The organism is Bradyrhizobium sp. UFLA05-108, assembly GCF_059803455.1.
The window spans coordinates 1-54,974 of the sequence record NZ_JBANAZ010000039.1; the positions used below are offsets into that span (position 1 = coordinate 1).

At 63.5% G+C, this 54,974-nt stretch carries 56 protein-coding genes; 25 read left to right on the plus strand and 31 right to left on the minus strand.

Annotated features, from left to right (window positions below; all coding sequences use genetic code 11):
• On the plus strand, positions 1-527 hold a 527-nt coding region (locus SO140_RS26205; protein ID WP_498543394.1), incomplete at its 5' end, for a tetratricopeptide repeat protein.
• An 81-nt stretch (positions 528-608) separates the two neighbouring features.
• Positions 609-884: a DUF1488 family protein gene (locus tag SO140_RS26210; protein ID WP_449379440.1), complete on the plus strand. Its 276-nt coding sequence runs from the start codon at positions 609-611 to the stop codon at positions 882-884.
• 68 nt (positions 885-952) lie between these two features.
• Here the strand turns inward: SO140_RS26210 and SO140_RS26215 are convergent, their stop codons facing one another.
• Positions 953-1,435 carry a CinA family protein gene (locus SO140_RS26215; RefSeq protein ID WP_474799509.1) on the minus strand — a complete coding sequence of 161 codons (483 nt, stop codon included), beginning with the start codon at positions 1,433-1,435 and terminating at the stop codon, positions 953-955.
• A gap of 140 nt (positions 1,436-1,575) precedes the next feature.
• On the opposite strand from SO140_RS26215, the gene SO140_RS26220 reads away from it, so the two are divergent.
• The 3 genes from SO140_RS26220 to SO140_RS26230 all read left to right on the plus strand — a co-directional run bounded on the left by SO140_RS26220 (position 1,576) and on the right by SO140_RS26230 (position 4,265).
• Positions 1,576-2,634, plus strand: coding sequence for an amidohydrolase family protein (locus SO140_RS26220; RefSeq protein ID WP_449379438.1), 1,059 nt, complete (start codon positions 1,576-1,578; stop codon positions 2,632-2,634).
• Positions 2,635-2,657: 23 nt separating this feature from the next.
• Positions 2,658-3,773 carry an amidohydrolase family protein gene (locus SO140_RS26225; protein WP_449379437.1) on the plus strand — a complete coding sequence of 372 codons (1,116 nt, stop codon included), beginning with the start codon at positions 2,658-2,660 and terminating at the stop codon, positions 3,771-3,773.
• A 78-nt stretch (positions 3,774-3,851) separates the two neighbouring features.
• The gene (locus tag SO140_RS26230) at positions 3,852-4,265 is read left to right on the plus strand and encodes a Rieske (2Fe-2S) protein (protein ID WP_449379436.1); all 414 of its coding nucleotides are present in this window, start codon (positions 3,852-3,854) and stop codon (positions 4,263-4,265) included.
• Between the two features lie 120 nt (positions 4,266-4,385).
• Here SO140_RS26230 and SO140_RS26235 read toward each other — a convergent pair whose 3' ends face one another.
• Together SO140_RS26235 and SO140_RS26240 are read right to left on the minus strand one after the other, a co-directional pair.
• Positions 4,386-5,717 (minus strand): MFS transporter, encoded by a 1,332-nt coding sequence (locus SO140_RS26235; protein ID WP_449379435.1) that lies wholly within the window; start codon positions 5,715-5,717, stop codon positions 4,386-4,388.
• 141 nt (positions 5,718-5,858) lie between these two features.
• Positions 5,859-6,752, minus strand: coding sequence for a transcriptional regulator GcvA (locus SO140_RS26240; protein ID WP_449379434.1), 894 nt, complete (start codon positions 6,750-6,752; stop codon positions 5,859-5,861).
• A 111-nt stretch (positions 6,753-6,863) separates the two neighbouring features.
• On the opposite strand from SO140_RS26240, the gene SO140_RS26245 reads away from it, so the two are divergent.
• The gene (locus SO140_RS26245) at positions 6,864-7,067 is read left to right on the plus strand and encodes a DUF1127 domain-containing protein (RefSeq protein WP_474799505.1); all 204 of its coding nucleotides are present in this window, start codon (positions 6,864-6,866) and stop codon (positions 7,065-7,067) included.
• Positions 7,068-7,135: 68 nt separating this feature from the next.
• Entirely contained in the window at positions 7,136-7,759 is a 624-nt protein-coding gene (locus tag SO140_RS26250; protein ID WP_449379432.1) for a GNAT family N-acetyltransferase, read from the plus strand.
• 55 nt (positions 7,760-7,814) lie between these two features.
• On the opposite strand, the gene SO140_RS26255 is transcribed toward SO140_RS26250, so the two are convergent.
• Positions 7,815-8,657 (minus strand): oxidoreductase, encoded by an 843-nt coding sequence (locus tag SO140_RS26255; RefSeq protein WP_449379431.1) that lies wholly within the window; start codon positions 8,655-8,657, stop codon positions 7,815-7,817.
• A gap of 122 nt (positions 8,658-8,779) precedes the next feature.
• Here SO140_RS26255 and SO140_RS26260 point away from each other — a divergent pair, with 122 nt between their 5' ends.
• A complete protein-coding gene (locus SO140_RS26260) occupies positions 8,780-9,670 on the plus strand; it encodes a LysR family transcriptional regulator (protein WP_449379430.1) in 891 nt (296 codons plus the stop codon).
• Between the two features lie 22 nt (positions 9,671-9,692).
• On the opposite strand, the gene SO140_RS26265 is transcribed toward SO140_RS26260, so the two are convergent.
• Together SO140_RS26265 and SO140_RS26270 are read right to left on the minus strand one after the other, a co-directional pair.
• Positions 9,693-10,523 (minus strand): enoyl-CoA hydratase, encoded by an 831-nt coding sequence (locus SO140_RS26265; protein WP_449379429.1) that lies wholly within the window; start codon positions 10,521-10,523, stop codon positions 9,693-9,695.
• A 119-nt stretch (positions 10,524-10,642) separates the two neighbouring features.
• The gene (locus tag SO140_RS26270; RefSeq protein WP_449379428.1) at positions 10,643-11,344 is read right to left on the minus strand and encodes an SDR family NAD(P)-dependent oxidoreductase; all 702 of its coding nucleotides are present in this window, start codon (positions 11,342-11,344) and stop codon (positions 10,643-10,645) included.
• Between the two features lie 245 nt (positions 11,345-11,589).
• Here SO140_RS26270 and SO140_RS26275 point away from each other — a divergent pair, with 245 nt between their 5' ends.
• Complete coding sequence (locus SO140_RS26275; RefSeq protein WP_449379427.1) at positions 11,590-13,374, plus strand: acyl-CoA dehydrogenase family protein; 1,785 nt, start codon at positions 11,590-11,592, stop codon at positions 13,372-13,374.
• 82 nt (positions 13,375-13,456) lie between these two features.
• On the plus strand, positions 13,457-14,545 hold the full coding sequence (locus SO140_RS26280; protein ID WP_449379426.1) for a Zn-dependent alcohol dehydrogenase: 1,089 nt from the start codon (positions 13,457-13,459) through the stop codon (positions 14,543-14,545).
• A 198-nt stretch (positions 14,546-14,743) separates the two neighbouring features.
• On the opposite strand, the gene SO140_RS26285 is transcribed toward SO140_RS26280, so the two are convergent.
• The 5 genes from SO140_RS26285 to SO140_RS26305 form a co-directional block, all read right to left on the minus strand.
• The gene (locus tag SO140_RS26285) at positions 14,744-15,097 is read right to left on the minus strand and encodes a nuclear transport factor 2 family protein (RefSeq protein WP_449379425.1); all 354 of its coding nucleotides are present in this window, start codon (positions 15,095-15,097) and stop codon (positions 14,744-14,746) included.
• A gap of 270 nt (positions 15,098-15,367) precedes the next feature.
• Positions 15,368-16,339, minus strand: a complete 972-nt coding sequence (mbfA, locus tag SO140_RS26290; RefSeq protein ID WP_449379424.1) for an iron exporter MbfA — start codon at positions 16,337-16,339, stop codon at positions 15,368-15,370.
• 166 nt (positions 16,340-16,505) lie between these two features.
• On the minus strand, positions 16,506-17,648 hold the full coding sequence (locus SO140_RS26295; protein ID WP_449379423.1) for an alpha/beta hydrolase: 1,143 nt from the start codon (positions 17,646-17,648) through the stop codon (positions 16,506-16,508).
• Between the two features lie 131 nt (positions 17,649-17,779).
• A complete protein-coding gene (locus SO140_RS26300; protein ID WP_474799499.1) occupies positions 17,780-19,324 on the minus strand; it encodes an acyl-CoA synthetase in 1,545 nt (514 codons plus the stop codon).
• A 190-nt stretch (positions 19,325-19,514) separates the two neighbouring features.
• Entirely contained in the window at positions 19,515-20,687 is a 1,173-nt protein-coding gene (locus tag SO140_RS26305) for an acetyl-CoA C-acetyltransferase (RefSeq protein ID WP_449379421.1), read from the minus strand.
• A 152-nt stretch (positions 20,688-20,839) separates the two neighbouring features.
• On the opposite strand from SO140_RS26305, the gene SO140_RS26310 reads away from it, so the two are divergent.
• From SO140_RS26310 to SO140_RS26340, 7 genes are all read left to right on the plus strand, one after another.
• Positions 20,840-21,499: a TetR family transcriptional regulator gene (locus SO140_RS26310; protein ID WP_449379420.1), complete on the plus strand. Its 660-nt coding sequence runs from the start codon at positions 20,840-20,842 to the stop codon at positions 21,497-21,499.
• 70 nt (positions 21,500-21,569) lie between these two features.
• Positions 21,570-22,328: an SDR family NAD(P)-dependent oxidoreductase gene (locus SO140_RS26315; protein ID WP_449379419.1), complete on the plus strand. Its 759-nt coding sequence runs from the start codon at positions 21,570-21,572 to the stop codon at positions 22,326-22,328.
• Positions 22,329-22,600: 272 nt separating this feature from the next.
• Positions 22,601-24,472, plus strand: coding sequence for an AMP-binding protein (locus tag SO140_RS26320; RefSeq protein WP_474799496.1), 1,872 nt, complete (start codon positions 22,601-22,603; stop codon positions 24,470-24,472).
• 85 nt (positions 24,473-24,557) lie between these two features.
• A complete protein-coding gene (locus SO140_RS26325; protein ID WP_449379417.1) occupies positions 24,558-25,685 on the plus strand; it encodes an acyl-CoA dehydrogenase family protein in 1,128 nt (375 codons plus the stop codon).
• A 143-nt stretch (positions 25,686-25,828) separates the two neighbouring features.
• Entirely contained in the window at positions 25,829-27,073 is a 1,245-nt protein-coding gene (locus SO140_RS26330) for an acyl-CoA dehydrogenase (RefSeq protein ID WP_474799494.1), read from the plus strand.
• 138 nt (positions 27,074-27,211) lie between these two features.
• Positions 27,212-28,456 carry an acyl-CoA dehydrogenase gene (locus SO140_RS26335; RefSeq protein WP_449379415.1) on the plus strand — a complete coding sequence of 415 codons (1,245 nt, stop codon included), beginning with the start codon at positions 27,212-27,214 and terminating at the stop codon, positions 28,454-28,456.
• Between the two features lie 154 nt (positions 28,457-28,610).
• Positions 28,611-29,312, plus strand: coding sequence for a nitroreductase (locus SO140_RS26340; protein ID WP_449379414.1), 702 nt, complete (start codon positions 28,611-28,613; stop codon positions 29,310-29,312).
• A 60-nt stretch (positions 29,313-29,372) separates the two neighbouring features.
• On the opposite strand, the gene SO140_RS26345 is transcribed toward SO140_RS26340, so the two are convergent.
• The 5 genes from SO140_RS26345 to SO140_RS26365 all read right to left on the minus strand — a co-directional run bounded on the left by SO140_RS26345 (position 29,373) and on the right by SO140_RS26365 (position 33,894).
• Positions 29,373-29,612 (minus strand): hypothetical protein, encoded by a 240-nt coding sequence (locus SO140_RS26345; RefSeq protein WP_449379413.1) that lies wholly within the window; start codon positions 29,610-29,612, stop codon positions 29,373-29,375.
• Between the two features lie 431 nt (positions 29,613-30,043).
• Positions 30,044-30,829: an enoyl-CoA hydratase/isomerase family protein gene (locus tag SO140_RS26350; protein WP_449379412.1), complete on the minus strand. Its 786-nt coding sequence runs from the start codon at positions 30,827-30,829 to the stop codon at positions 30,044-30,046.
• Between the two features lie 12 nt (positions 30,830-30,841).
• Positions 30,842-31,951, minus strand: a complete 1,110-nt coding sequence (locus SO140_RS26355) for a cyclic nucleotide-gated ion channel (protein WP_449379411.1) — start codon at positions 31,949-31,951, stop codon at positions 30,842-30,844.
• Positions 31,952-32,109: 158 nt separating this feature from the next.
• Positions 32,110-32,328 carry a hypothetical protein gene (locus tag SO140_RS26360; protein WP_449379410.1) on the minus strand — a complete coding sequence of 73 codons (219 nt, stop codon included), beginning with the start codon at positions 32,326-32,328 and terminating at the stop codon, positions 32,110-32,112.
• A gap of 108 nt (positions 32,329-32,436) precedes the next feature.
• A complete protein-coding gene (locus tag SO140_RS26365) occupies positions 32,437-33,894 on the minus strand; it encodes a TAXI family TRAP transporter solute-binding subunit (RefSeq protein WP_449379409.1) in 1,458 nt (485 codons plus the stop codon).
• Between the two features lie 395 nt (positions 33,895-34,289).
• On the opposite strand from SO140_RS26365, the gene SO140_RS26370 reads away from it, so the two are divergent.
• Positions 34,290-34,637, plus strand: a complete 348-nt coding sequence (locus SO140_RS26370; protein ID WP_449379443.1) for a DUF3307 domain-containing protein — start codon at positions 34,290-34,292, stop codon at positions 34,635-34,637.
• 126 nt (positions 34,638-34,763) lie between these two features.
• Complete coding sequence (locus SO140_RS26375; RefSeq protein WP_449379408.1) at positions 34,764-35,162, plus strand: hypothetical protein; 399 nt, start codon at positions 34,764-34,766, stop codon at positions 35,160-35,162.
• Here the strand turns inward: SO140_RS26375 and SO140_RS26380 are convergent.
• Together SO140_RS26380 and SO140_RS26385 are read right to left on the minus strand one after the other, a co-directional pair.
• A complete protein-coding gene (locus SO140_RS26380; protein ID WP_449379407.1) occupies positions 35,159-35,485 on the minus strand; it encodes a YkgJ family cysteine cluster protein in 327 nt (108 codons plus the stop codon). The genes SO140_RS26375 and SO140_RS26380 overlap by 4 nt on opposite strands.
• Before the next feature lie 5 nt (positions 35,486-35,490).
• Positions 35,491-36,189, minus strand: a complete 699-nt coding sequence (locus SO140_RS26385) for a helix-turn-helix transcriptional regulator (protein WP_283038261.1) — start codon at positions 36,187-36,189, stop codon at positions 35,491-35,493.
• A 113-nt stretch (positions 36,190-36,302) separates the two neighbouring features.
• Here SO140_RS26385 and SO140_RS26390 point away from each other — a divergent pair, with 113 nt between their 5' ends.
• Positions 36,303-36,578 carry a hypothetical protein gene (locus tag SO140_RS26390; RefSeq protein ID WP_449379406.1) on the plus strand — a complete coding sequence of 92 codons (276 nt, stop codon included), beginning with the start codon at positions 36,303-36,305 and terminating at the stop codon, positions 36,576-36,578.
• Positions 36,579-36,614: 36 nt separating this feature from the next.
• A complete protein-coding gene (locus SO140_RS26395; RefSeq protein WP_449379405.1) occupies positions 36,615-37,343 on the plus strand; it encodes a glutathione S-transferase family protein in 729 nt (242 codons plus the stop codon).
• A 58-nt stretch (positions 37,344-37,401) separates the two neighbouring features.
• Here SO140_RS26395 and SO140_RS26400 read toward each other — a convergent pair whose 3' ends face one another.
• From SO140_RS26400 to SO140_RS26440, 9 genes are all read right to left on the minus strand, one after another.
• The gene (locus tag SO140_RS26400) at positions 37,402-38,553 is read right to left on the minus strand and encodes an ABC transporter substrate-binding protein (protein WP_449379404.1); all 1,152 of its coding nucleotides are present in this window, start codon (positions 38,551-38,553) and stop codon (positions 37,402-37,404) included.
• A gap of 91 nt (positions 38,554-38,644) precedes the next feature.
• Positions 38,645-39,079: an acyl-CoA thioesterase gene (locus SO140_RS26405; RefSeq protein WP_449379403.1), complete on the minus strand. Its 435-nt coding sequence runs from the start codon at positions 39,077-39,079 to the stop codon at positions 38,645-38,647.
• A gap of 81 nt (positions 39,080-39,160) precedes the next feature.
• Positions 39,161-39,922 (minus strand): SDR family NAD(P)-dependent oxidoreductase, encoded by a 762-nt coding sequence (locus SO140_RS26410; protein WP_449379402.1) that lies wholly within the window; start codon positions 39,920-39,922, stop codon positions 39,161-39,163.
• Between the two features lie 25 nt (positions 39,923-39,947).
• Positions 39,948-41,831: a feruloyl-CoA synthase gene (locus tag SO140_RS26415; protein ID WP_474799485.1), complete on the minus strand. Its 1,884-nt coding sequence runs from the start codon at positions 41,829-41,831 to the stop codon at positions 39,948-39,950.
• Positions 41,828-42,637 carry a crotonase/enoyl-CoA hydratase family protein gene (locus SO140_RS26420; RefSeq protein WP_449379400.1) on the minus strand — a complete coding sequence of 270 codons (810 nt, stop codon included), beginning with the start codon at positions 42,635-42,637 and terminating at the stop codon, positions 41,828-41,830. The genes SO140_RS26415 and SO140_RS26420 overlap by 4 nt, the downstream gene beginning before the upstream one ends.
• Positions 42,638-42,992: 355 nt before the next feature.
• Complete coding sequence (locus SO140_RS26425) at positions 42,993-43,454, minus strand: DUF3237 domain-containing protein (protein WP_449379399.1); 462 nt, start codon at positions 43,452-43,454, stop codon at positions 42,993-42,995.
• 10 nt (positions 43,455-43,464) lie between these two features.
• Positions 43,465-44,784, minus strand: a complete 1,320-nt coding sequence (locus SO140_RS26430; RefSeq protein ID WP_449379398.1) for a TRAP transporter large permease — start codon at positions 44,782-44,784, stop codon at positions 43,465-43,467.
• 2 nt (positions 44,785-44,786) lie between these two features.
• Positions 44,787-45,296, minus strand: a complete 510-nt coding sequence (locus SO140_RS26435) for a TRAP transporter small permease (RefSeq protein ID WP_449379397.1) — start codon at positions 45,294-45,296, stop codon at positions 44,787-44,789.
• A gap of 198 nt (positions 45,297-45,494) precedes the next feature.
• Entirely contained in the window at positions 45,495-46,511 is a 1,017-nt protein-coding gene (locus SO140_RS26440) for a TRAP transporter substrate-binding protein (RefSeq protein WP_474799480.1), read from the minus strand.
• A gap of 261 nt (positions 46,512-46,772) precedes the next feature.
• Here SO140_RS26440 and pobA point away from each other — a divergent pair, with 261 nt between their 5' ends.
• Positions 46,773-47,942 (plus strand): 4-hydroxybenzoate 3-monooxygenase, encoded by a 1,170-nt coding sequence (pobA, locus tag SO140_RS26445; protein ID WP_498543395.1) that lies wholly within the window; start codon positions 46,773-46,775, stop codon positions 47,940-47,942.
• 213 nt (positions 47,943-48,155) lie between these two features.
• On the plus strand, positions 48,156-48,575 hold the full coding sequence (locus tag SO140_RS26450; RefSeq protein WP_474799478.1) for a PaaI family thioesterase: 420 nt from the start codon (positions 48,156-48,158) through the stop codon (positions 48,573-48,575).
• A gap of 47 nt (positions 48,576-48,622) precedes the next feature.
• Here the strand turns inward: SO140_RS26450 and SO140_RS26455 are convergent, their stop codons facing one another.
• Positions 48,623-49,507 (minus strand): LysR family transcriptional regulator, encoded by an 885-nt coding sequence (locus tag SO140_RS26455; protein ID WP_474799476.1) that lies wholly within the window; start codon positions 49,505-49,507, stop codon positions 48,623-48,625.
• 118 nt (positions 49,508-49,625) lie between these two features.
• On the opposite strand from SO140_RS26455, the gene SO140_RS26460 reads away from it, so the two are divergent.
• Positions 49,626-50,252 (plus strand): pyridoxamine 5'-phosphate oxidase family protein, encoded by a 627-nt coding sequence (locus tag SO140_RS26460; RefSeq protein ID WP_449379392.1) that lies wholly within the window; start codon positions 49,626-49,628, stop codon positions 50,250-50,252.
• 180 nt (positions 50,253-50,432) lie between these two features.
• Here SO140_RS26460 and SO140_RS26465 read toward each other — a convergent pair whose 3' ends face one another.
• Genes SO140_RS26465 through SO140_RS26475 form a run of 3 tightly spaced genes read right to left on the minus strand, consistent with a single transcriptional unit; the run spans position 50,433 to position 53,976 of the window.
• Complete coding sequence (locus SO140_RS26465; protein WP_474799473.1) at positions 50,433-51,164, minus strand: ABC transporter ATP-binding protein; 732 nt, start codon at positions 51,162-51,164, stop codon at positions 50,433-50,435.
• Entirely contained in the window at positions 51,161-52,930 is a 1,770-nt protein-coding gene (locus SO140_RS26470; RefSeq protein WP_449379390.1) for a branched-chain amino acid ABC transporter ATP-binding protein/permease, read from the minus strand. Before SO140_RS26470 ends, SO140_RS26465 begins: the two co-directional genes overlap by 4 nt.
• A gap of 5 nt (positions 52,931-52,935) precedes the next feature.
• Positions 52,936-53,976: a branched-chain amino acid ABC transporter permease gene (locus SO140_RS26475; protein ID WP_449379389.1), complete on the minus strand. Its 1,041-nt coding sequence runs from the start codon at positions 53,974-53,976 to the stop codon at positions 52,936-52,938.
• A gap of 177 nt (positions 53,977-54,153) precedes the next feature.
• Here SO140_RS26475 and SO140_RS26480 point away from each other — a divergent pair, with 177 nt between their 5' ends.
• Positions 54,154-54,684, plus strand: coding sequence for a MarR family winged helix-turn-helix transcriptional regulator (locus tag SO140_RS26480; protein WP_449379388.1), 531 nt, complete (start codon positions 54,154-54,156; stop codon positions 54,682-54,684).
• Positions 54,685-54,974: the final 290 nt, after the last annotated feature.

The window sequence follows — 54,974 nt, forward strand, 5'->3', positions numbered from 1 at the left end:
GCGGAGGGGGAGGCGCGGGGGGTGTTGATCCCTTTGCGAGCTCGTTCGCCGGCCAGAACAGGAATACGCCGGCGCCGTCCTATCCAAATCGCTCCAACACGAAGGCCACCCAGAAGGGCAAGAAGCCCAACAACCAGTCGAGCATCGGCGAACCCACCTTTGCGGCGGCCTATCGCGCCGCCTACGACACAATCTATGAGCGCAACGACTACGCCTCCGCGATCGCACAGCTCAAGGCGCTCGGCCGTGACGACAATCCGAACGTTGCCAACCTCATCGGCTATTCCTACCGCAAGCTCGGTGACTACAAGCAGTCGCAGATCTGGTATGAGCACGCCCTGGCCATCGATCCGAACCACGTGCTGACCTGGCAGTATTACGGCCTGTGGCAGCTCGAACAGGGCAATCGCGAGCAGGCGATGTATCACCTGGACAGGATCGCCGCGATTTGCGGCACGAGTTGCGAGGAGTACAAGTCGCTCGCGGCTGCACTGGACAAGCCGACAGGCACGGCGCTGGTGTATTGACGGCTAACTCACCCCAAAAGCGGTGACAAGCCGCAATAATTTCAGCATTGTCCCGGCCGGGGCGCGACCGGGACAATCTGGATGCCGCTGACGCGCGACAAGATCATTGGCCATGACCTCGAACGTCTGGCCTTCCGCTTCACCATGCTTGACGATGGCGAAGAAGTGACGTGCCAGATCAGCGACGCCGCGATGGATGAGCTCGCCGGCATGCAAGGCACGGAAAGCAGCGCACGTCAGGCGCAATTCCTCTCACTGCGCGAGACCATCGAACGGATCGCATCGGACCTCTACGACGAAGCGCCGCGCTTCAAGGGGTATGTGGTGCGAATTTTTACGAAGCATCTGGGGAGATAGCAGCAACAGGCTCAATGTCGTCCTGGCGTTCGCCAGGACGACATTGAAGATATGGCGTACGCTCGTACTCACCCGTCCAAATTCTTCAGCAGCAGTCGCAGCGCCGTGGCGGCAAACATCTGCATGTTCGCGAAGCGGTCGTTGCTGGCGGTCTCCAGCGTCATCACCTCGGTCGCGGGGCCGGCGATTGCCATGCAGCTATGGCCGGCGGCGTCGCCGTAGCGATTGCCGGTTGGGCCGGCCGCGCCGGTCTCGGACAGGCCCCAGTCGCAACCGAAGCGCTCGCGCATCTGCTCGGCGAGCAGTTTTGCGTAAGGCTCGGACGAGGAACGAAAGCCCTTCATGCCGTCATCCGAAATATCCATCAGCACGCGTCGCGCATCGCGCGTGTAGACCACAGCGCCGCCGAGGAAATAGGCCGACGCGCCGGGCACCGCGAGCAGGCTTGCGGCGATCAGGCCGCCTGCGGAGGATTCCGCCACCGCAATGGTCTGTTTGCGCGCAATCAATTTGGCCGCGACCTGTTCCGCAATCCCCACGAGCTCTTTCATCTTGCGCTTCACTCCCGAGCAACCTAGCTGCGCTCTTCTAGCATATGACAGCGGCGCTGGCCGAGTTGCAGGCGGCCTGCAGGCCTGCTTGAATGGCGTCAACAAGCGATGCGGCCAAGCGCGCGTGAAAAGGAAGCGTCATGACGTCCCTGATCGCCGGCGGTGTTGACTGCGACGTGCACCCGGCGGTGCCGCATCTCACCAGCCTTTTGCCGTATCTGAACGATTACTGGCGCGACCAGGTGACGACGCGTGGCATGGTCGATCTGATCTCGCAGTCCTATCCGCAGAATTCGCCGATCACGGCACGCCCGGATTGGCGTCCTGAGGCCGGCAAGCCGGGATCGCATCTGGAGGACATGCAGCGCCATGTGCTCGATCCCTTCGCGCTCAGTTACGCCATCTGCAGCCCGCTCTATGGCGTGCAGATGGTGTTTTCCGAAGACATGCAAAACGCCTTCTGCCGCGCGCTGAACGACTGGCTGGCAAGGGAATGGCTTGACCGGGAACCGCGGCTGCGTGGCTCGATCGTCATTCCCATTCAAAATGTCGAGAAGTCGGTCGCCGAGATCGAACGCTGCGCGGTCGACAAGCGCTTCGTGCAGGTGCTGATGCTTGTCATGGGCGACACGCCGCTGGGAAAGCGCGCGCTGTGGCCGATCTATGCGGCGGCGGAGCGGCTGGACCTCGCGATAGGCATTCATGCCGGTTCCGCTTATCACAACCCGCCGACCGCTGTGGGGTGGGGTTCGTATCACATCGAGGACTATGTCGGCCAGGCGCAGGCGTTCCAGACCCAGCTCACCAGCCTGATCGTAGAGGGCGTGTTCGCCCGCCATCCGAGGCTGAAGATGGTGATGTTGGAATCCGGTATCACCTGGGTCGCGCCCTATCTCTGGCGGCTGCACAAGTTCTGGCGCGGGGTGCGGATGGAAACGCCCTGGGTCGATCGCGCGCCACTGGAGATTGTGCGCAGCAACATCCGCTTTTCGTTGCAGCCGTTTGACGCGCCGCCGGAACAGGCGACATTAATTCGCCTGTTTGATCATATGCAGTCCGACGAATTAGTCCTATTCTCCACGGACTATCCGCACTGGCAATTCGACGGCCAGGACGCGCTGCCCGAAGGTCTATCCCCCGATCTCGTGCGCAAGATCATGATCGACAATCCGCATGCAACCTATCCCCGCCTGAGTTAGCCGCTGCCAAAGGAGGCAAGGCGATGAATATCCAGTTCCGCGAAGCGACCGAGTCCGCGTCTGCCCTGACCACCAAGACCGCAATTGCGGACTGCGATATCCACCCGGCGCGCGCGACCCGGACCGAGCTCTATCCCTATCTCGCCAAACGCTGGCAGCATCATCTCGACGTCTACGGCGTGCATGCCTATCAAGGCATGATGGAAGGCCCGCCCTATCCGAAGGCCCAGCCCAACGCCTCGCGCCGCGATGCCTATCCGCCGGAAGGCGGGCCGCAAGGCTCTTCGCTCTCCTTCATGCAGCAGCAGCATCTCGACCCCAACAACGTGCAGCTGGGGGTGCTCAATCCGCTCGGCACCGGGCAGGGCATCCGCAATCACGAGCTCTCGGCGGCGCTGTGCTCGGCGATCAACGACTGGCAGATCGACAAATGGACCAGCAAGGACAAGCGGCTGAAGGCCTCGATCGTCGTCGGCAATGAGGATGCGATGACTGCGGCCGCCGAAATCCGCGAGCGTGCTGGCGACAAGAACTTCGTCCAGGTGCTGCTGCTCAGCCGCAACGTCGAGCCACTCGGCCAGCGCCGCTATTGGCCGATCTACCAGGCCGCGGAAGAGGCCGGCCTCCCGGTTGGCGTGCATGCCTTCGGCTTCGGCGGCAATCCGATCACGCCGTCGGGCTGGCCGAGCTATTACATCGAGGAAATGGTGGGGCATTCGCAGTGCCAGCAATCGGCGCTCGCGAGCCTCGTGCTGGAAGGGGTCTTCGAGCGCTTCCCGAAATTGAAGATGGTGATGATCGAGGCCGGTTTCGGCTGGGCGCCGTCGCTCGCCTGGCGGCTCGACAAAGTCTGGCAGCGACTGCGTAGCGAGGTGCCGCATCTGAAGCGGCCGCCGTCCGAATATATCCGAGACCAGGTGTGGTGGACGACGCAGCCGATGGAAGATCCGGAGCGGCGCGAAGACCTGTTCGATGTCATCAAGTGGATCGGCTGGGACCGGCTCTTGTTCGCGACCGACTATCCGCATTGGGACTATGACGAGCCGTCGCGCGTGCTGCCGCCCGGCGTCAGCGAAACCAACCGCGAGGCGTTTTATCTGGGCAATGCGCGGAAACTGTACGGGATCGCTGTCGCATGATCCGGAAAAGTGTGCAGCGGTTTTCCCTCGCGACAAACGCGGAACGCGTTTGCGCGGAGATCATGCGACAAACCTAACATGGCGCGTCACGTGATCGCGCCTGTGGATGAACTTCCGCCAGGCACACGAAAATTCCTCGAGATCGACGGACGGCCGATCGCGGTCTTCAACATCAAGGGCGAATATTTCGGCCTGCTCAATCGCTGCCCGCATCAGGGCGCAGCGTTGTGCGAGGGGCCGCTGATCGGGCTCGCGCAATCCAAGGATCCCGGCGAGATTGAATACACCAGGCTGGGAGAGATCATCCGCTGCCCCTGGCACGGCTGGGAATTCGACGTGCGCACCGGCCAATCCTACTGCGACCCCCGCCGCTTCCGCGTCAAGGCGTATCCCGCTCATGTGGAGCCGGGCACGAGCGTCGTGAAGGGACCGTATGTCGCCGAAACGATCCCGGTCAAAGTCGAGAGTGACTACGTGGTGGTGGACCTGTAACCCCGCTGTCATTCCGGGGCGCCTCGAAGAGGCGAGCCCGGAATCCATTTCTCCCAGCACTCCTGTGGCACCATGGCTTCCGGGCTCGATGCTTCGCATCGCCCCGGAATGACGATGCGGCTAGTGGCCGGCGACCGGCTCCGCCACCGGATCATACGTCGCCACTGCCTTGCCGCCGCCGCGATAGACGGTCGCGGCAGCGATGATGCCGAGGACGGCGGCGAACATCAGCCAAAAGCCGGGCGATGCCTTGTCGCCGGTCTTTTCGATCAGCCAGGTCGAGGCGAACGGCGTGAAGGTACCGAACAAGGCGGCCGCGAGCGCAAAGGCGAGCGAGAAGCAGGTGGTGCGCACATGCGCCGGCACGATCTCGACGAGCGCACCCAGCATGGTGCCGCTATAGACGCCGAAATAGAACGAGAACATCATCTCGACCGCGAGCAGCTTGCCGAAGGTCGGCGCGGCCACCAGCCAATGCAGCGCCGGATAGGCTGTCAGCAGCGACAGGCAGGCGATGGTGAGCAGCACGGGCTTCCGGCCAATGCGGTCCGACAACGCGCCGCCGACCGGATTCCAGATGAAGTTGGTCACGGCGACGAGCAGCGTGACCAGCAGCGCATCCTGCGTCGACAGCTTCAGCACGGTCTTGCCGAAGGTCGGCGTATAGACCGTGACGAAATAGAACGTCGTGGTGGTGAGGATCGCGATCATCATGCCGAGGATGACGATGCGCCAGTTGGCGAGCGCCGACGCGAACACCTGCGCGGCGGTCGGATGTTTCTTCATCGCCAGGAATTCCGGCGTCTCCTGAAGCGTCCGCCGCAGGAAGAAAATCAAGGGGATGATCAGGCAGCCGACGAAGAAGGGAATGCGCCAGCCCCAGGCGGTGACGATGTCGGCCGGCATCAACTCGGAGAGGATATAGCCGAGGATCGATGCCACGAAGATCGCGACCTGCTGGCTCGAGGACTGGAACGAGGTGTAGAAGCCGCGATTGCCAGGCGTCGAGATCTCCGCAAGGTAGACCGACACGCCGCCGAGCTCGACGCCGGCGGAGAAGCCCTGCAGCAGGCGGCCGAGCAGCACGATGATCGGCGCCGCGATGCCGATGGTCGCATAGCTCGGGCAGAACGCGATCACCACCGTGCCCATCGCCATGATCGCGAGCGTGACGATCAGGCCCTGGCGGCGGCCGATGCGGTCGATATAGGCCCCTAACACGATCGCGCCGACGGGGCGCATCAAAGCGCCGAGCCAGAACACGCCAAAGGTGTTGAGCAGCGAGGCCGTCTCATTGGTCGAGGGGAAGAACGCCTTGCCGATCGCGGCGGCATAGAAGCCGAACAGGAAGAAATCGAACTGCTCGAGGAAATTGCCCGAGGTCGCGCGCAGGATGGCGCCGATGCGTGACTTGATCTCGGGCGGATTGGTTGAAGTGGCCGGTCCAGCCATGACGCTTACTCCCTAAAAGATGTGGCCGGACCGGAACTCATTTTCACGGCGGACGACCGATCGTGCTGCGACAATCTGTCTTACCCCTCTCGCGCAGGGGTGCGGGAGTCAACCCATTTCACGAGCGAAGCTCATGATTTTTCAGGCTTTATTCTGCGTTGCAGCGACCAGCCAGTCGCGGAAGGCGACCAGTTTCGACGCCTCGCGGCGGCCATCGGGCGCGACCAAATAGAAGCCGGCATCCGCTGGAAGCGCGATGCGGAAGGGGACCACGAGGCGGCCCTTGGCGATGTCGTCCTGAACGTACGTGGTCCGTCCCATCGCCACCCCCATGCCGTCGATCGCTGCCTGCACCGTCATGAGCGTCATGTCGAAGGTGATGCCGGGCTGCTTGGAAATGCTGGTCGAGAGCCCCGCAGCCGTCAGCCACAGTCGCCAGTCGTCACCGTTGTTGGTGTGCAGCAGCACGTGGTCTTTCAGGTCCTGCGGCGTGCGCAGCGGCTTGTCGCCCCTCAGCAGCGACGGGCTGCACACCGGGAACAACTCGTCCCGCATCAGCCATTCGGCGCGCACGCCCGGCCACTGGCCACGGCCGTAACGGATCGCGGCATCGACATTGTCGCGCTGGAAATCCACGAGGCTCGTCGATGTGGTGATGCGGACGTCGATGCCGGGATGCTGCTCCTGGAAATTGGTCAGCCTTGGCAACAGCCATTTGGCGGCGAGCGAGGCGATGGTCGAGACGGTCAGCACCTTGTCGTCGTCCTTGCGGAGCAGCCGGTCGGTCGCAAGCCTGAGATCGTTGAACGCGGCACGGACGCCAGGCAGGTAGTCGCGTGCCTCTGCCGTCAACGCCAGCGCGCGGTTCTGGCGGACGAATAGGCGAATGCCGAGCTCCTCCTCGAGCCTGCGGATCTGATGGCTGATCGCGGTCTGCGTCACATTCAGTTCGGCCGCGGCCAGCGTGAAGCTGAGGTGGCGTGCGGCGGCCTCGAAGGCCCGCAAACCGTTCAGGGAAGGCAATCTGGCAGTCATTTGGCAGCAGGATGCATGAGCTTATTTCATGCGAATAGGTACAAATTGTCGTTTGTCGAAACGCCGGACGAAGCAGATATTGCAGATCTAAGTTAGCTCCAGGAGCTGAAAATGTCTACGTTGACCCACAATTCGATGACAAATCATCATGCGCCGAGCCTGCTCTACCAGATCGGGGAGACACTCCATGTCTGGCACGAGCGCTACCGCACCCGCAAAGAGCTGTCCCAGTGGACCACCCGCGATCTCCAGGACGTCGGTCTCTCTTGGAGTGACATTGCGTTTGAGGCTGAAAAACCTTTCTGGCGGGCCTGATTGGCCGCCCGGCCGGCGCCGCCTCTGAAGAGGGGCGCCGGCGGTCGTTTTCGCCGCGGGAGAGTCTCATGAGCATGCTGCGCCTGGATGACCTCAAGCAATACTCGGATACGCTGCGCACCCGCCATGGGCAGGCGCTTACGGTGCGCTTCGTCGAGCCGCGCGACACCGACGAGTTGCAGCACTATTTTCGTTCCCTGTCGGCTCGATCCCGTTACAACCGCTTCTTCGGTGCACTGAGCGAGTTGCCGAAGGCGCTGCTGCACGACTTCACCCATGTTGGCGAACGCGAACGCTTCAGCGTGATCGCGACCATGATCGTCGATGGTTTCGAAACCATCGTCGGCGAAGCCCGCTATGCTTTCCAGGCCGAGACTTCGAGCCTCGAGTTCGGCTTGTCGGTCGGCGACCGCTGGCAGGGCCACGGCATTGGCACGGCGCTGCTCAAAAATCTCGAATGCCGCGCGGCCGCCTTTGGCGCCGAGCACATCTTCGGCGACACGCTGCGCGCCAACGACGTGATGATCTCGCTCGCCCGTAAATCCGGCTTTGCCTTCGTCAATCATCCCGACGACTGGAGGCTGGTTCGGTTCGACAAGCAGATCGCCATCGAGCCAAAAGACATTCCCTGCGCAAGCTGGCGTCTCGCCGCCCTTTCCCGTCAGGCCGAAAGCCCCTCAGCCACAGCCTGACACGACTGAAAGCCCGGTTCTGGTGAAGTCAGAACCGGGCTGATTTTTTCGCGCATCAAATGGCTTGATCGCCGGTAAAGTCGGTCGAGGTCGCAACTGTCAGCCACTCCGCAAGCTCCCGCGCGACGAAGGCGTTCTTTGCCCCGATCCGTTCCACGGTGTCGCTGCCGAGCGGCAAGCGCAGTGGCGGCTTGGCCGCATCCGCCAGTTTGAGGAAGGCCTGCGCCAGCTTGCGCGGATCGCCGCGCTGGCCGTGATTGACGTCGGCGGCGTGCGCGCGCGTCTTGCCAACGGTCTCACTGTAGTCATCGATCTGGAGTGCCGTCCGCGACAGCGAGGTCTCGTCGAGGAAATCGGTGCGGAAGAAGCCCGGCTCGACCACGGTCACCTTGATCCCGAGGGGAGCCACTTCGCCGGCCAGCGCCTCGCTGATGCCTTCGACTGCGAATTTGGTCGCTCCATAGACACCCCAGCCGGGATAGCCGGTGTAGCCGCCGACCGACGAGATGTTGATGACGTGGCCCGAACGTTGGCGGCGCATATGCGGCAGCACCGCGCGGGTGACGCTCAGCAGGCCGAACACATTTGTGCCGAACAGCTTTTGCGTTTCCGCAGCGCTCGCCTCCTCGATCGCACCGAGCAGGCCGTAGCCGGCATTATTGACGAGGATGTCGATGCGCCCGAATCGCTTGACCGCCTGGCCTGCGGCCTCATGGGCTTCGGCCTCGCTGGTGACATCAAGCCGGGTGGCCAGGAGCCGCTCGTGACTGCCGAGCCGCGCGGTGACGGTCGACGGGTCGCGCGCGGTGGCAACCACCGCATCGCCGGCGCTGAGTGCGGCCTCGGCGATCAGCGCGCCAAATCCGCGGGACGCTCCTGTGATGAACCAGACACGCATGATGTTGCCCTTTCCATTTGAGGCTCCGGCGATGTGCCGAAGCTGATGGACAACGTGTATCGCCTCGCCATAGGTGAGATAATCAGCTATATATTTCGTAGGCTGCTGAGCAAAATTCATCAATGCGGATTGACCCGTCCGACCTTGCGATCTTTCTCGCCATTGCCCGTCACCGCAGCTTTCGGGCGGCTGCGACCGAGCTCGGCGTCACGCCATCGGCGTTGTCCCACGCGCTGCGTAACATCGAGGAGCGACTTGGCCTGCGGCTGGTGAACCGCACCACGCGCAGTGTGGCCTTGACCGAAGCCGGCGAGCGCCTGTTCGCCCGCATCAAGCCGGCGTTTCGCGACATCGACGACGCGCTCGAAGACCTCAACAATTTCCGCGGCAAGCCGGCCGGCATGCTGCGCTTCACCGCCGCGCGCCAGTCCGCGCAGCTCGTTCTGTTGCCGATCGTGACGCGCTTTCTGAAGGCGTTCCCGGACGTCAGCATCGAGATCATGATCAACGATGCGCTGATCGACATGGTCGCGGCCGGCTTCGACGCCGGGGTGCGCTTTGGCGAGACCATCGCCGCCGACATGATCGCGGTGCCGATCGGCCCGCGGCATCGCTTTGCGGTGATCGGCTCGCCTGCTTTCTTCAAGGCGTACAAAGCGCCTGTCGCGCCGCATGACCTGAAAGCACTGCCCTGCATTCGCTACCGCTTCACCAGCGGTGCGCTCTATCATTGGGAGTTCGAGCGCGGCGGCATCGAGGTCGATATTGATGTCACAGGACCGCTGACGCTGAACGACCAGGATCTGATGGTCGATGCGGCACTCGACGGGCTCGGTCTCGCCTATGTGTTCGAAGGCCAGGTCGAAGAGTTGCTGGCGAGGCGCAAACTGGTTCGCGTGCTCGCCGATTGGTGCCCGGCCTATCCGGGTTTCTTCCTGTACTATCCGAGCCGCCGGCAATTGCCGGCAGCACTGCGGGCCTTTGTCGATTTCGCACGGGCGCCTGCCGCGTAGCCCGAATGAACGGCGGAGCGCGTTACTTCCCCGTGAACACCGGCTTGCGCTTCTCGATGAAGGCCTGCACCGCCTCCTTGTGATCGGCCGTCGTGGCCAGGCGAATCAGCCGCCCAGCCTCGTGGTCGCGGGCGGTCTCGAAATCGAACAGCAGGGCCTCGTCCAGATTGTCCTTCATGTACCGCAGCGCGAGCCGCGGGCCCTCGGCCAGCGACTTGGCCAGCGCGAAGGCCTCGTCCTGCAATCTGTCGTCCGGCACGACGCGATTGACGAGGCCGATCGCCTCGCACCTGTCGGCATCGACCTTGCCGCCCGTGAACATCAATTCGCGCGCCCGCGCCGTGCCGACCAGACGCGTGAGCAGCCAGGCGATGCCGTAGTCGCCGCTGAGTGCAACGCGGGCATAGCCGGTGGCCACAAAAGCCGATTGTGCGGCGATGCGGATGTCACAGGCCATGGCGATTGCGAGCCCCGCGCCGACCGCGGGGCCGGGCAGCGCCGCAATGGTCGGCTTGCGCACCGAGACCAGCACACCGGTGAGGAGCCGCTGCCGCTCCTGCAAATCGGCAACCCGGTCCTCGAAGGACATTTCGAGCTTGGCCTTGTCGCGATGCGCGCCCATGCCCTTGACGTTGCCGCCGGCGGAGAAGGCTTGTCCGGCGCCCGTGATCAGCAGCGCGCCGACATTTTGATCCTCGCCACAGGTTCGGATCATCGCGCGCAGCGCCGGCGTCAGCGTGTCCGACAGCGAATTGCGCGCGTCGGGACGGTTCAGCGTGATCACCGCGACGCGGTCGCGAATGACGCAGAGGAGTTCGTCGGTGCCGGTGTCGATGGTGGTTTCGGTGGTCATGCTTCACTGCTCCGGTAGAGTGGGCAAAGTGCAGCGTGCCCACCACTTCTGCATCCCGTGTTGATCATGAGAGGTGGGCACGGCGCTGCGCGCGTTTGCCCACCCTACGGCAGTACGCCTCAAAACTTCTCCACCCAGGGCCGCAGCTCCATTTCCCAGGCCCAGGCGCTGCGCGGCTGTTGCAGGACGTTCCAATAGCTCTGCGCGATTGCATCGGGATCGAGCATCGAATCCGGTCTGTCCGGCGCCTCCGTGCGCGCTGCGCTGCGGATGCCGCCGTCAATGACGAAATGCGCGATATGGATGCCCTGCGGCGCGAGCTCGCGCGCCATGCTTTGCGCAAGCCCGCGCAGCGCGAACTTGCCCATCGCGAATGGCGCCGACTGCGCATAGCCCTTCACGCTCGCCGATGCGCCCGTGAACAGGATCGCGCCGTGCTTGTTGGGCAGCATGCGCTTGGTTGCCTCCTGCGCCACAAGGAAACCGCCGAAGGCGCTCACTGCGATCGATTGCGCGACATCCGCTGCGACGAGCTCGACAAACGGTCCACGCGTCCGGCCGCTTGCATTGTAGATCACGACATCTGGCGTGCCGATCTCGCGCTCGACAAGGCCGAACAGGCGCTCGACCTCCTCCGGCTTGGTCGCGTCGCAGGCAAAGGCCTTCGCGCCAGTCTCGCCGCAGAGTGCGCCGAGTTTTTCGATCTTTCGCGCGGCGAGCGCTACGCGCAGACCCTGGGCGGACAACAGCCGTGTCAGCGAGGCGCTCAAGCCTTCGCCGGCGCCGACGATGAGCGCGATGTTGTATTTGGGATGTTCCATGATGCGATCCTTTTGGGAGCAGGAACAACGGATCTATGCATGCTTGGCCCGAAGAGCCAGCCGCGTCCGCGAAAGCGGCTGATCACAATTCCGCAGAGCGGTCTCAGCCATCGCCACGCTCATGCCTCCCTGACGATTTGCGGCTTTATCCGCGTTCTCGCCTGGAGCATGATCGACATCATCCAAAGCAGCAAGCACCAAAACGGCGGACAAATCCCGCGGGACGGAAACGAAAGAGGTCGATCATGCACAAGCCGGGCACGTCGCAGCAGAAAGGCGTTGCGGTCGAGCAGCCGGGCCTGCTTGCGCCCGACACCACCGGGATGAATTTCTACCGCGCCGATCCGGCATTGACGGACCTGTTGCGCATCCATCTGCCCGATCCGCTATTCCGTCACATCGAGCCGCATCTCGATCGTCTCGGCGAGCTCGCCGGGGGCACTCTCGACGAATGCGCACGGCTCGCCGACCGGCATGCGCCGGTGCTGCACCAGCGCGACAAGTTCGGCCGCGACGTGCAGTGGATCGAATATCATCCGGCCTATCGCGAGCTGGAGAAGGCGGCGTTTGGCGAGTTCGGCATTCATGCGCTGTCGATTCGCAAGGGTGTCATGGGCTGGCCGGACAAGTATCCCGTCGCGGCAAAGCACGCCTTTACCTTCCTGTTCAACCAGACCGAATTCGGCATGGGCTGCCCGATCAACGTCACCGACGGGTGTGCAAAACTGCTCGCGAATTTCGGCAGCGAGGCGCTGAAGGCGAAATATCTGGACGGCCTGACCCAGACCGACATGAGCAAGCTGACCCAGGGCGGCCAATTCATGACCGAAAAGGAGGGCGGTTCCGACGTCGGCACGCTGACAACGCGCGCGGTGCAGGAGGGCGATCGTTGGCGTCTCTACGGCGAAAAATGGTTCTGCTCGAATGCCGACGCCAAAGTCGTGATGCTGCTGGCGCGTCCCGAGGGCGCCGGTCCCGGCACGCGCGGCGTAGGCCTGTTCCTGATGCCACGCTTCCTCGACGACGGTTCGCAAAACAACTACCGGATCGTGCGGCTGAAGGACAAGCTCGGCACCCGTTCGATGGCCTCGGGAGAGATCAAGCTCGAAGGCGCAATCGCCTATGCGGTCGGCAAGCTCGACCGCGGCTTCGTGCAGATGGCCGAGATGGTCAACTCCTCGCGGCTCTCGAACGGCGTGAAGTCGACGGCGCTGATGCGCCGCGCCTACCACGACGCGATGACGGTCGCGACCAATCGCGTGGTGTTCGGCAAGCGCATCGTCGACCTCCCCCTCGGACGGCGGCAGATGATGAAGATCATGCTGCCGGTCGAGCAGGCCCTGTCGATGAGCTTTCTGACCGCCGACGCGCTCGACCGCGCCGAGGCCGGCAGCCAGGATGCCGCAGCGCTGCTGCGCATCCTCACACCGACGCTGAAGTTTCGTGCCGCGCGTGATGCGCGAAAGGTCTGCGGCGATGCGCTCGAGATGCGCGGCGGCATCGGCTATATCGAGGAGTTCGCCACTTCACGGCTGCTCCGCGATGCTCATCTCGGGTCGATCTGGGAAGGCACCGGCAACATCGTGGCGATCGACGCCTTGACGCGTGCGGTCGGCCGCCATGGTGCAGAAGCCGCACTCGCCGCCGATCTGCACGCCCGGCTCGACGACAGCGCGTCCGTGCCGCAGGCCTGGCGCGATCGCTTGCGCGGGCTTACCGATCGTGCCGTCGGCTTCGCGCGTGAGGTCGCTGATAGCGCCGACAACGAAGCCGATGCGCGGCGCGCCACCAGCCTGCTCTATCATGTCGCAAGCGCCGTGGCGCTGGCATGGGAATCACATCGCATCCACGAGAGGCGGGGCGATGCGCGACGGCTCCTGTTGTCGCGGCTCGTGATCGATCATCGGGTATCGCCAAGCGATCCGTTCCGGCTCACGGAAAATCCAACCCAGCAAGCCATCGTGTCGCTGCTGCTGGGCGAGCGTGCGGCCGCAATGCCCGAGGTTGGCGAACTGATTCTGGCAGCGTAGGCTGCGGCCGAGGGCGTCGTTCACCTCTCCCTATGGGCGAGCTGGGCGCCAACGAAAACGATAATAACGAGGAAACAAACAAATGAAGGCTGCCGTCCTCTATGAAGTCAACAAGCCGCTCGTCATCGAGGACGTCAGCCTGCCGAAGCCGGGCCCGCGCGAGGTTTTGATCCGCACCGCGGTTGCCGGCCTCTGCCACTCCGACCTGCACTTCATGGAAGGGCTCTATCCGCATCCGCTGCCCGCAGTGCTCGGTCATGAATCGGCTGGTGTCGTCGAGCAGGTCGGCTCCGACGTGACCTACGTGAAGCCGGGCGATCACGTCGTGACCTGCCTGTCCGTGTTCTGCGGCACCTGCGACAACTGCACGACGGGCCGCACGGTGCTCTGCACCGACACGACGGTGAAGATGCTGCCGGGCGTCTCCGATCGGATGCAGTGGTCGAAGCCGGAGAAGCTGCATCAGTTTCTCAACCTGTCGTCCTTCGCCGAGCAGATGCTGGTGCACGAGAACGCCATCGTCAAAATCCGCAAGGACATGCCGCTCGAGCTCGCTGCGTTGATCGGCTGTGGGGTCATCACTGGCTATGGCGCGGTGGTAAACACCGCAAAAATCCAGGCTGGCGAGACCGTTGCGGTGATCGGTTGCGGCGGCGTCGGCATGGCCGCGATCAACGGCGCTGAGATCGCGGGTGCCGGCCGCATCATCGCGATCGATACAAACCCGGCAAAACTCCAGCTCGCGACCAAGCTCGGCGCCACCGACATCATCAATCCCGCCGATGGCGACGTGGTGAAGCAGGTGCGCGACCTCACCAATGGCGGCGTGCACCATTCCTTCGAGGTTCTCGGTCGCAAGGAGACCGCCGAGCAGGCGTTCGGCATGCTCGCCGCCGGCGGCACGGCGACGATCGTCGGCATGATCCCGTTCGGGCAGAAGATCGAGCTGCACGGCTTCGACTTCCTGCGCGAACGCAAGATCCAGGGCTCGTCGATGGGCTCGAACCATTTTCGCGTCGACATGCCGCGGCTGGTCGAGTTCTACCTGCGTGGCCGCTTGCACCTGGAGGACTGGATCTCGGCCAAGCTGAAGCTTTCCGAGATCAACGAAGGCTTCGCCAACATGAAAGCCGGCAAGACGCTGCGCAGCGTGATCATGTTCGATAGCTAGGCAACAATCTCAAGCGTCGCTCCTCAGTCAGGTGTCATCGCCCGCCTTGTGCGCAATTGCGCCCCGGGGCGGGCGATCCAGTATTCCAGAGGCGACGACGAATACGGAGAGGCTACCGCGTACTGGATGCCCCGCCTTCGCGGGGCATGACAGCGGAGATTTGTGTGGGCGATGTGCTCGCCTCACCGTTCACGCGCCTCACCGCGACACGTGCGCCGACACCGCGAGCCACTTCCCGTTCTGCCTCGCCCAGCAATCTGTATAGCGGCCCGAAGCCTGCTGGCCGTCCGCAGTCGTATAGCTGGTCGCGCCGTGAATAATGGCGAAATCGCCCATGATGCGGATCTTGACGTCGTGTTCCCTGAGATTGCGGATCGCGATCGGCTGTGCCGTTTGCTTCAAAAAGCCGGCGCGATCGACCAGCGTCTTGTCGGGATTGGAGCAATAGAAGTCCTGCGCGAGGATCTCGTCGAAGCGCTTGACGTCGCAATTCTGGACGGAGGCGACGTAGTCGCGGTTGAGCACGGTCAGTTCTTCGAGGTCTCTGTTCATCACATTTCTTCCCTTCTGGTCACTCTGGGGCGCGCGAGGTGCGACCCACAGTCTCGAAGTCGTCAGCGAGACTCGGTTGATTACGGACAAGAGCATGCCTGATCGCAATGATGTTTCGGTCTCGACCGAAGCATCACGATCATGATGATTACGCTAATCATCAAACCTGGGCGGTGGTGTGAAGCCGGCGAAATCCCACTCGATCAGTTCGGCGAGCTTCAACGCCGCCATTTGAGGTGATTGCGGCGGGACGCAGGAACGCGGCAAAACCTATGCTGCGCCGATCAATATCCCGACCCCGAGCACGATTGCGCCGCCGAGCACGATTTGGAACACCGCCTGGAGGAACGGCGTGTCCATGTAGCGCGCGCGGATGAAGGCGATCGCCCATAATTCGAAAAATACGACGACGCAAGCGATCGCGGTGGCGATCCAGAACGCATTGGGCCAGGAGTCCGGGACGAGATAAGGCATGGTGTGGCCAAGTCCGCCGAGCGTCGTCATCAAGCCGCAGGTGATGCCGCGTAGCCAGGGCGAGCCGCGGCCGGTGAGAGAGCCGTCGTCGGAAAGCGCTTCGGCAAAGCCCATGCTGATGCCGGCGCCGATCGAAGCGGCGAGCCCAACCAGAAACGTCTGCCAATTCTGGTGCGTGGCGAAGGCGGCGGCGAACAGCGGCGCCAGCGTCGAGACCGAGCCGTCCATCAGACCGGCGAGGCCCGGCTGCACATATTGCAGCACGAACATGCGGCGGCGCGTGCGGTCTTCCTCCGCGCGCACGTCGGGCTTGAGGATCTCGTCCGTCAGCTTGGCGGCAGTGTTCTCGTGATGCTTCTCCTCCTCGGCGAGATCGCCGAGGAGGCGGCGGACGCCTACATCCTCGGCCTGCTCGGCGGCGCGTGCGTAAAACCGCTCGGCCTCGAGCTCCATGGTCTCGACCTCTTTCCGGATCGTGTCGAGCGGCAGGTTCTTGGTCAGCCAGATCGGGCGGCGGCGCAGAAAGCCCCGGACGTCCTCGCGGCGGATCGGTGGCAGATGCGGGCCGAAGCGTTCTTCGTAGAGCTGGAGCAAGCGGTGGCGATGGCCGCGTTCCTCCTCGGCCATCTGCTCGAAGATCCTGGCCGAATCCGGATAGCGCTCCTTCAGGTCCTCGGCGAAGGTCATGTAGATGCGGCTGTCTTCCTCTTCGGAGGAAATCGCGACCGCGAGCACCTCGCGCTCGGTCAGATCGGCAAAGCTCTTCACGACGCGCCCCAAGAGATTTAGAATGATTCTAAATCGTTATACGGCGCGCCCGCGCCGGGGTCAAATCATGCCGCGTGAACTTTGTCTCAGTGAGTTTTGGCGTCAGCGAGCCTTGGTGTCAGCAAGTCTTGGCGTCAGCAAGTCTTGGCGTCAGCGAGTCTTTGCGTCAGCGAGTCTTGGCGAGGAACTCGATCAACAGCCGGCTCACCTCGGCGGGCTGCTCCTGCTGCACCCAATGACCTGCGCCGTCGACGAGATGGCAACCGAGCATGTTCGTGCAGGCGCGGGCCTGCATCGCCTCGAACACGCCGGGACGCTGATACGTGCCCCAATCCTGCTTGCCGGAGATGAAGCAGGAGGGCACCTCGATGGTGCGGTCCACGAACAGTTGCAATTCGTTGTTGAAAGCACCCGACGTGCCGCAGCGGTACCATTGCAGCCCGCCCTGGAATCCGGTGCGACCATATTCGGCACTGTAATAGGCTAGCTCCTGATCCGGCAGCCACTGGTTGGCGGCGATCTCGGCAGGCGAGGGCATTTCCTTCGCGACTGTCTGCGACATGGTCTCACCGAGATCCATCAGGTAGTAGGTCGGCAGCTTTGCGAGCTCGCCTGCGGACCAGGACTTCAGCGGATAAGGCTTGTTGTCCGTCCAGTCCGCGCTCTTGTGATGATAGTAGGCGCGCAGGAAATCGTGCACGCCCTGTGGCGCGTGCTGCATGTCGGTATTCGCTTCGCGTGTCGAATAGTACCACTGGTAGTGCTTGCGCGGCCGCGGCAGCGCGGCGAGCTCGCGATGCACGGGATCGGCGTGCGGCGCCGCGGCTGGCTTGTCGGCTGTGTTGAACGGCAAGGACGGCGGCCCGCCGAACGGCGCGCTCATCATCACCGCCGAACGGAACACGTCCGGCCGCAGCAGCGCGCACCAGGACGCAACCGGGCTGCCGAAATCATGCCCGACCACATCGACCTGCCGATAGCCGAACGCCGACACCAGCCCGAGCGCGTCGCGCACCAGATTGAAGAGCCGGAAGGGCGCGAGATCGCCGTCGTAATCCGCCTGCCATCCAGTGGTACGCCCGTAGCCGCGCTGGTCCGGCGCGATCACGTGATAGCCGGCACTGGCGAGCGCCGGCATCACCTTGCGCCAGGAGAAGGCGAGCTCCGGAAAGCCATGCAGCAGCAAAACGCAGGGCCGCCCCTGCGTCTCGAAGCCGGCTTCGAGCACGTGCATGCAGAGGCCGTTGATGCCATCGACATAGCGCGAGCGGATGCCGGCGGGCAGGGGGATGTCGGGGAGATCGGTCATGGCTTTAGATCATTGCACGAACCTGTGGGCAAAGCGAAGCGTGCCCACCACTTTCATCGCGCATGCGGTGAGACGGTGGGCACGGCGCCGAAGAGCGCGCCTTTGCCTACCCTGCGACATCCGTGTTGTTGCTAGATCTTCACCGCGGTCTTCGGCCAATACCTGTCGCGCAAATGGCGCTTGACCAGCTTGCCGGTCGGCGTGCGCGGCAGCTCGGCTTCGAAATCGATTGAGCGCGGGCATTTGAGGGCGGAAAGGCGGGTCTTGCAATAGGCGATCAGGTCGGCTTCGAGTTCCTTGCCCGCGCGGCTCATGTCGTGCGGCTGCACCACCGCCTTCACCTCTTCGCCCATCTCCTCGTTTGGCACGCCGAACACGGCGACGTCGGAGACCTCGGAATGGCTGATCAGCACGTCCTCGGTTTCCTGCGGGTAGATGTTCACCCCGCCCGAGATGATCATGTAGGACTTGCGATCGGTAAGATAGAGGAAGCCGTCCTCGTCGAGATAACCGACGTCGCCGAGCGTCGACCAGCCCTTGGCGTTATAGGCCCTCTTCGTCTTCTCGGGATCGTTGTGATAGGTGAAGGCTGGCGCGTCGGCGAAATAGACCGTGCCGATCTCGCCCACGGGCTGCTCCTCGTCGTTCTCGTCCAAAATCCTGATCTTGCCCACCACCGCGCGGCCCACGCTGCCGCGATGCTCCAGCCATTGCGTGGAGTTGCAGACGGTGACGCCGTTGCCTTCCGAGCCTGCGTAGTACTCGATCAGGATGGGCCCCCACCATTCGATCATCTTTGCCTTGACGTCGACCGGACAGGGAGCGGCGGCGTGGATCGCACCCTTGAGCGTGGAGACGTTGTATTTCGCGCGGGTTTCGTCCGGCAGCTTCAGCATGCGCACGAACATGGTCGGCACGAGCTGCGACTGTGTCACCTTGTATTTCTCGACCAGCTTCAAGAACTCCTCGGCGTCGAAATGCTCCATGATGATGGAGGTGCCGCCGAGCACGATCGCCATCATGTTGAAGCGCAGCGGAGCTGCGTGATAGAGCGGTGCTGGCGACAGGTAAGTGGTCCCGGCATTCATGCCGCACATGTCGGCGCAGAGCACGCGCAGGAAGGCGTTCGGCGCATCGATGCGGTTGCCCTCAAAGACCTTCTTGATGCCCTTGGGGCGGCCCGTCGTGCCCGACGAATACAGCATGTCATAGCCGGCGACCTCGTCCGCGATCGGCGTCACCGGCTGCGCCGCGGCTTCCTTGTCGTAGGAGCGGAAGCCGGCCAGCGGCTCGTCCATCATGTAGAAGATCGGCTCGCCCGGTGCGCCCTTGATCAACCCCTTGATCTGGTCGGCGCATTTCGGCGTGGTGACGACGACCTTGGCGCCGCAATCGCCGATGATGTAGTCGATCTCGTCCTGCTTCAGATAGCGGCTGATCGCGGTGTAATAGAGACCGCTGCGCTGCGCGGCCCAGCAAATCTCCATGAAGGCGAGGCGGTTCTCCATCAACAGCGCGACGTGATCGCCGGCCTTCAGTCCCAGCGAGCGAAACAGCTGCGCGCCCTGGTTCGAGAGCTCGTCGAGCTCGCGATAGGTGATCGCCTTGCCGGTTCCGGCCATCTGGTAGGCGATCTTGTTCGGCGTGGTGCGGGCGTAGACGGAGGGGTGGGTCATCGAGATCTCGCAGCAAATTACGTAGTCATCCCGGCCTAGTGCGCAATTGCGCACGGGGGCCGGGATCCATAGCCACAGGGCGTAGTTTGGCGGAGGATCGTCATTCGGTACTGCGACCAACCAAGATCGATAGATTGCGCGGTGTGGGTCCCGGCTTTCGCCGGGACGACACCGTTTGTGTGGCCGCGGCTTACAATCGCTCCACGATCGTCACGTTCGCCATGCCGCCGCCTTCGCACATGGTCTGGAGGCCGTAGCGCTTGCCGCGCTGCTTCAGCGCATGGACCAGCGTCGTCATCAGCTTGGTGCCGGAGCCGCCGAGGGGATGGCCGAGTGCGATCGCGCCGCCATTGACGTTGAGGCGGCCCGGATCGGCGCCGGTTGTCTTCAGCCACGCCGTCGGTACCGAGGCAAAGGCTTCGTTGACCTCGAACAGGTCGATGTCGCCAATTGCCATGCCGGCCTTCTCCAGCGCGCGCTTGGTCGCGTGCAGCGGCGCCTCGAGCATGATGACGGGATCGCCGCCCATCATGGTCATGTGATGCACGCGCGCGAGCGGCTTGACGCCGAGCGACTTGAGGCCTCGCTCGTTCACGACCATGACGCCGGACGCGCCGTCGCAGATCTGGCTGGCGCTCGCCGCCGACAGCTTGCCGTTCTCGGCGATCAGCTTGACGCTCTTGATGCCATCGAGGCTGGCGTCGAAGCGGATGCCTTCGTCGATATGGTGGGTGTCCGTCGAGCCGTCGGCGCGGGTGATCTCGAGCGGCACGATCTCGTCCTTGAAATGGCCTCCTTGCGTCGCCGCAATCGCTCGCTGATGGCTGTTGTAGGAATACTCGTCGAGCTCATCCTTGGAGAGGGCGTACTTCTCGGCCATCATCTCCGCGCCGGTGAACTGGCTGAACACGATGTTCGGATAGCGCTGCTCGATGCCCGGGCTCTTGTAGTGGCCAAAGCCGTTCTTGGCCGCGAGCTGCGAGGACAGGCCCATCGGCACGCGGGTCATCGATTCCACGCCGGCCGCAATTACGACGTCCATTGCGCCGGACATCACGGCCTGGGCCGCAAAATGTAGCGCCTGCTGCGAGGAGCCGCACTGCCGGTCGATCGAGGTGCCCGGCACGCTCTCCGGCAGTTTCGAGGCCATGATCGCGTTGCGCGCGACGTTGTTGGACTGCTCCCCGACCTGCATCACGCAGCCCATGATCACGTCCTCGACCTGGGCCGGGTCGACCTTGGCGCGATCGACCAGCTCATCCAGCACTTTTGCGGCGAGATCGGCCGGATGCCAGCCGGCGAGGCGGCCCCCCTTGCGCCCGCCGGCGGTCCGCGCAGCGGCGACGATGTAAGCCTCGGCCATGTCGGTTTCTCCCTGAATTCTTCTGAATGGTTTGTTGTCGGGGGCGGATTAAAGGGGTCGATGATGATTTAGTCAATCGATCAATTAACTCTTGTGGGGAGGCGCCGCTTGCGCTTATCTGCGGCCCTTCGTGCGACGAGACAGGGATCTCCGTGACTACCAGCGTACCGAACAGGCTTCCGAGCGGCAAAAATTCCACGGCAGAGAAACTGCTGGTGGCCGCGAGCGAGCTGATGATCGAACGCTCCTCGATCGAAATTTCGCTCAGCGACATCGCGCAGAAGTCGGGCGCCAACGCGGCGCTGGTCAAATATCACTTCGGCAATAAGGACGGCCTCTTGCTGGCGCTGCTCGCGCGCGATGCCGCGACCGAGCTGTCAAACCTCGAATATCTTCTGGTGCAGCCGATCACGCCGACCGCAAAGCTCAAGCTGCATATCGGCGGCATCATCCGCGCCTATCACCGGTTCCCCTACATGAACCGGCTGATCCACTATCTCTTGCATGAGAGCACGGCGGAGTCCGCCGACGAGGTCTCAAAGTTCTTCGTCGCGCCGCTGCTCGATTTCCATCGCCGCCTGCTTGCCGAGGGCGTCAGCCGCGGCGAGTTTCGTATCACCGATCCCGTGCTGTTCTACACCAGCCTGATCGGCGCCTGCGATCACCTGTTCTTCGGCCGGCACGCGATGTCTCGCGCGACCGGCGTCGGCCCGGTCACCGACGAAGTCTGCCGGCAATATATCAAGCACATGGAAACGCTGATCTGCGGCGGCATCCTCGCGCAAGCCGAGGAAGCTGCCGCGGCCGGATAATCGGCCCAAAACATTCAAATCCAGAGACGTTCAAGTCCAGAGAAGAAACGCCCAAGGAGAGGTACCAGCAATGCAGTTGAATGACGTAGCCGTTCTCATCACCGGCGGTGGTTCGGGCTTAGGCGCCGCGACCGCCCGCGCCATGGCGGCCAAGGGCGCCAAGATCGGCGTGATCGACCAGAGCAAGGAGAACGCCGAGAAGGTCGCGGCCGAGGTGAAGGGCGTCGCGCTTCATGCTGACGTCACCAGCGAGGAGCAGATCAAGGCCGCGATCGCAAGGGCGGAAGCAGCACATGGGGTCGCTCGCGTGCTGATGAACTGCGCCGGCGTCGGCGGCTCGCAGCGCATCGTCGGCCGTGACGGCATCTATCCGCTGGAAAAGTTCGCGCGCATCATCAATGTCAACCTGATCGGCACCTTCAACTGCCTGCGCCTGTTTGCAGAGCGCCTCGTCACGGCAGAGCCGATCGGTGAGGAGCGCGGCGTCATCATCAACACCGCGTCGGTCGCGGCCTATGAGGGCCAGATCGGTCAGATCGCTTATTCGGCCTCAAAAGGCGGCGTCGTCGGCCTGACGTTGCCGGCAGCGCGCGATCTCGCCAGCCAGAAGATCCGCGTCAACACCATCGCGCCCGGCCTGTTCTTCACGCCGCTGCTGATGGGTCTGAACGAAGAGGCGCGCAAGAGTCTGGGCGCCCAGGTCCCGCATCCCTCGCGTCTTGGGGACGCCGCCGAATACGGCGCGCTCGCCGTGCATATCGTCGAGAATGCGATGCTCAACGGCGAGACCATCCGCCTCGACGGCGCCATCCGCATGGCGCCGCGGTAAGCGATGCTCCGCCGCTGTCCCTAAAAGAACGCCGATGCTTCGCATCGGCTATGACGCCGGATGAGGGGTTCTGTCCGCGGAGACAGGCCCCTCACCCAAGCGAATTCCTGGCCAGGGACATACCTGCCCTCTCTCGCAAGGGGAGAGTATACAGCAATCGGCACTCATGCCGTCGATGCAGGAAGTTCACTTCCTCGACAAGCGAAAGCCTGTCTATATCAAGCGCTGAACGAGAATGATCCGCAAAGGACGTTAATTCCGGGAGACGCAAAATGAGTGGGAGCGTGGCGACGGTGATGGCGAAGCCTGCCTTTCGCAAGATCGAATGGCTGCCGCGCGACATCGACGTCGAGCGGCGCGCAGATGGCACGGTGGTGCTGAAGTCGCGCATTCCGCTGCAGTCTTACGAAACGCACATTCCCGCCTCGCTGGCGAAATGGGCGAGGCAAGCGCCCGAGCGCATCTGGCTCGCGCAGCGTGGCGGCCCGGATCGCGCGTGGCGCAAGGTGTCCTACGGTGAAGCCAAGCGGACGGTGGATGCGCTGACGCAAGGCTTGCTCAATCTCGGTCTCGACGGACGGCCGGTTGCGATTCTCTCCGGCAATTCGATCGAGCACGCGCTGATGACGCAGGCTGCGATGCAGGCGCGCTCTCCCGCGGCGCCGGTGTCGCCGGCCTACTCCTTGATGAGCCACGATCACGTCAAGCTGAAGTATCTCTTCGACCTGATCAAGCCGGCCGTCGTGATGGTGCAGGATGGTCCGACTTTCGAGAAGGCGCTCAGGGCGATCGACCTCACCGGTGTCACTGTTGTTCACGTCGCTCGCGCCTGCGAGGACATCAAGAGCGTCAGTTTCGCTGAGTTCGCGGCAACGCCAGTGACGCACGATGTCGACGCGTCGATCGCGAAGATTGCGCCACAGACTGTCGGTAAGCTCCTGTTCACCTCCGGCTCGACCGGCATGCCCAAGGCGGTCATCAACACGCAAGCGATGATGTGCGCGAACGCGGCGATGATGATGCAGGTCCGTCCGCGCACGCCCGGAGGCCCGCTGCCAACCATGCTCGACTGGATGCCCTGGAATCACACCATGGGCGGCAATGCCGCGTTCCATCCGATCCTGGTCGATGGCGGCACGCTCTATATCGACGACGGACGGCCGATGCCGGGCCAGTTCGAGGAAACGCTGCGCAATCTGTGCGAGATCTCGCCGACCTATTACGCCAACGTTCCGGCCGGCTATGCGGCGCTTGCCGCGGCGATGGAGAAGGACGACGCGCTTTGTCGCTCGTTCTTCAAGAACCTCTCGATCATGGCCTATGGCGGGGCGCGGCTCCCGGACGACCTCTACGACCGCATGCAGGCGCTGGCGGTGAAAACCACCGGCGAACGCATCGTGTTCTACACCGGCTGGGGTTCGACCGAGACCGCACCGACCTCGACCGGCACCTATTGGGACACCGAGCGTGTCGGCCTGATTGGCCTGCCGTTCCCCGGCGTCGAATTGAAGATGGTGCCGTGCGGCTCGAAATACGAATTGCGCCTGCGCGGTGTCAACGTCACGCCCGGCTATTTCGGCCAGGCCGAGCTGACCAGGAAGATGTTCGACGAGGAAGGTTTTTACTGCATCGGCGATGCCGGCATCTTCGTCGACGATGAGGATCCCGTGCAGGGCATCATCTTTGCCGGCCGAGTGGTCGAGGATTTCAAGCTCACGACTGGCACCTTCGTGCATGTCGGCTCGCTCCGCACCGATGCGATCGCCGCCGCGACGCCGGTCGTGCATGATGCGCTGGTCGCCGGACAGGATCGTTGCTCCATTGGCCTGCTTGCCTGGCCGAACCTGCATGCCTGTCGCCAACTCGTCGGCAATTCCGAGCTGAGCTTTGAGGATGCCGTGAAGCACCCCGAGGTGATCGCCTGCTTCAGGCGCGGGCTGGAGGCACACAACAGGGAATGCGAAGGCGCGAGCAGCCGCATGATCGCGCGCGCCATGCTGATGGTCGAGCCGCCCTCGATCGACGGCAACGAACTGACAGACAAGGGCTACATCAACCAGCGCGCTGGCCTCGAGCGACGCGCCGCACTGGTGGAGCGGCTGTATGCCGAGAAGCCGGATGAAGGCGTGATCGTGCTGCGATGAAGACTCGGCTCTCTCACCTCGTCATTCCGGCCCATCCCGGACTGACGGCACAAAAATAAATGACAACGAAAAAAGGTAAGCCGCCATGAACTTCGATTTCTCCGACGATCAGAAACAGCTCCGCGACCAGGCGCGCAAATTCCTCAGCGAAAAATGCTCGCCCAAGGCGGTGCGGGTCGTGCTCGATGGCAAGGCGCCTTACGACAAGGACCTGTGGAAAGGCCTCGCCGAAATGGGCTTCCTCGGCGTCGCGATCCCCGAAAAATTCGGCGGCGCGGGCGCCGGCCATCTCGAGCTTTGCGTGATCGCCGAGGAGATGGGGCGCGCGAATGCGCCGGTGCCGTTCTCTTCCACCGTCTACCTCGCCGCCGAGGCGCTGCTGATCGCGGGCAGTGACGCGCAGAAGACAAAATGGCTGCCGGCGATCGCTTCGGGCGAGGCGATCGGCACGTTGGCGCTGTTCGAGGGCAAGGGCAATCCGTCGCCGGCCAATGTTAAACTCAGCGCCTCCGGAGGCACCCTCAACGGCGTCAAGAAGCCGGTTCCCGATGGTGCGGTCGCCAACTTCGCCGTTGTCGCCGCACGCACGGGATCGAGCGGCCGTGATAGCGATATCTCGTTGTTCCTCGTCGATCTCAAAGCCGGCGGCGTGGAGGCCAAGAGCCTCACCAATCTCGATCCCACGCGCGGGCAGGCCGAGCTCACCTTCAAGAACTGCAAGGCTGAACCGCTGGGCGCGGCCGGAGAAGGCTGGAGCATCCTGGCTCAGGTGCTTGACCGCGCCGCGGTGCTCACAGCCTTCGAGCAGGTTGGCGGTGCCGATCGCGCACTGGAGATGGGGCGCGACTACGCGCTCGACCGCATCGCGTTCGGCCGTCCGATCGGCTCATTCCAGGCTATCAAGCACATGCTCGCGGACATGTATGTCTCGGCCACGCTGGCGCGCTCCAACAGCTATTACGGCGCCTGGGCGCTCTCGACCGATGCCGCGGAGTTGCCAGAGGCCGCTGCCGCCGCGCGCATCAGCGCGACGCAGGCGTTCCAGCACTGCGCCAAGAACAACATCCAGGTCCATGGCGGCATGGGCTTCACCTGGGAGTTCGACTGCCACATGTACTACCGCCGCGCCAATGCGCTCGCACTTGGGCTCGGCAGCCTGTCGTATTGGGAAGATCAGCTCATCGACCGCATGCGCAGGAAGAACGCGGCGTAAGCGAGGGATTCGTAGGGTGGGTTAGCGAAGCGTAACCCGCCACTTCTGTTCCCGCGGAAACCAAAGAGGTGGGTTACGCCTAGCGGACTGCGCTTCGCGCAGCCGCAGGGCTAACCCACCCTACGAAGGACAAGAGAAGCGTCATGAACTTCGACGACACCCCGCAGGAAGCCGCGTTCCGCGCCACCGCACGCGCCTGGATCGCCGCGAATGCCCCGAAGCAGTATGAGGACGAGCTGCGTAAATCCTCGCTCGGCCGCACGCAGCTCAGCAACGCTGACATCCTGGAGGTCGCAAAAGCCTGGCAGAAGAAGAAAGCTGATGCGGGCTGGGCCTGCCTGCATTGGCCGAAGGATTATGGCGGCCGCGGCGCCTCGCCGATCGAGCGCGTGATCTGGCAGCAGGAGGAGGGCGTGTTCGGCAAGCTCTCGGCGATGTTCATCATCGGCCACGGCATGTGCGGGCCGACCATGATGGCGTTTGCGCGCGAGGAGCATAAGCGCAACTATCTGCCGCCGCTGGCCTCCGGCGAGAAGATCTGGTGCCAGCTGTTCTCCGAGCCGGCGGGCGGCTCCGACGTTGCGGGCCTGCGGACTCGCGCCGAGAAGGACGGCGACGAGTGGGTGATCAACGGTCAGAAGATCTGGACCTCAGGTGCGCATTATTCCGACTACGGCATCCTGCTCACCCGCACCGATCCCAACGTGCCCAAGCACAAGGGCCTCACCATGTTCTTCCTGGACATGAAGAGCCCGGGCGTCGAGGTGCGGCCGATCAAGCAGGCTAACGGGAATTCCGATTTCAACGAAGTCTATTTCACCAACGTCCGCATTCCCGATCACCAGCGTCTCGGGGAGGTCAATGACGGCTGGAACGTCTCGCTGACCACGCTGATGAACGAACGGATGTCGATCGGCGCGGGCGTTGCCACCGGTTTTCCGGAGCTGTTCGACTATTGCGCGAGCCTGGTGCTCGATAACGGTCCTGCGATCGAAGACCGCAGCGTGCGCTCGAAGCTTGCAAACTACGCGGTGAAGGCGAGCGGCTTGAAATACACCAGCATGCGCGCGATCTCCGCATTGTCGCGCGGCGAGCGCCCCGGGCCGGAAAACTCCATCGGCAAGCTGGTGGCAGGCTCGATGATCCAGGAGGTCGCGATGTACGCGCTCGACCTGCAAGGCGCGGCCGGCGTCGTCAGCAGCCCCGAGGATGCCGAGGTCGCAGGCCGCTTCCAGGCCATGCTGCTACGTGCGCCCGGCACCCGAGTCGAGGGCGGCACGGACGAGATCATGCGCAACATCATTGCGGAGCGTGTGCTGGGCCTGCCCGGCGACATCCGCGTCGACAAGGACGTGCCGTTCAACAAGATCCCGACGAAGGGAAGATGAATTCGTGTCCCGGACGCGATGCAGCACGAAGTGCTGCTTCGTAGAGCCCGGACCTAGAAGCCGCCATGGGCCCCGGCTCTGCAGCGCACCGCTTAGGCGCTGCGCCGCGTCCGGGGCACGAGAGAGGAGAGTTCGAGAATGAATTTCGACGACACGCCGCAGGAATCCGAGTTTCGCGCAACCGCCCGCAAATGGGTCGCCACCAACGCGCCAAAGGAGTTCGAGGAGGAGTTGTCGAAATCCTCGCTCGGTCGCATCCGGCTTGCGAAACACGACATGGTCGAGGTCGGCAAGGCCTGGCAGAAGAGGAAGTCAGAGGCGGGCTGGGCCTGCCTGCACTGGCCGAGGGAATATGGCGGCCGTGGCGCGACGCCGATCGAGCGGGTGATCTGGCAGCAGGAAGAGGGCGTCTACGGCAAGCTGACGCAGCCGTTCCAGATCGGCGAAGGCATGTGCGGCCCGACCGTGATGGCCTGGGGCAGCGAGGAGGCCAAGCGCCGTTATCTGCCGAAGCTCGCCTCTGGCGAGGAGATCTGGTGCCAGCTCTTCTCCGAGCCGTCAGCCGGCTCCGACGTCGCTGGGCTTCGCACCCGCGCGGAGAAGAAGGGCGACGACTGGGTCGTCAACGGCCAGAAGATCTGGACCTCTGGCGCGCACTATTCGGACTATGGGCTCCTGATCGCGCGGACCGATCCCAACGTGCCCAAGCACAAGGGCCTCACCATGTTCTTCCTCAGCATGAAGAGTCCTGGCGTCGAGGTGCGGCCGATCAAGCAGGCCAACGGCATGCAGGAGTTCAACGAGGTCTATTTCACCGATGTGGTGATCCCTGACAGCCAGCGCTTGGGCGCCGTCGGCGACGGCTGGAACGTGTCGCTGACCACGCTGATGAACGAGCGCATGTCGATCGGCTCGCGGCTTGCGACCGGCGTGCCCGAGATGTTCGAATTTTGCTCAAACCTGATGCTGGAGGATGGCCTTGCGATCGACGATCCCGCCGTGCGCTCGAAACTTGCGAGCTGGGCGGTGAAATCGAACGGGCTGAAATATACCAGCTATCGCGCCATCTCGGCGCTTTCGAAAGGCGAGCGTCCGGGCCCGGAAAACTCCATCGGCAAGTTGGTGTCGGGCGTGATGCTGCAGGACATCGCGGCCTACGCGATGGACCTGCAAGGTGCGGCCGGCGTTCTCACTGGCGCCGATGAAGAGACGGTTCACGGCCAGTTCCAGCAGATGCTGTTGTCCTCGCCCTCGATGCGCATTGCCGGTGGCACCGACGAGATCTTGCGCAACATCATCGCCGAGCGCGTGCTGGGCTTGCCCGGTGACATCCGCGTCGACAAGGACGTGCCGTATAACAAGATTCCGACCAAGGGGCGATGATCTCGTACCCCGGACGCGGTGCGGCGCGAAGATTGTAGGGTGGGCAGAGCGAAGCGTGCCCACTATATGCATCGGCGCGGGGGCGCGCCGTTGGTGGGCACGGCGCTGCGCGCCTTTGCCCACCCTACGAACGCCGAACAACGAGAGTTAGTCCATGGATGTCGCAGTGAGTCAGAACCAGAACCGCATTGGCGTGCTCGAAGAGCTCCTCAATGAGCGCTATTCCGTTCGCGCCTTCCTGCCGAAGGAGGTCGATCGCGCGACCATCGCGCATGTCCTGACGACGGCGCAGCGCACCGCGTCCTGGTGCAATAGTCAGCCCTGGCAGGTCGTCATTGCCAGCGGCGAGGCCAAGGAACGCTTCCGCAAGGCGATCTACGAGGAGGCGTCAGGCGGCATCGGCAATGACTACGACTTCACCCCGCCGCGCGAATATGTCGGCGTGTATCTGGAGCGCCGCCGCGAGAGCGGCTTTCAACTCTACAACACGCTGGGTATCGCCCGCGGCGACAAGGCGGCCTACGCAAAACAGGCGCTGGAGAACTACAACTTCTTCGGCGCGCCGCATGTCGCGATCATCCATACCGACGAGCCGCTCGGCATCTACGGAGCGATCGATTGCGGCGCATACGTCTCTAATTTCATGCTGGCCGCGCAGGCACTCGGGCTCGGCACGATTCCGCAGGCTGCGCTGGCGCGCCATTCCGGCCTGATCCGCCGGCATTTCGACCTGCCCGACGATCGCCGGGTCGTCTGCGGCATCTCGTTCGGCTATGCCGACCACGCCCACAAGGTCAACAGCTACCGCACTTCGCGGGCAAGCCTGGCTGACACCGTGAGGTTCGTGGACGAGTGAGTTGCAGACGACGAAAGCCCCGATCGCCAAGATCGGGGCTTCGTTGCCGGACGCTGTCGCTTAGTAGATGCCGTACGCGCAGACGTTCACGATGCGCACGCGCGGGCCGTGGCGGGTGGGCACCACGCGCTCCTGGTAGCAGCCGCTCACGCCAGTGTTGACATAGAGGCCGCCATAGCCCCAGCCCCAGCCCGGACCCCAGTGATGATGGAAGCCGTGGGCCGACGCGGCGCTGGGCGCAACGGCGGCAACGCCGAGCGAACCGGCGGCGACGAGACCAAGTGCAAGCTTGCGAAACATTCTCTTCTCTCCAGTGTGGCACGAAGCCATTGTTGTGTCCCTGCATCTCGGTCGGCATGACCGCGAAACGCGTTCATTCGCGCTGGCAGGAATCGTGTTTCTGTACTGTTTCGTGGGGAGAGAGGGGCGGGCCGGCCTTTAGGTTTTGCGCGTCGCGATGCGGCGTCACGCGACGTTCCGACGGCGAGCAGCGGTTATCTGCATGAGGGTGGCGTCACCATCTCTTCTCCGTCATTGCGAGCGCAGCGAAGCAATCCAGAGTCTTTGCGCGGCGACAATCTGGATTGCTTCGCTGCGCTCGCAACGACGTGTGGGAGGCAGTTGCGCCTCAATCTCAACTCGTCGTCCCGTGCGCGCCAAGCGCGAGCCCGGCATCCATAATCACAGGAAGCGGTCGTGGCGCGAGATCGTGGTTGCCGATTTTGCCGAAGTCAAAACCGCGGCGGCCGTTTTTCCGCGAAGGCCTTGATGCCTTCCTTGATCTCGTCGCCGCGCATGCTCTCGCGGTGACGCTGGTCGGCGGCCTCTTCATCGAGCGCGCCGCGGGCGAATTCGTTGATGGCGCGCTTCATGCCGCGCATCGCGATCGGCGCGTTGCCAGCGAGGATATTGGCGAGCTTGTCGACTTCCTCGTCGAGAAGCTCTGATGCCACCATAGCGGTGAGATAGCCGATGCGCAGCATCTCCGGCGCGGTAATCTTCTGCGCGGTCAGGAACAACATCTTGGCGTTGTCGACGCCGAGCCGCGTCACATAACGCTTGATGCCGCTGGTGTAGTAGTGAAGTCCCAGCCGTGCAGCAGGCATGAACATCTCGGCGGTGTCGGCGCCGATACGGAAGTCGCAGGCGAGCGCAAGATCGGTCGAGCCGCCATAGACGCCGCCGTTGAGTCGGCAGATCGTGGGCACGCCGAGATCCTCCAGGCGGTTGACGACCACCTCGAACGCCGAGCCCGCGCTCTGCTGCTCGCTGGCGCTCACTGCGCGCTCGGCCACCGAATTGAGATCGTAGCCGGCGGAGAAGGCGCGCCCGGTGCCGGTCAGCACCAGCACGCGGATCGCGGGATCGGCCTCGATCCGGTCGAACAGTTTCAAGAGCTCGGCGAGATCTTCAGCCTGCAACCGGTTGAGATGCCTGGGACGGTTGAGGCGTACGGTGGCACGCGCGCCGTCGATGTCGAGCAGGGGCGTGCTGGCGGTCTCGGCCGCATCCGACATTGCCGTCTCCATCTACTTGTTTTCGAGTGCGCGGCGTTTGGCTTCGGCATCAATGGTCTCGGCGAGATCGGGATGCCGCGCCATCAGCACGCGGAAATCGACGAGGTCGAGCACGAGCAGCCGCGAGACCTTGACGGTCGTGACGTTGGCACCGCGCACGTTGTTGCCGAGCAGCGCCATCTCGCCGAAGAATGCGCCTTCGCCGAGCGCCACCTTCTTGCCGGGCAGATCGACCTCGACCTCGCCGGAGGCGATGAAATACATGCAGTCGCCCTGCGCGCCCTTCCTGATGATCATGGTGCGGGCGGGCAAATCCATGGTGCGCAGCATATGGGTGACGTCGGCGATCGCGGACGGTCCGAGAGCGGCAAAGAACGGCACCTTGCTGACGGTCTCCCAGGTCTTGAGGAAATTGTCGCGCCGCGTCTCGGCGGCGAAGCCAGTCGCCAGAATACCGGTCCACAGGCCGAACACCCCAAGGCCGGAGATCATCACCAACGCTGCTACCATCCGCCCGAGCGGCGTCACCGGCACGACGTCGCCATAGCCCGTCGTCGTCAGCGTCACCACCGCCCACCATAGTGCCGACGGCACGCTGCCGAAGGTCTGGGGCTGCACGTCGCGCTCGAGGAAATATTCAGCAACGGAGGCGAGGAACACCACCATCAGGAAGATCACGAGCACGCTGAGCAACGGTCCCGATTCCAGTACCAGCACGCGGCGAAGCTGGCGCAGGCCCGGAATGCCCGGCACGACCTTCAGCACCCAGAGTACGCTGAGGAGCCATGCCGTCTTGGGTTCGACACCCAGCACCAGCGCGACGGGCACCGCCAACGCCCCGATCGCATCGACCAGTCCGCTCGAGGACAGCACGTAGAGCCCCAGTCGCTGCTGTCTTGCCATGTGGCGCAACCGGACCAGCCATTCGAACACGAAATAGGCCAGGCACGCCCACAGCACGGCGTTCGCCCAGTGATGCGCGGTTTCATAGGCCGGGTTGACCGTCAACAGCATCATGGTCACGACGCCGACCGTGACCGCGACATAGGCCGCCGTGGTCATGTTCCGGCCGGCCGTCGCGGCCACGAATTTCGCCAGAGGGGGAATCAACGGCTTAGACATACGGGATTGAGGTCCGGTCTTGGCTGGAATGCCGGTCCCGGTTGGGACGGTCGCGCCAAAGTGCCTGCGCGGACGGGGGCCGTCAACGATCGGACGCTGACAGCATTATCGCGGCCTGCCTTGCAAGCCGCAATCATGGGCCGAAATGGAGGAGACCGTTACTTGAAATGCGGCGGCTCGTCGTAGCCGCGGCGGCTCGAGAAGAACAGCAGCGCCATGAGCCCGACGCCGACGATCACCGAGAAGCCCGCGCCCAGCGCGAGCGCAATGTAACCTTCCGTCGGAATCGGCTCACCGTCGGCGGACAGGGCGGAGTAGGCGAAATACCCGACGCCAGCGAGCATCGCGAGCAGGATGATGATGAGCAGTGCACGCATGGCCGATCTCCGGTTGCGCGGAGCATCAACGGTTGCAGGTCAAGTCAGTTCCCGATGCGCGACGCCGTCGCGCGCGCAGGTTCCCTGCGCTGCGTGCGAGGTCAGGCCTCACGCACTGTGTGCGGTCTTCACCACCACCACGTTGGTGTCGTCATGTGCAGCGGCTTCGCGCGCCGAGGCCTCGCTAGCGTGCTTCTCGGCATCGCCTGCGTGCCGCTTCAAATGCTCGCGCCGCATGCCGATCTCGTCGCGGACGAATTCATAGCCGAGCTTGAACGTATCGAGCCCGTCGGTACTGATCGTGCCGTCTCTTAATCCCACCACGGCTCTGCGCAGGATCGCTTCGAGCTCGTCTGCCAGGCACTCGAGCTCATCGAGCGAATGGGCATGCTCGACGCGCTCGCCGACATCGAGGATGGCCGTGGAGAGCTCGCTGGCCTTCTCCGGTGCGATCCTGGTGACCTTGGCGTAAATTGCCGCGAAGATCGAGCCGATGACGCTGAGCGCGCCGGCGCCCAGATACATCATGTCGCTGTATTTATCCATAAACGACTTGGTGTCATCGTTGATGTAGTCGGCCGCGCCCTGGTGCGCCATGACGAAGGCGTCCTTGTCGACGGAAGCCGGCTCGATCCGGGTGGCGAATCCACTTTCGAGGCCGAGCTCGGACTTGTTCTCGTAGACGATGCGCGCGAGGTCGCCTGCGGTGGACAACGACATCTTCGACTGTGCGACCAGCAGCCATTCGAGCCCGATCGTATCGAGATCGTCGTCGGGAATCTCCGGCGAGGCCGACAGCGTGCCCGCGGTCAAGGTCTCCTCGGAAATGCCGGGAATCTTGCGCGCCAGCGCCTTGGCCTCGTCGATCGCGTTCAATGTGAAGCCGCCGCGCTTGGCGACCTGCTCATAGGCCTTGTCGCGCACCGCCTTGGAGGCGTGGACGATGGCGATCACCGCGGAATAGCCGCTAGCGGGCGCCAGCAGCTTGTCCAGCGTTACGCCCTGCGGGGCCATCTGCACGCGTGCCGCAGCGTCCGGCGTGTCGGGGACGTCGAGGATGCTGCGGACGAAGGCGAGCGAATTGTCGTTCTCGGCGAGCACCGCGACCTTCTTCTTTTTCAATTCCGCGAGCGACTTGACCTTCTTGTTGCCGGGGCCGAGCAGCAGCACGAGATCATGCTCGAGGATGGCGAGCGCGCGCGCCCGCGGCGGCACCTTGCCGTCGGTGCGCAGGATGGCGAGATCGGCCTGCTTGCGGTCGAATTGGGCAATCGCTTTGGCGTTGTCAGGATTGTTGACGATCTTGATCCGGAACCGGGAGGCATTGTTCTTGAGCACGGCGGCGAGCTTGTTGGCGAAACGCGCCTCGTCGCTGTTGGCATCGCCGACGGCAAAGATCAGGGTCTCCGAATTGCGCAGCATGGCCCGGCCGCCCCAGACGGTGGCCAGCGACAGGATCAAGGTCAGCACGACATACAGCACGACCTGCTGCTGATTGGTCTTGATGACCTTCGGGCGCGACGGCGGGGACTGCTCGGGCGATGACATCTGGCCTTCAGCACTCATGGCCGGCCTTATCCTTGCATGGCGGCGGCCGGCTTGCCGGCAAAGGCCGCTCGAAAATTCGTAAGCGTCTGAAAAAAATACGATAATCCTCTGCCTGAGGATGATAGCTCTCTGGCGGCAGAATGCAAATTTCGAGCCGCGGGTAACGTTACCGCGAGGGGGCGGCGGCGGCGGTCCTCATCGACGTTGCGCCAAACCTTGCGATTTTCCGGTTCCTTCCGGGGTGCATTCCACCGCGAGAGATGTCATAAAAGCGCGATCTCGGCGATTTGGCCGGACCCAAGAAGAAGTCGCACTGAACGCTCCATTTTTTCTTCCACGTTCAATGAGGGCGTCCAGCTTTGTCGTTTCCACCCATGTCATCGGCGGTTCCGGTCGAAGCGCTCATTGGCTGGATGCTGCTGCTCACCTTCAAGCACATCATCGCCGACTTCGTCCTGCAGACCGCCTGGATGGCGCATGGCAAGGACCAGAAGCATGGCTGGGCTCTGCCGCTCCTGGTGCATTGCCTGGTTCACCTTGCGGTTGCGCTGCCGCTGATCCTGATAGTTGCGCCAAAATTCTGGTTCGTCGCCCTGATTGATTTCGCGATCCACATCACGGTCGATCGGGCCAAGGGGTTGGTCTCGGCCAATTTCGGCGTCAACCAGGAGCACCCCTGGTTCTGGACCCTGATCGGCGTCGACCAGGCGCTGCACCACCTCACCGGTTTTGGGCTGTCGATCTTCATGGCGGCGAACTGAGCTCGCAGGCTTCGGCGGCGTTCCGATTCGCAAATCGGGGGAAAGACCCCGGGACACTACAGGCCCGTGTGGTTAACCTTTCGTTAGAGGATTGCGCGGCATCTTCGGCATACGAGGAGAATCGCAATGTTTTCAAGCCGAGACGCCTACGAAAGCGATTTCTGCCCGGTCCGCGACGAGCTCCTTGGCGAGATGTATCGCGCCAGCGAAAGCGGCCTGCCGAGGCTGGTTGAGAGTGTTGCCCCCGAGGCCCGCGCCAGGCTGGCCCTGTTTTGCTACCGCCGCAGCCATCTGCATTCGCTGGCGATCGCAATCGCGGCGAGCTGCACGGAGCGCGAACTGATCGAGAGCGGGGGACGCGTCGGCTCCACGCTTTACGCGCTGTCGCGTGAAAGCACGGCGAAGGCATCGCCGTCGCTGTCGGGCAGCCGCAAGCCGATTACGCTGTCGACCAAACCGCTCTCGGTGCTTGCGCCGCTCGAGGACGAGCTCGACGACGATCTCGCGGAAGCCGTCCCGGCTTAAGTTATCGTCTCGATCACCGGCAGTCCGAACTTCCGCCGCGCCATCGCGCATTCGGCATCGCCGGGCATGCAGGTGCGGCACACCTCCGGCCGCACGGCATAGACGCCGCAGGCGGTCGCATCCCCGATCTTCCCTTTCAGCGCCGAACAACGGTTGCCGTCGCAGCGCATGCCCGATTGCCGATCGTTGACGAAGGCTTGCGGGATAGCTGCGAGCTCCTCCTCGCTCTCGATCGAGAAGCGCGGCCAGTTCGCCGAATAGGCGCAGCAGGCGCCGCAAGCCTGGCAGAGCTGCGATAGGTCGGTCGCGGAATTCTGGTCCATGTCGCTCAATTGTCCTTCGGAGGACCCCAGACCAGGCTCTGCCGCCACTTGGCGCGCAGCACGTCGCGCCGCTCCGGATATCTCTCGTCGAGATAGGTCGCATCTACCACGCGGTCGGTGCGGAAGCTGCGGAAATCGCTGCGCAGCTCGCACCAGGCTGCGAGCAGCCGCACGGCCTCGAGATAACCGACTGCAATCGGCCAGATCGTGCGCTGGCTGTCGCGGCCCTGTTCGTCGCGATAGCGCAGCGTGATCTTCTTGCCCTCATGGATCTGCGTGCGCGTGCGCACCATGTCCATGCGATCGGGTTCGCGATTCCAGCTCGGTCGCGCACGGCTTGCCGGCTCCAGCACGAAAGGACGCAGGCGCTCGGGCACGGTGTCGGCAATCTTCGCCATCAGATCCTCGGCGGCGCGCGCCAGCGCCGTGTCGGCGTGGCCGGCAACCCATTGCGCGCCCAGCACCGCCGCCTCGATCTCATCGGGCGTCAGCATCAAAGGCGGCAGGTCAAAGCCCTTTTCGAGGATATAGCCCATGCCAGCTTCGCCGCGGATCGGCACGCGCTGGCCGATCAGCGTGGCGATGTCCCGATAGACGGTGCGCTTGGAGGTTTCGAGCTCGGCCGCGATCGCGTCCGCCGTCAACGGTTTGCGGCTGCGCCGAAGCACCTGGATGATCTGAAACAGCCGGTCGGCACGTCTCATGACACGTCTTCCGATTTGGCACCGTTTAAAAACCGGCGCGCGGATGCTGACAGGATGTTGGCAGCAGGGGAGTTCTATACCGGGACAACACTTCGAATGAAGAGGATTTGTCCATGATGCTTCCCACCACCTTCGGCCAGGCGAGCCCGCTGTGGCGGGTGCAGGCCTTGCTGCAAACCTTCACTCTTGGCCGTGCTCTTGGCCGTCTCGGCGCGTTCGATCTCATGTTCGTCGACCTCCGTCTCGCGATCGTCACTCTCGCGGCGCGCTCGCTGCTCGGAGCTGCGAACGCCGTGGTTTGTCACGTCATGGGCCGCGCCTGGCACGGGGCCCGTTTCGCGCAGGATATCACGGCTGCTGCCACCATGGTGGCAGCAGCCGGTCGGTAGGTTCCAACAACTGTTTCGGGGATCAGGAGCAAGAGCATGATCACGCTTTACGGCTTTGGCATCGGCTTCGGCTTGCCGGAAATCAGCCCCTTCGTCACCAAGACGGAGGTGCAGCTGAAAATGGCAGGACTGCCCTACCGGAAGGAGCGGGCGATGCCGCCAGCTTCGCCCAAGGGGCAGCTGCCGTTCATCGACGACGACGGCGAGGCAGTTGCCGACTCCACCTTTATCCGCGCGCATATCGAGCGTCGCTATGGTTTCGACTTCGACGCCGGCCTGTCGTTGCAGGAACGCGCGCAGGCATGGGCCTTCGAGCGCATGATCGAGCATCACGTCTATTGGGGACTGGTCGGAGCGCGCTGGGTGGACCCGGTCAATTTCGCCAAGGGCCCGGCGCATTTCTTCGACGGCGCGCCTGAGCACAATCGCGAGAAGCTGCGCGAGGACGCGCAATTCCGCGTCGCCGAGAACTATCTGCTCTCTGGCCTCGGCCGCCATGCGCCCGATGACGACGTCGATCTCGCCGTGCGCTCGCTGTTCGCGCTGTCCGTGCAGCTCGGCGACAAGGCCCATCTGATGGGCAACAAGCCTTCGGGCGTCGACGCCACTGCGTTCGGCGCGCTCGCTGGAATCATGACGCCATTCTTCGAATCCAAGCTGCGCGAGCAGGCGGAAGAGTTTCCGAACCTCACCGCCTATGTCGACCGCATGATGGATCAGTACTATCCGGAGTTCGCCTGGACCAAGCTCCGAGAGGCGGCCTGAAAAGAAAAGAGCCGGCCCTTCATGGCCGGCTCTGATCGCCTTCGAGTGATCGCTGCTCTCACTTCACCAGCTTGTACTTGCCGTTCGTCACCGTGAGCAGGATGCGTGAGCGCTCGTCAAGGCCATACCGATCCTTGTCGGTGAAGTTGTAGACGCCCTGGCTTGCGGCCAATTCCTTCTCCGACAGCAGGGCCTGGCGGATCGCCTCACGGAATTCCGGCGTGCCGGGCTTGGCGGTCTTCAGCGCCGTCGGGATAATGCGCTTCAGAAGCTCGAACGCATCATAGGAGTGGCCGGCGAATTGGCTGCGGCTGTTCGGGCCGTACTTCGCTTCATAGGCGGTATTGAGGGCAAGGCCCGGCTTCTTGGTCTGCGCCTCGTCCGGCTGGTCTTCGGGATCCATCACGGGCCCTGAAGCCATCAGCACGCCCTCCGCCGCCTTGCCGGCGATGCGGATGAAATCCATGCTCGCCGCGCCGTGGGTCTGGTAGATCAGGCCCTGATAGCCGCGCTCGCGCAGCTCGGTCTGCGGCAGCGCGGCTGCAGTGCCGGATGCGCCGACCAGGATCGCGTCGGGATTGGCGGCGACGAGCTTGAGCACCTGTCCGGTCACCGACGTATCGGGACGCGCGAAGCGCTCCTCGTCGACGATGGTTATGCCCATCGGTCCGGTCTGCGCCTTCAGGTCGTTGAACCAGAGGTCGCCATAGGAGTCGGAATAGCCGATATAGCCGACCGTTTTCACGCCCTTGGCCTTCATGTGGTCGTACAGCACCTTGCCCACGATCGGGATCGGCTGCGGCATCGCCACCGACCACTTCATGCGCTCGGGGGTGATCGGAAAGGGAGCGAGGCCGAAATGCGGAATGCCGGCTTCGTTCGCGACGTTGGAGACCGCAATCGTCGGTGGCGTCAGCGCCGAGCCCATGATGATGTCGGCCTTGGATTCCGTGACGAAGCGCCGCGCGTTGGTGGTCGCGGTGGTCGGATCGCCGCCATCATCGAGCACGATCACCTTCAGCGGCACGCCGGCGATTTCCTTCGGCACGAACTCCAGCGCATTGCGCTCGGGAATGCCGAGCGCCGCGCCCGGGCCTGTCGTGGTGGTGGTGATGCCGATGGTGATTTCGTTGGTCTGGGCCATCGCGGGCAGCGCCGGCAGGGCCAACGTTGCCGCCGCAACAGCGGCGGTCAGGTAAAAGCGTTTCATCTATTCCTCCCTTAAGGTGTGCCTTTGAAAGCAGACTTTGTGATCGAATTCAGCCCCGTCTTTGGGCGGTGCGGCGATTTAGCTCCAGAATCTAATTGCCCACGAATTTGGCCACCATCTCCGGCGGAAACGCCGCGGATTTCAGCTTGTCGGGATTGGCCGGGTCGCGGCCGACGAGGACACGGGTCTCGAAGGCCTCGATCGCCAAGGCTCTGGTCGCCAAGTCCTCGCCCTTGTAGACGTCGTGCTTTACCTCGAAGCTCGAGCGCTTGATGCTCTCGATCTTCGTCTCGATGGTGATCCAGTCGCCGTGGGTCGAGGGGATGTAGAACTTCGCCCTCGTGTCGACCATGGGAATGCCGACCAGGCCATATTTGTGGACCAGGTCCTGTTTCGAGAAGCCGGCCTTCTCGAACAGGACCGAGGTCGAATCGTCGAACATCGAGAAATAGCGCGGATAATAGACGATGTTGGCGGGGTCGCAGTCACCCCACTGGATCTGGACGTCGCGCCGATGGACGAACATGCGTGATATACCCACTAGTGCTGCGCCACACCTCTCCCGGAGGGAGAGGTAAGGTGGAAGTCGCGGCTACAGCCGTTCGGTTTACTTCGGCGCCATGCGCAGCGAGCCGTCGAGCCGCACGACCTCGCCGTTGAGATAGGCATTCTCGACCATGTGCAGCGCGAGCGACGCGAATTCGTCGGCGTGGCCGAGCCGGCGCGGGAACGGGATCGCGGCGGCGAGCGAATCCTGTGCCTCCTGCGGCAGGTTGGCGAGCAGCGGCGTGAGGAACAGGCCGGGGGCAATGGTCAGCACGCGGACGCCGAACTGCGCGAGCTCGCGCGCGATCGGCAGCGTCATGCCGACGATGCCGCCCTTGGACGCCGAATAGGCGGACTGGCCGATCTGGCCGTCATAAGCCGCGACGGAAGCGGTGTTGATGATGACACCGCGCTCGCCGCTCGCCTGCGGCTCGAGCTTGGACATTTCGGTGGCGGCAAGACGCAACATGTTGAAGGTGCCGATCAGGTTGACCTTGATCACCTTGTCGAAATCGGCAAGCGCCATCGGACCATCGCGGCCGACCACGCGTTTGGCAACGCCGATGCCGGCGCAATTGACGAGCACGCGGGCCGGACCATGCGCCTTGGTGGCAGCCGCGATCGCGGCTTCGGCCGAGGCGGCATCGGAAACGTCGCAGGTCACGGCGACGCCCTTGATCTCGGCCGCGACTGTTTCGGCGAGCTTGGTGTTGAGGTCGCAGACTGCGACCTTGGCGCCCTGCGCCGCCAGCTTGCGTGCGGTCGCCGCACCCAGTCCCGATGCACCGCCGGTCACGATGGCTGCCTGATCCTTCAACAACATGGCGTTCTCCTTTGGCGGATTGTTTCTAAGCGACCGATATCACACGGTCCGATGGATTTGCAGCATAGAGCTCGTCTATCAGTGCGGTGCGATGCTCGAGCACGGCGCGCTGGTTTATCGAGCCTTTGTCGGTGACCTCGCCCTTGTCGATCGAGAGCGGCGTGTCCAGAAGGATCGCGCGGGTAATCCTGGTCGAGGAGCCGGTCGCCGAGCCGAGGAACTGGGTGAGGCGCTCGCGGAACGCCTCGCGGACCAGGCGGTCGCGCGCGGTGACGACGAGATCGTCGGCCGGCAGCGTCGGATTGATCAGGCGGCAGCCGTCGAGGTCGAGCACAACGAGCGCGGAAATCTCGTCGCGGTTGATGCCGGCGATCACGACGTCGCGCACCAAAGGCGCGCAGGCGGCAACGAAGCGCGCGCGCAAGGGGCCGACGCTGACCCAGGTGCCGCTCGCGAGCTTGAAGTCCTCGCTGACGCGGCCGTCGAAGTCGAAACCGGCATTGAAGTCATCAGGGTCGGCGGGCTTGAGTGCATCGCCGAGTTTGTAAAAGCCTTCCTCGTCGAAGGATTTTGCGGTGACCTCCGCCTGGCGCCAGTAGCCAGGCATGACGTTCGGGCCCTTGCAGCGAACTTCCAGCTTGCCGTTGTTGGGCACGAGCTTGGCGTCATTGCCGGAGACCGGCAGGCCGACATGGCCGGAACGGCTGGTGCGTGGATTGACCGACATGAAGAACGGCGCGGTTTCGGTGGCGCCAAGGCCAGTCAGCATCGGCACGCGATAGCCCTTCTCCTTCACCGCAAGCTCATCGAGGCTGTTCCAGACGAAGGGCGAAAGCGCCGCGCCGGAGAAGAACATCGCGTGCAGGCGGTCGAAGAATTTTGCGCGCAGGCCCTGGTCGTCGCGCAAATAGGGCAGCAGCGATTCGTAGCCCTTTGGCACGTTGAAATAGACCGTCGGCGAAATCTCCTGGAGATTGCGCACGGTCTCCTCGATTCCGCCGGGCACCGGCTTGCCGGCATCGAGATACATCGAGCCGCCGTTATAGAGGGTCAAACCGATATTGTGATTGCCGCCAAAGGTGTGGTTCCAGGGCAGCCAGTCGATGATGACCGGCGGCTCGTCCTTGAGGAAGGCCAGCGTCTCGCGCAGCATCACCTGGTTGGCGCAGATCATGCGCTGGGTGTTGATGACCGCCTTGGGATTGCCCGTCGATCCTGACGTCAGTAGGAATTTCGCGATCGTATCGGGGCCGATTCTCCCATGCAGCTCGTCGAGCGCGGGATGGATCGGCGTCGCCATGAGGTCGGCGAGCAGCGTGACGTCGTGCCCCGGGACGGTGCCGTAGGACGCGGCGATCTCGATGCCGGGCGAGACGTTGCTGGCAAGCGCGTTCGCGAATTTGTCGGCGTCCTCGGCAAAGACGAGGCCCGGCGTCAGCAGCTTCATCAGGTACGATAGCTTGCCGTAGTCCTTCGAAACCAGCGAATAGGCCGGCGAGACCGGGCAGAACGGGATGCCGGCGTAATAGGCGCCAAAGGCGAGCAGCGCATGGTCGATCGAATTGCCGGAGAGGATGACGACCGGCTTCTCCGCCGACAGGCCACGCTGGATCAGGCCGGAGGCGATGTGCCGGCTCGCGGTGAGGAGCTCGGCATAGGTGATCTTGCGCCAGCCCCGGCCGCCTTCGCGCTCGGCCATGAAGACGCGATCCGGCGTCGTCTTCGCCCAATGATGCAGGCGGTCGGTGATGCGCACCGGATAGTCGCCGAGCGGCTGTTTTGGCCGCAGGTAAATCGTGCCGTCATCGCGCCGCTCGATGTTGACGACGGGATCGCCGAACGAGATCGGCCGCAGCGGGGAGGTGCTCGCGCCGCGCTCCGTGGTGGAAGAGGACGGCTGTGCACTCATGACTTGGGCTTCACCTTGGCGGTCTTGTGTTCGAGGAACTCGCGGATCCGTCGCTTGGCTTCCTTGTCGCTCTGGGCAACCGTCGCCATCAGCGATTCCATCAGCAGGCCAGTCTGCGGATTGGCCTCGGCGATCATCGGCAGCGCCTGGAGCACGGCGAAATTGGTCAGCGGCGCATTGGAGGCGATGCGGGCGGCGAGCTCGAGCGACTTGGTCAGCGAGCCGCCTTCCTCGGTCAGGTATTGCGCAAAGCCGTAGGAGGCGCCTTCGGTCGCGGAATAGACGCGGCCGGTCAGCATCATATCCATCATGCGCGCGACGCCGATCAGCCGCGGAAGCCGCACCGAGCCGCCGCCGCCGACGAAGATGCCGCGCTGGCCTTCCGGCAGCGCGAAATAGGTCGAGGGCTCGGCGACGCGGATATGCGCGGCACAGGCCAGCTCCAGCCCGCCGCCGATCACGGCGCCCTTCAGCGCCGCGATCACGGGCACGCGGCTGTACTGGATGCGGTCGAACACTCGGTGCCACATCTGGGAGTGCAGAAGCCCGCCAGTGGCGTCGTGGTCGGTCAGCTCGGAGAGATCGAGGCCGGAGGAGAAATGGTCGCCGATGCCATGGATGACGACCGCGCCGATGTCGTCCGGCAGCGTCGCAAAGCAGTCGCTGATCTCGCGAATGATGCCGTCATTGAGCGCATTGCGCTTGGCGGGCCGGTTCAGACCCACGGTCAAGACCTTGCCTGCCCTCTCGATCCTAAGCAGCGCATCAGGTCCCGCGGTTGCGGTATCGGCGTTTCCCTGTGTCATTTGCGTCCTTTTCAGAATAGTTATGTTGTATAACGAATTTCGGAGGAGTCAATATGCCGATGGGGAGTTCGGTTGAGTGGGCAAGAGGGTGCTCCAAATCGGTGTCGTCCAGGCCTAGTGCGCAATTGTGCAGGGGCCGAGACCCCGCGCGAGCGCTTGCGCCCGTCGAGATACCCCCAGGAGAATATTTGGCGAAGATTCGTGGCCCGAGTTTCCCCAACAACCCTATCCTGTGATTATGGGTTCCGGGCTCGCGACTTTGTCGCGCTCCGGGAGGACGAGCGAAGTGCGAGGCGCGGACATTGCCACTAATAGTCCCGGCGCCTGCCATCGCTTCGAGGCCGAAGCGCCTGTCTCACATCACCTGATGCACGTCGATCACCACGCGGTCTGCGTGCCGTGCGGCTGAGGCCACGAAGATGTGCTGCATCAGCCAACGGTATTTCTCGTGTCCGGTCTCGAACCGCGGCACGGTGCGGAAGTAGATCAGCTCGGGGTCGACGGGCTCGCCGCGCTTGAGCTTCTGCAGCAGGTCCACCGGGCCGAAGCGAATCCCTTTGTTCTCGACATAGACGGTGGCGCCGTCGTCGGTTTCGAAGGCGTATTTGGCTTCCAGGTCGATCAGCTCGCTCGGACGGATGACCTGGAAGTCGGCACCAAACGGCAAGACCTTGCCGTTGATCACGCCCCGCACCTCTCCGCCGATGATCGGGATGATGCGGCGGACACCCGTACCAGTCTCGCCCGCGGTGACGACGTCACCAATCCACGCGGTGATGGTGAAGACGTACTTTGTCTCGAGCTTGGGTGTGGTCATCACTCCACCCCTAATGCGCCATCATCCGCGTCGGCAGCCAGGTCGCCAGCAGCGGGAAGGCGATCAGGATCACCAACCGCACCAGGTCGGTGGCCACGAACGGGATCACGCCCTTGAAGATGGTGGAAAAGGACACGTCCTTCACCACACTCTTGATGACGAAGACATTCATGCCGACCGGCGGATGGATCAGGCCGAGCTCGACTGTCATGACGATGATGACGCCGAACCAGATCGGATCAAAACCAAGATGTGTGATCACGGGGAAGATGATCGGCACCGTCAGGATGATCATTGCCATGGCGTCCATCAGGCAGCCGAGCACGAGGTACATCACCATGATCAGCGCCAGCACGCCGTAAGAGCCGAGGCCGAGGCCTGTGAGGAATTCCGTGACCTTTTGCGGGGTCTGAGTCACCGTCAGGAAGTAGCCGAAAATCAGCGCGCCGATCAGCACGGTGAACACGGCGGCCGCGGTGCGCGTCGCCTGCAGGAGCGAGGCCAAAATCTTCTCGCGGTCGAGCCGCCCGGTGAGCACGCCGATGATGAAGGCGCCGGTGGCACCGACGCCGCCGGCTTCGGTCGGCGTGAAGCGAGGCAGGAACGGCAGGCCGTAGAGGCCGCCGATCACGAACACGAACAGCAGGACCGGCGCCCAGATATCCTTGAGGCCCGCGAAGCGCTCGTTCCACGGCAGTTTCTTGCCCTTCGGCAAAAAGTCCGGACGAAAGTATCCGATCAGGCCGATGGTGATCATGTACATGCTCATCGCCAGCAGGCCCGGGATGATACCGGCGATGAAGAGTTTTCCGATGTCCTGCTCGGTGATGATGCCGTAGACCGCAAGCACGGTGGAGGGCGGCAGCATCGCACCCAGCGTGCCGCCGGCCGCGATCACGCCAGTGGCAAAGGACTGCGGATAGCCGAAGCGGCGCATCTCGGGATAGGCGACGGCTGAGAAGGTCGCGGCCGTCGCGACGGAGGAACCGCAGATCGCGGCAAAGCCGCCGCAGGCGCCGACGGTTGCGATGCCGAGCCCGCCGCGCAAATGGCCGACAAAGCCGTTGGCGGCGCGGAACAGTTCGCGGCTCATGCCGGAATTGCTGACGAAGGAGCCCATCAGCAAGAACATCGGGATGACGCCAAAAGTGTAGTCGGTGACCGTGCGCATCGAGGTCTGGCCGACCAGTTTCAGCGCCGGCGTGGCGCCGACGAGATAGGAGAAGCCGGACACGCCGACGAGGCCCATGGCCATGCCGACAGGCACGCGCAGCAGCATCAGGAGAAATAAGGAAACGAAGCCGATTACGGCGACGGCATCGGTGCTCATGACTACTCCGTCGCCTTCAGCTTGGGATCGTGCATCTCTTCCGGATGGAAGATCAGTCGGTAGGTGCGGATCGCGATCAGCAGCACCGCCGAGACATCGCCGATCCAGGCGATCGCGAAGAACGGCCAGGTCGGCATGTGCATATCGAAGGTCTGCACATTGTCGTTATAGGTGCCGCGTACCTTGTCGAACAGCGTCCAGGTCTGCACGGTGACGACGAACAGCAGCACCAGGGTGGCGAACACGTCGATCCAGCGCTGATAGCGCGGGCTCGAATTGGCCCAGACCAGGTCGACCGTGATGTGCGTGCCGCGATAGGAGGTCGCGGCGATGCCCCAGAAGATCAGGATGCCGAGCAGCATGCGGCCGATGTCGAAGGAATCCGGGATCGAATAGTTCAGCGTGTTGCGCAGCAGGACCGAAACGAAGATGTCGAGCGCGACGAGGCCGACGAAGCCGGCCGCGATCCATTCGATCGTATCGATAAAGCGATCCATCCAGGCGCGCTTCATGGGAAAAGAGTCCTTCCGACGAGTTCGAGGTGTGCCCGCGGTGGAGCTGCGCTCCCTCCCCGCCCGCGGGGGAGGGCTGAGGAGAGGGTGCTTCCACAATCGAGAACCCCCAAGAGGAGAGAGCCCTCACCCGGCGCTCTGCGCCGACCTCTCCCGCGAGCGGGAGAGGTGCAGCGAGCTCGCGGCCGCGTCTTGGCGTCACTCCGCCAGCGCGTTGTACTTCTTCAGCGAGGCCTTCAACTCGGCGAGCGCTGCGTCCGGGTCGGCGCCGGTCTTCCTCACGCCCTCGCCCCAGGTCTTGACCAGCGGCTCGGCGGCCTTCTTCCAGGACGCGGTCTGCTCCGGGTTCAGCTTGTAGACCTCATGACCTTCTTCCGCCTTGATCTTGTCGATGCCGGCATCCTCGAACTTGCCCCAGTGCTCGCCGACCACGCCGGCCATCTCGGTCGTGCAGTTCTTGTCGATCGCCGCCTTCTGCTTGTCGGACATCGCATTGTACTTGTCCTTGTTCATCACGAAGACGAAGGTCGTGACATAAAGCGGCGCCTCCATGTCGTACTTCGTCACCTTGTCGATGCCGAACAGCAGCAGCGAGCCCCAGGGGAAGGTGACGCCATCGGCGACGCCGCGCTCGATGATGTCGCGCACTTCGGGCGCGGACGACTGCACGTTGGTGCCGCCGAGCGAGGTGACGAAATTCGCCATGGTGGCGTGGGCCGGGCGGATCTTCAGGCCCTTCACGTCCTCCGGCACCACGATCTTCTTGGTGCGGGAGTGGAACGAGGAGGGCGAGTGGACGAAGGCGAGGCAGTATTTGACGTCCTTCATCTCCTTTTCTGCATATTTGCGGTACCAGGCATCGAGCCCCATCGAGCCGCCCTTGGCGTCCGAGATCAGGAACGGCAGTTCGCCGGCGCCAATGATCGGGAAGCGGCCGGGCTGGTAGCCGGGGTTGACGTAGGTGACGTCGGCGATGCCATCGCGCGCCATGTCGTAATGGTCGAACGCCTTGCCGAGCTGTTGCGCCGGAAACACCTTGCTCTTGATGGTGCCGCCGGAGTCTTTCTCCACAGCGGCCGCCCAGTCCTCCAGCGATTTCTGGAGCGGATGCGAGGCTGGTACCCAATGCGAGATCTTCAGGTCGAAATTCTTGTCCTGCGCGAAGGCAGGCGTCATGCTTGCTGCCAGCAGCAACGCCAGACAGGCTTTCCTCATTGCTCGTCTCTCCCTGTTCTTGACCGCAGGCTTCTTTGGCCCGGTCTCGTTAGTTAACATGTTATATAATTGGATCGCTGGTTCAAGCCGGAAGTGGCAGCGCGACTGCTTTCGTCTCGCGGAAAGCTGTTGCCTGGATATGTCGCGCTGCGGCGAAAGGCACTCCCTTTTGCTCAAACGTTATATGATATAATTATCGCGCGCGGGCGATCGCGACAAGCAAGCTCGCGCCGCACCCTACAGGATCGGGAGGAGCAAGTATTGCGGACAAAAGTCGCAATCATCGGTGCCGGGCCGGCGGGACTGCTGCTTGGCCAATTGCTGCACAGTTACGGCATCGACAATGTCATTCTCGAACGGCAGAGCCCGGACTACGTGCTCGGGCGCATCCGCGCCGGCCTTCTCGAAGAGGGAACCGTGGCGCTACTCGATGAGGTCGGCGCGGGAGGGCGCGCGCATGCTGAGGGCCTCTTGCATGAGGGCATCGAGCTTGCATTTTCCGGCCGCCGTCACCGCATCGACATGAAGGCTGCGACCGGCAAGACGGTCATGATCTACGGCCAGACCGAGGTGACGCTCGACCTGATGAACGTGCGGAAGGCGGCGGGGCTGACCTCGGTCTACGAGGCCAAAGACGTGCGGCCGCATGATTTCGACGGCAGTCACCCGCGCGTAACCTACGTGAAGGATGGCATTACGCACGAGATTCTCTGCGACTTCATCGCCGGCTGCGACGGCTTCCATGGTGTCAGCCGCGCCAGCATCAAGCCCTCGGCGATCGAGGAGTTCGAGCGGGTCTATCCGTTCGGCTGGCTCGGCATCCTCTCCGATACGCCACCGGTCAGTCACGAGTTGATCTATTCCAACCACGCCCGCGGTTTTGCGCTCTGCACCATGCGTTCGACCAAACGCAGCCGGCATTATGTTCAGTGCTCGCTCGACGATCACGTCGACCAGTGGCCAGATGATCGCTTCTGGGACGAGTTGAAGCGTCGGATCGACCAGGAGGCGGCCGACAGCCTCGTGACGGGTCCCTCGATCGAGAAGAGCATCGCGCCCTTGCGCAGCTTCGTGGCCGAGCCGATGCGCTTTGGCCGGATGTTCCTGTGCGGCGATGCCGCCCACATCGTGCCGCCGACCGGCGCCAAGGGGCTCAACCTCGCCGCGAGCGACGCGCATTACCTCGCGACCGCTTTGCGTGAATATTACGACGAGAAATCGAGCGCGGGCATTGATGCCTATTCCACGACAGCGCTGGCGCGGGTCTGGAAGGCAGTGCGCTTCTCCTGGTGGATGGCCTCCATGCTGCACAAGTTCCCCGACACCGGCACCATCGGCGCTCGCATCCAGCTCGCCGAGCTCGACTACGTTACGCAGTCGCAGGCTGCGATGACGTCGTTGTCGGAGAATTACGTGGGGCTGCCGTTCTGATCTGTAGCTTGTAGGGTGGGCAAAGCGAAGCGTGCCCACCACTTCTGTCGCAAATCGCGGAGAGATGGTGGGCACGGCGCGATGCGCCTTTGCTTACCCTACGGCCCAGCAGTCAATTCAAACGTCCGCGCAAATGTCGTTTAAAACTTTGTAGGTGGTGCATCCGTCACGTCCATCGCGTTCAATGGTGGCAGCTAACGATGCGAGACGCACATGACGACCACCGGGATTCCCGACGGCTTTGAGCCGCATTTCCGCAAAAGCCCGCTCACCGATCCCTGGGAGCCGCTCTATTCCAAGCGCGCCGAGAAGGCCGTGGTCGTCGGATTGCGGCTGGCAAAGCCGCACACCAATGCGCGCGGGCTCATTCACGGCGGCCTGATTGCAGCGCTGGCCGATGCCGCGATGGGCTATAGCTGTGCGCAGGCAACGGGTTGGACGACTTCGTTCGTTACGATCTCGCTCGCCGTTGACTATGTCGGCGCAGCCGAGATCGGGCAGTGGTGTGCGGTCGAGAGTGAGGTGATCAAGACCGGCAGCACGATCTGCTTCGCGCAATGTCTGGTCAAGGCCGACGACATCGTCATCGCGCGGGCCAACGGCACGTTCCGCGTGGTGCCGAAGAAGGAGTGAGCGATCTCGTGTCCCGGACACGGTGCGCTGTATCCGGGATACGAGAGTTATCCAAACCGCCAGTTCGTCGTCTCCACCACGAGATCGATGAAGGCGCGCACCTTGGCGGAGAGCAGCCGCGAGGTCGGGTAGACGATGTGGATCGGCAAGGCCGCCTGCTCGAATTTCGCGAGCACGATTTTCAAGCGCCCGCGCTTCAGGCCATCGGCGGCCTGATACGCCAGCACCCGCGTCACCCCACCACCTTGTTCGGCATATTGCAGCACCGCATCGGCGCTGTTGCTGATGAAGCGCGGGCTCGGCGTGACCTCCATATCGCGGCCATCGCGCGAGAAGAGCCAGTTGGTGGCGGGGCCGAACTGGATGGTTCGGTGCTGAAGCAGTGCCTCCGGCGACTTCGGTTCGCCATGGCGCTTGAGGTAGTTGGGCGAGGCAACCACGATCCGTCGCATCTCGCCGACCTGCCGCGCGACCAGCGAGGAATCGGCGAGGTGGCCAATGCGTACCGCGAGGTCGACCGCGTCCTCGATGAGGTTGATCATATGGTCGGAGAGCCGCAATTCGCCGGTGACATCCGGATAGCGCTTCAGGTACGCCGACATCACGGGCCCGACATGCAGCCGGCCGAACCCCACCGGCGCGGAGACCACGAGCCGCCCGCTCGGCCGGTTTCGCTCTGCGCGCGCCGAGCCATCCGCCTCCTCGACATCGGCGAGGATCCGTCGCGCGCGCTCCAGATAGCGCGTGCCGACGTCGGTGAGCGTCACGGAGCGCGTGGTCCGCTGCAACAGCCGCGCGCCGAGATGCTCCTCCAGCGAAGCGATCAGGCGGGTCACCGCCGACGGCGACAGCCGCAGCTTGCGCGCCGCCGGCGCAAAGCCGCGCATCTCGGCGACGGTGACGAAGACGTGCATGGCCTCGAGCCGGTCCATCGCTATTATTGCATATATCGCAATGATGAAGTGTCAAGCAGGTCGATTGTTTTGGACCGAAAGGGGGCCACTTTTCGGTGTGAGAACGCTAACGCGTCAGTTTCCTGGAGATGCTCCGATGCCGTCCGCCCGCACCTACGCCAGCGACGTCGCCTTCACCCCAGCAGTCAAATTGATTCAGACGCGAAAAGGGTCGCGCGAGGCGTATTCCCACGCCGAGCAGCGCGGTTGGCGCACCGAGGTCGACGAAAACCTCGCGGCGTTCCTGGGCGATGCCAACAGTTTCTATCTCGCCACGGCCTCGGCCGACGGCCAGCCCTATATTCAGCACCGTGGCGGCCCGACGGGTTTTTTGAAGGTGCTGGACAAGCAGACGCTTGCCTTCGCCGACTACGCTGGCAATCGACAGTATCTCACGCAAGGAAATCTCTCCGAAAATCCAAAAGCCTATATTTTCGTGATGGACTACGCCCATCGCCGCAGGGTGAAGATATGGGGCGAAGCGCGCGTGGTGGAGGACGATCCCGCGCTGACGCAGTCGCTGATGCCAAGAGGCTACAAAGCGCGCCCCGAGCAGGTCATCGTGTTCAAGATCGCCGCCTGGGACACCAACTGCCCGCAGCACATCCCGCAGAAATTCGACGCGGCGGATGTCGCCGCAGCACTCGCCGCGCGTGATGCAAGGATTGCGGAGCTCGAAGCGGAGGTGGCGGCGTTGAAGGGAGAGAAGGCGGCAGGCCTTTAAGAGCGAATCTCGTCGCATTCTTCGCTGTCATGCCCCGCGAAGGCGGGAGATCCAGTACGCCGTTTCGGTTCAAGTACAGCCGCCACTGAGATACCGGATCGTCCGCTCCAGTGCGCAATTGCGCACAAGGCGGACGATGACAGCGGTGCGGATGATGCGCTCGTGGGCGTCATCGCAAGACTACAGCGCGCTCGCGCCTTCGTGCTGGAAGCCGAGATAGCTCGCCGCGACGCGCTCATTGGCGGCGACGTCGCTGGCCTTGCCGGAAAGCACGAACTCGCCGAGCTCCATCACGTAAGCCTTGTCCGCGATCTTCAGCGCGGCCTGTGCGTTCTGCTCGACCAGCAGCACCGAGACGCCGCTGGCACGCAGCTCGGTGACGATGCGGAAGATGTCGGCAACGATGATTGGCGCCAAGCCCAGGCTCGGCTCGTCCAGCATCAGCAGTTTTGGCTCTCCCATCAACGCGCGGCCCATTGCGAGCATCTGCTGCTCGCCGCCGGACAGCGTGCCAGCGAGTTGCTTGCGCCGCTCCTTCAGTCGCGGGAACAGCGCGTAGACGCGCTCGATCGAGCTTTTCGCCCTGCTCTTCTCGATACGGAAGGCCCCTAACTCCAGATTGTCCTCGACATTCATGGTCACGAACAATTCGCGGTGCTCCGGTACGAGCCCCAAACCCATCGCGACGCGGTCCTCGATGTCGAGCCGTGCGAGGTCCTGCCCGGCAAAGGTAACCCGGCCCTTCAGCGGCAGGATACCCATGACAGCGGAGAGCAGCGTGGTCTTGCCGGCGCCGTTGGCGCCGACGATGGTGACAATCTCGTTTTGACCGACCTCGAGCGAAACCGAGCGCACGGCCTCGACCTTGCCATAGGCGACATGCGCGTCGGCGACTGACAACAGCGCGTTCATGCCGCCACTCCGAGATAGGCCTTGATCACTTCGGGATTGGTCTTGATCGTGGCGGGCGTGCCTTCGGCGATCTTGGTGCCGAAATCGAGCACCACGATGCGGTCGGCGAGATTCATCACAAAGCCCATGTCGTGCTCGACCAGGAGGACGCTCATGCCGCCGTCGCGCAGGTCGCGCAGCAGCCTTGCGAGCTGCTGCTTCTCCATGTGGCGCAGGCCAGCCGCCGGCTCGTCGAGCAGCAGCAGCATCGGATCGACGCACAGAGCGCGTGCGATCTCGACGATGCGCTGCTGTCCGAGCGAGAGTGAGCCTGCGAGCTGATGCATCTGCTCGCCCAAGCCGACGCGCTCGATCTGGCGCGCGGCTTCCGCCAGCAGCCGCGCCTCGTCAGTACGGTCGAGCCGCAGCATCGAGGCAATCGGGCCGGAATGGCCGCGCAGATGCGCGCCGATCGCGACGTTCTCCAGCACGGTCATATCGGGCACCAGCTTCACGTGCTGGAAGGTTCGGGAAATTCCGAGCTTGACGATCTCCTGCGGCGGCGCCTTGTCGACCTTCTTGCCGAGCACCGAGATCGAGCCTGATGTTGCCGACAGCACGCCGGTGATCAAGTTGAACGTCGTACTCTTTCCTGCGCCGTTCGGACCGATCAGCGCAACGATCTCGCGGGCCTGGACATCGAAGGAGACATTGTTCACGGCGATCACGCCGCCGAACTGCTTTCGCGCCTTTTCCACCTGCAGCAGCACGCTTGCCTCGCCGGGCGCGCGGACGCGCGCCGGCAGGGTCAGCGAGGTATCCGGCTTCCTACCGCCAGCCCTCTGCGGCATGAACGACATCAGCCACGGCCAGACGCCGCCGGGCGCGAGCTGCAAGAGCGCCACCAGCATGATGCCGAACACGATGGTCTCGACCTGGCCAGAGCCCGGCAGGATGAGCGGCAGATAGCTCTGCAGCACTTCCTTCAGGACGACGACGATCGCCGCGCCAAGCACGCCGCCCCAGACATAGCCGGCGCCGCCGACGACCGCGATGAAGAGATACTCGATGCCGGCCTGCGCGCCGAACGGCGTCGGATTCACCGCGCGCTGGAGATGCGCATAGAGCCAGCCGGAGAGACCTGCGAGCACCGCGGCATGGATGAACACCAGCAGCTTTGCGCGCGGCGTCTGCACGCCAAAGGCTTCGGCAGCGACATGCCCGCGCCTGAGCGCACGGATGGCGCGGCCGGTGCGGGAGTCCAGCAGGTTCATCGTGAGCAGCGCCGAGACGATCACCGCAACCCAGATCGCGTAGTAGATCGAGCCGGGTGAGAGCATTTTGAACGTGCCGATCGACAGCGGGGGAATCGCGGAGATGCCGTCGTTGCGTCCCAGAAATTCGAGCTTGCTGAAGAGATAGAACAGCCCGAGCCCCCAGGCGAGCGTGCCGAGCGGCAAATAGTGGCCCGACAGGCGGACCGTGATCAGCCCGAGCAGCACCGCGAGCAGGCCGCTGACCAGCAGCGAGAGCGGCAAGGTCAGCCAGGGCGACAGGCCATACGCCGTCGACAGCACTGCCGTGGTATAGGCGCCGAAGCCGACGAAGGCCGCCTGTCCGAACGAGGTGAGACCGCCGACGCCAGTGAGCAGGACGAGGCCCATCGCGACCAGCGCGGCGAGGCCGATATTGTCCAGCAGCACGATCCAGAACGGCGGCATGCCGGGAATGAATGGGATCGCCGCCATGACAAGGGCGAAGACGAGAATGGGAAGCCGGTCGTTCATCGTGCTCAGTCCTTCTCTTCCTCGACCGCGGGGGCTGCGAGCGAGCGCAGCAGCAGCACCGGAATCAGGAGCATGAAGACGATGACCTCCTTGTAGTTGCTGGCGTAGAAGGACGAGAACGCCTCGACGATGCCGACAAAGAGCGCCGCGATTGCCGTCAGGGGATAGCTGACGAGGCCGCCGATGATCGCGGCGACGAAGCCTTTCAGGCCGATCAGGAAGCCGCTGTCGTAGTAGAGAGTTGTAATTGGGACGATCAGTATGCCCGATAGCGCGCCGATCACGGATGCCAGAAGGAAGGCGATCTGCCCCGACAGCGAGGTGCGGATGCCGGCCAGCCGCGCACCCAAACGGTTGACGGCGGTCGCGCGCAGCGCCTTGCCGTAGCGCGTGAAGCCGAAGAACAGCCAGAGGCCGACGATGAAGGCGATGGTGATGCCGTAGACCGTGATGCTCTGGCCGGTGAAGCGCAGCGTGCCGAGCGTAAAGGCCGTCGACAGCACCGCCGGGCCGCGCTGGCCCTCGGCGCCGAAGAACAGAAGACCCAGGCCCTGCAGCGCGAGATGGACGCCGACGGAGGCGATCAGCAGCACGAGCACGGAGGTGTGCGCCAGCGGCTGGAACACGATGCGATAGAGCGACACGCCGATCAGCGCGACGATCACGAGCGACAGCGCCATCGAGATCGCGACCGGAGGCTTCTGGCCGGCGAAGTAGAGGGTTGCCGCCAGCACGATTCCCGGCAGCGCGATGTTGGTGAGAAAGGTGCGGAGGATCAGCCGCCCGTGCAGTGCTTTGCGCGCCGCGAACAGGTCGAACACGAAGGCGACGAGGCCCATCGCGAGCGCAAGCTTGGCCGTGCCAGGCATCTGCCCAGAGGCGAGCGAGGCATAGGTCAGCGCGCCATAGGTGACGAATTCGCCTTGCGGGATCAGGATCACGCGGGTGACCGCGAATACCAGCACCAGCGCTAGTCCGAGCAGCGCGTAGATCGCGCCGTTGGTGATGCCGTCCTGGATAAGGAACAGCAGGATGGTGGTATTCAAGACCGGACGCTCCCCCTTATTAAGATCCGGGCCGATCCCGCTTTCGCGGTGAATCGTCCCTCACAGCCATTGAAAATCGCTGACGATATTTGGTATGGTCAATAACAATTATCGATTATAACTTCAAGGGCCGGGGAACACCGGATCCAAATCTAACGGGATTGCGAGCAACAGGCGATGACCGTTTCCAAGGCGGCGGAAAAATCGGCGGAAGCAACCGCTAAGGGAGCGGAGGCGGCCAGGGCGCGCAAGGACGCGCTTGATGATGCCGGCGGGGCCCTTCAGCTTGGCGAACTCTCCGAACAGCTCGGCTACGTGCTCAAACGCGCCCAGCTCAAGGTATTCGAGAACTTCCTGCGCTGCATGGCCTCGCTCCAGCTCACGCCGGCGCAGTTCTCCGTGCTACTTTTGGTCGAGAAGAATCCAGGCCGCAATCAAACCGAGATCGCCTCCACGCTCGGCATTCTGCGCCCGAATTTCGTGGCCATGTTGGATAATCTCGAGAGCCGCGATCTTTGCGCGCGGATCCGCTCCACCAACGACCGCCGCTCGCACATCCTGGTCTTGACCGACAAGGGCAAGGCCGTGCTGTCCCGCGCCAAAAAGCTCGTCGCCACCAAGCACGAGGCGCGGCTGAACGAGTTGTTGGGCGGGGCCAACCGCGAGTCCCTGATCGCGATGCTGTCCAAGATCGCCAACGAGTTTTGAGGCTTCACGTCATTCCGACGCGCGAGTGATCTCACGCCGCGATGACTTCTCCCTGAACTTACTGAGGCTTCGTTCTCCCCACTTGGCCCCCAGCGCTTCCTCCCCGCAAGGGGGGAGGGAACGCAGCAGTGCGTGCGGAGAGAGAGACGATGCGGCTGGAGGCGATTACGCCGCAGCGAACCGGTCGGGCAAGGTGGGCGCTTCCGGGGACAGGAAGCGGCGCTCGATTTCCGCTGCGGGCAGGGGGCGACTGAACAATAGCCCTGCATCTCAGTGCATCCTTCGGCAGC

What these genes read in the sequence shown, in the direction of transcription:
- SO140_RS26210 (WP_449379440.1), top strand. Translation starts at nt 609, where the DNA reads ATGCCGCTGACGCGCGACAAGATCATTGGCCATGACCTCGAACGTCTG.
- SO140_RS26215 (WP_474799509.1), bottom strand. Translation starts at nt 1,435, where the DNA reads ATGAAAGAGCTCGTGGGGATTGCGGAACAGGTCGCGGCCAAATTGATT.
- SO140_RS26220 (WP_449379438.1), top strand. Translation starts at nt 1,576, where the DNA reads ATGACGTCCCTGATCGCCGGCGGTGTTGACTGCGACGTGCACCCGGCG.
- SO140_RS26225 (WP_449379437.1), top strand. Translation starts at nt 2,658, where the DNA reads ATGAATATCCAGTTCCGCGAAGCGACCGAGTCCGCGTCTGCCCTGACC.
- SO140_RS26230 (WP_449379436.1), top strand. Translation starts at nt 3,852, where the DNA reads ATGGCGCGTCACGTGATCGCGCCTGTGGATGAACTTCCGCCAGGCACA.
- SO140_RS26235 (WP_449379435.1), bottom strand. Translation starts at nt 5,717, where the DNA reads ATGGCTGGACCGGCCACTTCAACCAATCCGCCCGAGATCAAGTCACGC.
- SO140_RS26240 (WP_449379434.1), bottom strand. Translation starts at nt 6,752, where the DNA reads ATGACTGCCAGATTGCCTTCCCTGAACGGTTTGCGGGCCTTCGAGGCC.
- SO140_RS26245 (WP_474799505.1), top strand. Translation starts at nt 6,864, where the DNA reads ATGTCTACGTTGACCCACAATTCGATGACAAATCATCATGCGCCGAGC.
- SO140_RS26250 (WP_449379432.1), top strand. Translation starts at nt 7,136, where the DNA reads ATGAGCATGCTGCGCCTGGATGACCTCAAGCAATACTCGGATACGCTG.
- SO140_RS26255 (WP_449379431.1), bottom strand. Translation starts at nt 8,657, where the DNA reads ATGCGTGTCTGGTTCATCACAGGAGCGTCCCGCGGATTTGGCGCGCTG.
- SO140_RS26260 (WP_449379430.1), top strand. Translation starts at nt 8,780, where the DNA reads ATGCGGATTGACCCGTCCGACCTTGCGATCTTTCTCGCCATTGCCCGT.
- SO140_RS26265 (WP_449379429.1), bottom strand. Translation starts at nt 10,523, where the DNA reads ATGACCACCGAAACCACCATCGACACCGGCACCGACGAACTCCTCTGC.
- SO140_RS26270 (WP_449379428.1), bottom strand. Translation starts at nt 11,344, where the DNA reads ATGGAACATCCCAAATACAACATCGCGCTCATCGTCGGCGCCGGCGAA.
- SO140_RS26275 (WP_449379427.1), top strand. Translation starts at nt 11,590, where the DNA reads ATGCACAAGCCGGGCACGTCGCAGCAGAAAGGCGTTGCGGTCGAGCAG.
- SO140_RS26280 (WP_449379426.1), top strand. Translation starts at nt 13,457, where the DNA reads ATGAAGGCTGCCGTCCTCTATGAAGTCAACAAGCCGCTCGTCATCGAG.
- SO140_RS26285 (WP_449379425.1), bottom strand. Translation starts at nt 15,097, where the DNA reads ATGAACAGAGACCTCGAAGAACTGACCGTGCTCAACCGCGACTACGTC.
- SO140_RS26295 (WP_449379423.1), bottom strand. Translation starts at nt 17,648, where the DNA reads ATGACCGATCTCCCCGACATCCCCCTGCCCGCCGGCATCCGCTCGCGC.
- SO140_RS26300 (WP_474799499.1), bottom strand. Translation starts at nt 19,324, where the DNA reads ATGACCCACCCCTCCGTCTACGCCCGCACCACGCCGAACAAGATCGCC.
- SO140_RS26305 (WP_449379421.1), bottom strand. Translation starts at nt 20,687, where the DNA reads ATGGCCGAGGCTTACATCGTCGCCGCTGCGCGGACCGCCGGCGGGCGC.
- SO140_RS26315 (WP_449379419.1), top strand. Translation starts at nt 21,570, where the DNA reads ATGCAGTTGAATGACGTAGCCGTTCTCATCACCGGCGGTGGTTCGGGC.
- SO140_RS26320 (WP_474799496.1), top strand. Translation starts at nt 22,601, where the DNA reads ATGAGTGGGAGCGTGGCGACGGTGATGGCGAAGCCTGCCTTTCGCAAG.
- SO140_RS26325 (WP_449379417.1), top strand. Translation starts at nt 24,558, where the DNA reads ATGAACTTCGATTTCTCCGACGATCAGAAACAGCTCCGCGACCAGGCG.
- SO140_RS26330 (WP_474799494.1), top strand. Translation starts at nt 25,829, where the DNA reads ATGAACTTCGACGACACCCCGCAGGAAGCCGCGTTCCGCGCCACCGCA.
- SO140_RS26335 (WP_449379415.1), top strand. Translation starts at nt 27,212, where the DNA reads ATGAATTTCGACGACACGCCGCAGGAATCCGAGTTTCGCGCAACCGCC.
- SO140_RS26340 (WP_449379414.1), top strand. Translation starts at nt 28,611, where the DNA reads ATGGATGTCGCAGTGAGTCAGAACCAGAACCGCATTGGCGTGCTCGAA.
- SO140_RS26345 (WP_449379413.1), bottom strand. Translation starts at nt 29,612, where the DNA reads ATGTTTCGCAAGCTTGCACTTGGTCTCGTCGCCGCCGGTTCGCTCGGC.
- SO140_RS26350 (WP_449379412.1), bottom strand. Translation starts at nt 30,829, where the DNA reads ATGTCGGATGCGGCCGAGACCGCCAGCACGCCCCTGCTCGACATCGAC.
- SO140_RS26355 (WP_449379411.1), bottom strand. Translation starts at nt 31,951, where the DNA reads ATGTCTAAGCCGTTGATTCCCCCTCTGGCGAAATTCGTGGCCGCGACG.
- SO140_RS26360 (WP_449379410.1), bottom strand. Translation starts at nt 32,328, where the DNA reads ATGCGTGCACTGCTCATCATCATCCTGCTCGCGATGCTCGCTGGCGTC.
- SO140_RS26365 (WP_449379409.1), bottom strand. Translation starts at nt 33,894, where the DNA reads ATGAGTGCTGAAGGCCAGATGTCATCGCCCGAGCAGTCCCCGCCGTCG.
- SO140_RS26370 (WP_449379443.1), top strand. Translation starts at nt 34,290, where the DNA reads ATGCTGCTGCTCACCTTCAAGCACATCATCGCCGACTTCGTCCTGCAG.
- SO140_RS26375 (WP_449379408.1), top strand. Translation starts at nt 34,764, where the DNA reads ATGTTTTCAAGCCGAGACGCCTACGAAAGCGATTTCTGCCCGGTCCGC.
- SO140_RS26380 (WP_449379407.1), bottom strand. Translation starts at nt 35,485, where the DNA reads ATGGACCAGAATTCCGCGACCGACCTATCGCAGCTCTGCCAGGCTTGC.
- SO140_RS26385 (WP_283038261.1), bottom strand. Translation starts at nt 36,189, where the DNA reads ATGAGACGTGCCGACCGGCTGTTTCAGATCATCCAGGTGCTTCGGCGC.
- SO140_RS26390 (WP_449379406.1), top strand. Translation starts at nt 36,303, where the DNA reads ATGATGCTTCCCACCACCTTCGGCCAGGCGAGCCCGCTGTGGCGGGTG.
- SO140_RS26395 (WP_449379405.1), top strand. Translation starts at nt 36,615, where the DNA reads ATGATCACGCTTTACGGCTTTGGCATCGGCTTCGGCTTGCCGGAAATC.
- SO140_RS26400 (WP_449379404.1), bottom strand. Translation starts at nt 38,553, where the DNA reads ATGAAACGCTTTTACCTGACCGCCGCTGTTGCGGCGGCAACGTTGGCC.
- SO140_RS26405 (WP_449379403.1), bottom strand. Translation starts at nt 39,079, where the DNA reads ATGTTCGTCCATCGGCGCGACGTCCAGATCCAGTGGGGTGACTGCGAC.
- SO140_RS26410 (WP_449379402.1), bottom strand. Translation starts at nt 39,922, where the DNA reads ATGTTGTTGAAGGATCAGGCAGCCATCGTGACCGGCGGTGCATCGGGA.
- SO140_RS26415 (WP_474799485.1), bottom strand. Translation starts at nt 41,831, where the DNA reads ATGAGTGCACAGCCGTCCTCTTCCACCACGGAGCGCGGCGCGAGCACC.
- SO140_RS26420 (WP_449379400.1), bottom strand. Translation starts at nt 42,637, where the DNA reads ATGACACAGGGAAACGCCGATACCGCAACCGCGGGACCTGATGCGCTG.
- SO140_RS26425 (WP_449379399.1), bottom strand. Translation starts at nt 43,454, where the DNA reads ATGACCACACCCAAGCTCGAGACAAAGTACGTCTTCACCATCACCGCG.
- SO140_RS26430 (WP_449379398.1), bottom strand. Translation starts at nt 44,784, where the DNA reads ATGAGCACCGATGCCGTCGCCGTAATCGGCTTCGTTTCCTTATTTCTC.
- SO140_RS26435 (WP_449379397.1), bottom strand. Translation starts at nt 45,296, where the DNA reads ATGAAGCGCGCCTGGATGGATCGCTTTATCGATACGATCGAATGGATC.
- SO140_RS26440 (WP_474799480.1), bottom strand. Translation starts at nt 46,511, where the DNA reads ATGAGGAAAGCCTGTCTGGCGTTGCTGCTGGCAGCAAGCATGACGCCT.
- SO140_RS26450 (WP_474799478.1), top strand. Translation starts at nt 48,156, where the DNA reads ATGACGACCACCGGGATTCCCGACGGCTTTGAGCCGCATTTCCGCAAA.
- SO140_RS26455 (WP_474799476.1), bottom strand. Translation starts at nt 49,507, where the DNA reads ATGGACCGGCTCGAGGCCATGCACGTCTTCGTCACCGTCGCCGAGATG.
- SO140_RS26460 (WP_449379392.1), top strand. Translation starts at nt 49,626, where the DNA reads ATGCCGTCCGCCCGCACCTACGCCAGCGACGTCGCCTTCACCCCAGCA.
- SO140_RS26465 (WP_474799473.1), bottom strand. Translation starts at nt 51,164, where the DNA reads ATGAACGCGCTGTTGTCAGTCGCCGACGCGCATGTCGCCTATGGCAAG.
- SO140_RS26470 (WP_449379390.1), bottom strand. Translation starts at nt 52,930, where the DNA reads ATGAACGACCGGCTTCCCATTCTCGTCTTCGCCCTTGTCATGGCGGCG.
- SO140_RS26480 (WP_449379388.1), top strand. Translation starts at nt 54,154, where the DNA reads ATGACCGTTTCCAAGGCGGCGGAAAAATCGGCGGAAGCAACCGCTAAG.